This window comes from Arthrobacter sp. NPDC080031 (assembly GCF_040702485.1).
Taxonomy (GTDB): Bacteria; Actinomycetota; Actinomycetes; order Actinomycetales; family Micrococcaceae; genus Arthrobacter.
Genome location: NZ_JBFBLA010000011.1, coordinates 57,672 through 112,833, shown reverse-complemented (window position 1 = coordinate 112,833; position 55,162 = coordinate 57,672). Strand labels below are relative to the sequence as shown.

The 55,162-nt window shown below is 66.6% G+C and carries 61 protein-coding genes (2 of these 61 only partly in view); 52 read left to right on the top strand and 9 right to left on the bottom strand.

Annotated elements, in window-relative coordinates:
- The 27 genes from AB0323_RS11290 to AB0323_RS11160 form a co-directional block, all read left to right on the top strand.
- On the top strand, nucleotides 1-1,772 hold the 3' portion of the coding sequence (locus AB0323_RS11290) for a DHH family phosphoesterase (protein ID WP_366177394.1). It extends 154 nt beyond the left edge of the window; only the last 1,772 of its 1,926 coding nucleotides appear in the window; its start codon lies beyond the left edge, outside the window; it ends in the stop codon at nucleotides 1,770-1,772.
- Nucleotides 1,773-1,791: 19 nt separating this feature from the next.
- A complete protein-coding gene (locus AB0323_RS11285) occupies nucleotides 1,792-2,616 on the top strand; it encodes a type II CAAX endopeptidase family protein (RefSeq protein WP_366177393.1) in 825 nt (274 codons plus the stop codon).
- Nucleotides 2,617-2,786: 170 nt separating this feature from the next.
- A complete protein-coding gene (locus AB0323_RS11280) occupies nucleotides 2,787-3,197 on the top strand; it encodes a hypothetical protein (protein WP_366177392.1) in 411 nt (136 codons plus the stop codon).
- 1,109 nt (nucleotides 3,198-4,306) lie between these two features.
- Nucleotides 4,307-6,235, top strand: coding sequence for a phage/plasmid primase, P4 family (locus AB0323_RS11275; RefSeq protein ID WP_366177391.1), 1,929 nt, complete (start codon nucleotides 4,307-4,309; stop codon nucleotides 6,233-6,235).
- A gap of 7 nt (nucleotides 6,236-6,242) precedes the next feature.
- Nucleotides 6,243-6,479, top strand: coding sequence for a hypothetical protein (locus AB0323_RS11270; protein ID WP_056387559.1), 237 nt, complete (start codon nucleotides 6,243-6,245; stop codon nucleotides 6,477-6,479).
- A 298-nt stretch (nucleotides 6,480-6,777) separates the two neighbouring features.
- The gene (locus tag AB0323_RS11265; RefSeq protein ID WP_366177390.1) at nucleotides 6,778-10,002 is read left to right on the top strand and encodes a hypothetical protein; all 3,225 of its coding nucleotides are present in this window, start codon (nucleotides 6,778-6,780) and stop codon (nucleotides 10,000-10,002) included.
- A 163-nt stretch (nucleotides 10,003-10,165) separates the two neighbouring features.
- Nucleotides 10,166-10,615, top strand: coding sequence for a hypothetical protein (locus AB0323_RS11260; protein ID WP_366177389.1), 450 nt, complete (start codon nucleotides 10,166-10,168; stop codon nucleotides 10,613-10,615).
- A gap of 6 nt (nucleotides 10,616-10,621) precedes the next feature.
- Nucleotides 10,622-10,951: a VRR-NUC domain-containing protein gene (locus tag AB0323_RS11255; protein ID WP_366177388.1), complete on the top strand. Its 330-nt coding sequence runs from the start codon at nucleotides 10,622-10,624 to the stop codon at nucleotides 10,949-10,951.
- Complete coding sequence (locus AB0323_RS11250) at nucleotides 10,948-11,367, top strand: dATP/dGTP diphosphohydrolase domain-containing protein (protein ID WP_366177387.1); 420 nt, start codon at nucleotides 10,948-10,950, stop codon at nucleotides 11,365-11,367. Before AB0323_RS11255 ends, AB0323_RS11250 begins: the two co-directional genes overlap by 4 nt.
- Nucleotides 11,364-12,194, top strand: coding sequence for a hypothetical protein (locus AB0323_RS11245; RefSeq protein WP_366177386.1), 831 nt, complete (start codon nucleotides 11,364-11,366; stop codon nucleotides 12,192-12,194). The genes AB0323_RS11250 and AB0323_RS11245 overlap by 4 nt, the downstream gene beginning before the upstream one ends.
- 39 nt (nucleotides 12,195-12,233) lie before the next feature.
- Nucleotides 12,234-14,102: a DEAD/DEAH box helicase gene (locus tag AB0323_RS11240; protein WP_366177385.1), complete on the top strand. Its 1,869-nt coding sequence runs from the start codon at nucleotides 12,234-12,236 to the stop codon at nucleotides 14,100-14,102.
- A 97-nt stretch (nucleotides 14,103-14,199) separates the two neighbouring features.
- Entirely contained in the window at nucleotides 14,200-15,276 is a 1,077-nt protein-coding gene (locus tag AB0323_RS11235; protein WP_366177384.1) for a hypothetical protein, read from the top strand.
- Nucleotides 15,277-15,478: 202 nt separating this feature from the next.
- Nucleotides 15,479-15,652 (top strand): hypothetical protein, encoded by a 174-nt coding sequence (locus AB0323_RS11230; RefSeq protein ID WP_366177383.1) that lies wholly within the window; start codon nucleotides 15,479-15,481, stop codon nucleotides 15,650-15,652.
- Nucleotides 15,649-15,948 carry a hypothetical protein gene (locus AB0323_RS11225; protein ID WP_056387543.1) on the top strand — a complete coding sequence of 100 codons (300 nt, stop codon included), beginning with the start codon at nucleotides 15,649-15,651 and terminating at the stop codon, nucleotides 15,946-15,948. Before AB0323_RS11230 ends, AB0323_RS11225 begins: the two co-directional genes overlap by 4 nt.
- Before the next feature lie 89 nt (nucleotides 15,949-16,037).
- Nucleotides 16,038-16,556, top strand: a complete 519-nt coding sequence (locus AB0323_RS11220; RefSeq protein WP_366177382.1) for a hypothetical protein — start codon at nucleotides 16,038-16,040, stop codon at nucleotides 16,554-16,556.
- 41 nt (nucleotides 16,557-16,597) lie between these two features.
- Nucleotides 16,598-16,978, top strand: a complete 381-nt coding sequence (locus tag AB0323_RS11215) for a hypothetical protein (protein ID WP_366177381.1) — start codon at nucleotides 16,598-16,600, stop codon at nucleotides 16,976-16,978.
- Nucleotides 16,975-17,175: a hypothetical protein gene (locus AB0323_RS11210; protein ID WP_056387535.1), complete on the top strand. Its 201-nt coding sequence runs from the start codon at nucleotides 16,975-16,977 to the stop codon at nucleotides 17,173-17,175. The genes AB0323_RS11215 and AB0323_RS11210 overlap by 4 nt, the downstream gene beginning before the upstream one ends.
- Complete coding sequence (locus AB0323_RS11205) at nucleotides 17,172-17,441, top strand: hypothetical protein (RefSeq protein WP_277798881.1); 270 nt, start codon at nucleotides 17,172-17,174, stop codon at nucleotides 17,439-17,441. The genes AB0323_RS11210 and AB0323_RS11205 overlap by 4 nt, the downstream gene beginning before the upstream one ends.
- Nucleotides 17,438-18,070: a hypothetical protein gene (locus tag AB0323_RS11200; protein WP_366177380.1), complete on the top strand. Its 633-nt coding sequence runs from the start codon at nucleotides 17,438-17,440 to the stop codon at nucleotides 18,068-18,070. The genes AB0323_RS11205 and AB0323_RS11200 overlap by 4 nt, the downstream gene beginning before the upstream one ends.
- Before the next feature lie 58 nt (nucleotides 18,071-18,128).
- A complete protein-coding gene (locus tag AB0323_RS11195) occupies nucleotides 18,129-18,470 on the top strand; it encodes a glutaredoxin family protein (RefSeq protein ID WP_056387525.1) in 342 nt (113 codons plus the stop codon).
- Entirely contained in the window at nucleotides 18,470-18,955 is a 486-nt protein-coding gene (locus AB0323_RS11190) for a hypothetical protein (RefSeq protein WP_366177379.1), read from the top strand. Before AB0323_RS11195 ends, AB0323_RS11190 begins: the two co-directional genes overlap by 1 nt.
- Entirely contained in the window at nucleotides 18,952-19,296 is a 345-nt protein-coding gene (locus AB0323_RS11185; protein WP_366177378.1) for a hypothetical protein, read from the top strand. Before AB0323_RS11190 ends, AB0323_RS11185 begins: the two co-directional genes overlap by 4 nt.
- Before the next feature lie 202 nt (nucleotides 19,297-19,498).
- Nucleotides 19,499-19,909 carry a WhiB family transcriptional regulator gene (locus AB0323_RS11180; RefSeq protein ID WP_142133561.1) on the top strand — a complete coding sequence of 137 codons (411 nt, stop codon included), beginning with the start codon at nucleotides 19,499-19,501 and terminating at the stop codon, nucleotides 19,907-19,909.
- 143 nt (nucleotides 19,910-20,052) lie between these two features.
- Entirely contained in the window at nucleotides 20,053-21,351 is a 1,299-nt protein-coding gene (locus AB0323_RS11175; protein WP_366177377.1) for a replication-associated recombination protein A, read from the top strand.
- Nucleotides 21,348-21,602 carry a hypothetical protein gene (locus AB0323_RS11170; RefSeq protein ID WP_366177376.1) on the top strand — a complete coding sequence of 85 codons (255 nt, stop codon included), beginning with the start codon at nucleotides 21,348-21,350 and terminating at the stop codon, nucleotides 21,600-21,602. Before AB0323_RS11175 ends, AB0323_RS11170 begins: the two co-directional genes overlap by 4 nt.
- The gene (locus AB0323_RS11165) at nucleotides 21,595-21,930 is read left to right on the top strand and encodes a hypothetical protein (protein WP_366177375.1); all 336 of its coding nucleotides are present in this window, start codon (nucleotides 21,595-21,597) and stop codon (nucleotides 21,928-21,930) included. The genes AB0323_RS11170 and AB0323_RS11165 overlap by 8 nt, the downstream gene beginning before the upstream one ends.
- A gap of 177 nt (nucleotides 21,931-22,107) precedes the next feature.
- Complete coding sequence (locus AB0323_RS11160; protein WP_366177374.1) at nucleotides 22,108-22,767, top strand: methyltransferase; 660 nt, start codon at nucleotides 22,108-22,110, stop codon at nucleotides 22,765-22,767.
- A gap of 20 nt (nucleotides 22,768-22,787) precedes the next feature.
- On the opposite strand, the gene AB0323_RS11155 is transcribed toward AB0323_RS11160, so the two are convergent.
- Nucleotides 22,788-23,888 carry a hypothetical protein gene (locus AB0323_RS11155; protein WP_366177373.1) on the bottom strand — a complete coding sequence of 367 codons (1,101 nt, stop codon included), beginning with the start codon at nucleotides 23,886-23,888 and terminating at the stop codon, nucleotides 22,788-22,790.
- 235 nt (nucleotides 23,889-24,123) lie between these two features.
- Here AB0323_RS11155 and AB0323_RS11150 point away from each other — a divergent pair, with 235 nt between their 5' ends.
- The 7 genes from AB0323_RS11150 to AB0323_RS11120 all read left to right on the top strand — a co-directional run bounded on the left by AB0323_RS11150 (nucleotide 24,124) and on the right by AB0323_RS11120 (nucleotide 28,512).
- On the top strand, nucleotides 24,124-24,657 hold the full coding sequence (locus AB0323_RS11150; RefSeq protein WP_366177372.1) for a hypothetical protein: 534 nt from the start codon (nucleotides 24,124-24,126) through the stop codon (nucleotides 24,655-24,657).
- Nucleotides 24,657-25,778, top strand: a complete 1,122-nt coding sequence (locus AB0323_RS11145) for a hypothetical protein (RefSeq protein ID WP_366177371.1) — start codon at nucleotides 24,657-24,659, stop codon at nucleotides 25,776-25,778. Before AB0323_RS11150 ends, AB0323_RS11145 begins: the two co-directional genes overlap by 1 nt.
- The gene (locus AB0323_RS11140; RefSeq protein WP_366177370.1) at nucleotides 25,775-26,413 is read left to right on the top strand and encodes a hypothetical protein; all 639 of its coding nucleotides are present in this window, start codon (nucleotides 25,775-25,777) and stop codon (nucleotides 26,411-26,413) included. Before AB0323_RS11145 ends, AB0323_RS11140 begins: the two co-directional genes overlap by 4 nt.
- Nucleotides 26,414-26,553: 140 nt before the next feature.
- Nucleotides 26,554-26,961, top strand: a complete 408-nt coding sequence (locus tag AB0323_RS11135) for a hypothetical protein (protein ID WP_366177369.1) — start codon at nucleotides 26,554-26,556, stop codon at nucleotides 26,959-26,961.
- A gap of 170 nt (nucleotides 26,962-27,131) precedes the next feature.
- Complete coding sequence (locus AB0323_RS11130) at nucleotides 27,132-27,659, top strand: hypothetical protein (protein ID WP_366177368.1); 528 nt, start codon at nucleotides 27,132-27,134, stop codon at nucleotides 27,657-27,659.
- A 216-nt stretch (nucleotides 27,660-27,875) separates the two neighbouring features.
- The gene (locus AB0323_RS11125; RefSeq protein ID WP_366177367.1) at nucleotides 27,876-28,178 is read left to right on the top strand and encodes a hypothetical protein; all 303 of its coding nucleotides are present in this window, start codon (nucleotides 27,876-27,878) and stop codon (nucleotides 28,176-28,178) included.
- Nucleotides 28,171-28,512, top strand: a complete 342-nt coding sequence (locus AB0323_RS11120) for a hypothetical protein (RefSeq protein ID WP_256248803.1) — start codon at nucleotides 28,171-28,173, stop codon at nucleotides 28,510-28,512. The genes AB0323_RS11125 and AB0323_RS11120 overlap by 8 nt, the downstream gene beginning before the upstream one ends.
- A gap of 70 nt (nucleotides 28,513-28,582) precedes the next feature.
- On the opposite strand, the gene AB0323_RS11115 is transcribed toward AB0323_RS11120, so the two are convergent.
- Complete coding sequence (locus tag AB0323_RS11115) at nucleotides 28,583-29,140, bottom strand: LysM peptidoglycan-binding domain-containing protein (protein ID WP_056387469.1); 558 nt, start codon at nucleotides 29,138-29,140, stop codon at nucleotides 28,583-28,585.
- A gap of 171 nt (nucleotides 29,141-29,311) precedes the next feature.
- Here AB0323_RS11115 and AB0323_RS11110 point away from each other — a divergent pair, with 171 nt between their 5' ends.
- The 17 genes from AB0323_RS11110 to AB0323_RS11030 all read left to right on the top strand — a co-directional run bounded on the left by AB0323_RS11110 (nucleotide 29,312) and on the right by AB0323_RS11030 (nucleotide 45,429).
- The gene (locus AB0323_RS11110) at nucleotides 29,312-30,256 is read left to right on the top strand and encodes a hypothetical protein (RefSeq protein ID WP_366177366.1); all 945 of its coding nucleotides are present in this window, start codon (nucleotides 29,312-29,314) and stop codon (nucleotides 30,254-30,256) included.
- A gap of 89 nt (nucleotides 30,257-30,345) precedes the next feature.
- On the top strand, nucleotides 30,346-31,425 hold the full coding sequence (locus AB0323_RS11105) for a hypothetical protein (protein ID WP_366177365.1): 1,080 nt from the start codon (nucleotides 30,346-30,348) through the stop codon (nucleotides 31,423-31,425).
- 220 nt (nucleotides 31,426-31,645) lie between these two features.
- The gene (locus AB0323_RS11100; RefSeq protein WP_366177364.1) at nucleotides 31,646-32,890 is read left to right on the top strand and encodes a MoxR family ATPase; all 1,245 of its coding nucleotides are present in this window, start codon (nucleotides 31,646-31,648) and stop codon (nucleotides 32,888-32,890) included.
- Nucleotides 32,891-32,993: 103 nt separating this feature from the next.
- Nucleotides 32,994-34,685 (top strand): hypothetical protein, encoded by a 1,692-nt coding sequence (locus AB0323_RS11095; RefSeq protein ID WP_366177363.1) that lies wholly within the window; start codon nucleotides 32,994-32,996, stop codon nucleotides 34,683-34,685.
- 147 nt (nucleotides 34,686-34,832) lie between these two features.
- A complete protein-coding gene (locus AB0323_RS11090; RefSeq protein WP_366177362.1) occupies nucleotides 34,833-36,776 on the top strand; it encodes an AAA family ATPase in 1,944 nt (647 codons plus the stop codon).
- 107 nt (nucleotides 36,777-36,883) lie between these two features.
- Nucleotides 36,884-37,093, top strand: coding sequence for a hypothetical protein (locus AB0323_RS11085; RefSeq protein WP_133830737.1), 210 nt, complete (start codon nucleotides 36,884-36,886; stop codon nucleotides 37,091-37,093).
- Between the two features lie 327 nt (nucleotides 37,094-37,420).
- Complete coding sequence (locus tag AB0323_RS11080) at nucleotides 37,421-40,210, top strand: AAA family ATPase (RefSeq protein ID WP_366177361.1); 2,790 nt, start codon at nucleotides 37,421-37,423, stop codon at nucleotides 40,208-40,210.
- A gap of 108 nt (nucleotides 40,211-40,318) precedes the next feature.
- Nucleotides 40,319-40,939 carry a hypothetical protein gene (locus AB0323_RS11075; RefSeq protein WP_366177360.1) on the top strand — a complete coding sequence of 207 codons (621 nt, stop codon included), beginning with the start codon at nucleotides 40,319-40,321 and terminating at the stop codon, nucleotides 40,937-40,939.
- 62 nt (nucleotides 40,940-41,001) lie between these two features.
- Complete coding sequence (locus AB0323_RS11070; protein WP_366177359.1) at nucleotides 41,002-41,943, top strand: hypothetical protein; 942 nt, start codon at nucleotides 41,002-41,004, stop codon at nucleotides 41,941-41,943.
- A gap of 36 nt (nucleotides 41,944-41,979) precedes the next feature.
- Nucleotides 41,980-42,681, top strand: a complete 702-nt coding sequence (locus AB0323_RS11065) for a hypothetical protein (RefSeq protein WP_366177358.1) — start codon at nucleotides 41,980-41,982, stop codon at nucleotides 42,679-42,681.
- Nucleotides 42,682-42,683: 2 nt separating this feature from the next.
- Complete coding sequence (locus AB0323_RS11060; protein WP_366177357.1) at nucleotides 42,684-42,947, top strand: hypothetical protein; 264 nt, start codon at nucleotides 42,684-42,686, stop codon at nucleotides 42,945-42,947.
- Nucleotides 42,944-43,228 (top strand): hypothetical protein, encoded by a 285-nt coding sequence (locus AB0323_RS11055; protein ID WP_366177356.1) that lies wholly within the window; start codon nucleotides 42,944-42,946, stop codon nucleotides 43,226-43,228. Before AB0323_RS11060 ends, AB0323_RS11055 begins: the two co-directional genes overlap by 4 nt.
- 28 nt (nucleotides 43,229-43,256) lie before the next feature.
- The gene (locus AB0323_RS11050) at nucleotides 43,257-43,751 is read left to right on the top strand and encodes a hypothetical protein (protein ID WP_366177355.1); all 495 of its coding nucleotides are present in this window, start codon (nucleotides 43,257-43,259) and stop codon (nucleotides 43,749-43,751) included.
- A 157-nt stretch (nucleotides 43,752-43,908) separates the two neighbouring features.
- Nucleotides 43,909-44,280 carry a hypothetical protein gene (locus AB0323_RS11045; RefSeq protein ID WP_056387433.1) on the top strand — a complete coding sequence of 124 codons (372 nt, stop codon included), beginning with the start codon at nucleotides 43,909-43,911 and terminating at the stop codon, nucleotides 44,278-44,280.
- Nucleotides 44,273-44,779: a hypothetical protein gene (locus AB0323_RS11040; protein ID WP_366177354.1), complete on the top strand. Its 507-nt coding sequence runs from the start codon at nucleotides 44,273-44,275 to the stop codon at nucleotides 44,777-44,779. The genes AB0323_RS11045 and AB0323_RS11040 overlap by 8 nt, the downstream gene beginning before the upstream one ends.
- A 54-nt stretch (nucleotides 44,780-44,833) precedes the next feature.
- On the top strand, nucleotides 44,834-45,175 hold the full coding sequence (locus AB0323_RS11035) for a hypothetical protein (protein WP_197521582.1): 342 nt from the start codon (nucleotides 44,834-44,836) through the stop codon (nucleotides 45,173-45,175).
- Nucleotides 45,176-45,186: 11 nt separating this feature from the next.
- Entirely contained in the window at nucleotides 45,187-45,429 is a 243-nt protein-coding gene (locus AB0323_RS11030) for a hypothetical protein (protein WP_366177353.1), read from the top strand.
- Nucleotides 45,430-45,499: 70 nt separating this feature from the next.
- Here the strand turns inward: AB0323_RS11030 and AB0323_RS11025 are convergent, their stop codons facing one another.
- Complete coding sequence (locus tag AB0323_RS11025; RefSeq protein ID WP_056387420.1) at nucleotides 45,500-46,279, bottom strand: hypothetical protein; 780 nt, start codon at nucleotides 46,277-46,279, stop codon at nucleotides 45,500-45,502.
- Between the two features lie 28 nt (nucleotides 46,280-46,307).
- The gene (locus AB0323_RS11020) at nucleotides 46,308-47,369 is read right to left on the bottom strand and encodes an ATP-dependent DNA ligase (protein ID WP_366177352.1); all 1,062 of its coding nucleotides are present in this window, start codon (nucleotides 47,367-47,369) and stop codon (nucleotides 46,308-46,310) included.
- A 111-nt stretch (nucleotides 47,370-47,480) separates the two neighbouring features.
- Here AB0323_RS11020 and AB0323_RS11015 point away from each other — a divergent pair, with 111 nt between their 5' ends.
- Nucleotides 47,481-47,855 carry a hypothetical protein gene (locus tag AB0323_RS11015; RefSeq protein ID WP_366177351.1) on the top strand — a complete coding sequence of 125 codons (375 nt, stop codon included), beginning with the start codon at nucleotides 47,481-47,483 and terminating at the stop codon, nucleotides 47,853-47,855.
- A gap of 10 nt (nucleotides 47,856-47,865) precedes the next feature.
- Here AB0323_RS11015 and AB0323_RS11010 read toward each other — a convergent pair whose 3' ends face one another.
- The 5 genes from AB0323_RS11010 to AB0323_RS10990 all read right to left on the bottom strand — a co-directional run.
- On the bottom strand, nucleotides 47,866-48,921 hold the full coding sequence (locus tag AB0323_RS11010) for a hypothetical protein (protein ID WP_366177350.1): 1,056 nt from the start codon (nucleotides 48,919-48,921) through the stop codon (nucleotides 47,866-47,868).
- A 144-nt stretch (nucleotides 48,922-49,065) separates the two neighbouring features.
- Nucleotides 49,066-49,437, bottom strand: coding sequence for an HU family DNA-binding protein (locus AB0323_RS11005; protein WP_056388141.1), 372 nt, complete (start codon nucleotides 49,435-49,437; stop codon nucleotides 49,066-49,068).
- Between the two features lie 109 nt (nucleotides 49,438-49,546).
- The gene (locus AB0323_RS11000; protein WP_366177349.1) at nucleotides 49,547-49,912 is read right to left on the bottom strand and encodes a hypothetical protein; all 366 of its coding nucleotides are present in this window, start codon (nucleotides 49,910-49,912) and stop codon (nucleotides 49,547-49,549) included.
- A 30-nt stretch (nucleotides 49,913-49,942) separates the two neighbouring features.
- Nucleotides 49,943-51,697, bottom strand: a complete 1,755-nt coding sequence (locus AB0323_RS10995; RefSeq protein WP_366177348.1) for a hypothetical protein — start codon at nucleotides 51,695-51,697, stop codon at nucleotides 49,943-49,945.
- Nucleotide 51,698: 1 nt separating this feature from the next.
- A protein-coding gene (locus tag AB0323_RS10990) for a hypothetical protein (RefSeq protein WP_366177347.1) crosses the window boundary here: on the bottom strand, nucleotides 51,699-55,162 show its 3' portion. The gene runs 2,098 nt beyond the window's last position; only the last 3,464 of its 5,562 coding nucleotides appear in the window; its start codon lies beyond the right edge, outside the window; its stop codon occupies nucleotides 51,699-51,701.

Here is a 55,162-nt window from a genome sequence, read left to right as displayed (position 1 = left end):
TCGAGGCCCTGGAAGACGCCCGGGCCGCCGGCCAGAAGGTCACCATCGCCCCTGACTTCGACATGGACGGGATCTCCTCCGGTGTGCTCGGCTACGCCGGACTGTCAGAGCTCGGCTTCGACGTCGAGCTGCACGTGCCCGACTACCGCCGCGGCCACGACCTCACGCCCGAGGACATCGCAGAGATCGCCGCGACGTGGCCGGACACCAAGGTCCTGCTGACCTGCGACGGGGGAGTGAACTCCCACCGCGGGATCGCCGCCGCCCGGGCTCTGGGATGGAAGACCCTGGTCACCGACCACCACGAGGAGCTCGAACCCGGTTCGAGCGCCGACGTCACCGTCGACCCCTGTCGGATGGACGAGACCTACGCCAACACCGGCATCTGCGGCGCGCACGTGCTCTATCAGGTGTTCGAGGCCTATGCCCGCGTCCACCGGCCGGAGAAGCTCTGGGAGATCCGCCTGCTGCGCCTGTTCGCCGGCCTGGGCACCGTCTCCGACGTCATGCCGGTGCTGTACGAGAACCGGCAGCTGGTGCGCGACTCGCTGTCCATCGCACGGCTGCTGTACGCGCCCGCGCCGCGCACGGTCCCGACCCCCTGGGGCTTCGACCCGGACCCCGAGGCGATCGACGTCGGGCAGTCGACGCTGATGCAGCTGCTGCGCGTCGACCCGCACCACCCGGCCTTCGTCCGAGCCTTCGAGGGCTTCGCGGTCCTGCTGAAGGCTTTCGGCCAGGCAGGCAAGGTCCGCGACATCGACAGCATCGACGAGGGCTTCTACGGGTTCTACCTCGCGCCGGCGATGAACTCCCCGCGCCGCACGGGCGACCCGCTCGCACCGTGCTTCGGCGTGTTCACCGCGCCTGACCAGGACTTGATGCTCGAGGCGGCACACCAGGTCATCGCGACCAACGAGAGCCGCAAGGAGCTTGTCGAGGTCCACACCCAGGAGCTCGAGGAGGGTGATCAGCCGCTGGCCCCCTGGGTCTACTTCTCCGAGGCCTACCCGGGCATGTACGGTCTGCTCGCCAACCGGCTGATGGAGCGCCACGGCCACCCGGTCGTCGTGCTCAACCGTCCCGCCGGGCCGGATGACTACGTCGGAGGCTCCGGCCGGGCACCGTCGTGGTTCGGCATCATCGACACGCTCGAGCACCAGGACGGCATGCGCGCCATCGGCCACCAGCAGGCCTGCGGCGTCAAGGTCGACCGGGCGGAACTGCTCGACGGTCTGGTCGAAGCACTGCGGGAGGCCACGCAGGTTGCCCTGCTGGCTGTCGTCCAGGATGAGCGCCGGGCCGACCTGGTCCTGGGCCCGGACCGGGACTGCGATGCTGGCCTGGACGACCTGGAGCCTCTGGTCGGCTTCGTCCGGCGTGTGGAAGCGCTTCGGCCCTTCGGCCACGGCTTCGTCGAGCCGGTGGTCGAAATCGCTGTCGAGCCCCTCGGGCTGCGGGTGGACCGGATCGGTTCCGATACTGACTGCGGCCATGAGCGCACCGACGCCAACCTGATGACCAACGCCCGCGGCTACCGCGTGTGCCGCCTGTGCAAGAAGCACCTGCGGCTGGTCACCAGGTCCGGGCTGTCCTGCCTGTGGTGGAACGTCGCCGAGGAGAAGGAGCCGGAGATTTCGGCTCTGACGAGGTCGGCCAGCCGCACCGAGGTCGGAACGCTGCGTTTCATCGCGAAGCTGCAGCTGAACACCTTCCGCGGCGAGACCCGCGTCCAGGCCGTCATCGAAGAGCAGATCCCCGCGTCTGTCTGACCACGAAAAGGAGGCGGGGATGCCCGCTCCACCCATCAAGTCCCGGCTCGTCTCCATCGCGTGGTGTGTCCTCGTGCCCCTCGGCGTGCTCGCCGCCTACCTGGGACTTGGCCTTGCCGTAGTTTCCGTGGTCGGCGAGCCCGTCCTGGGTACGGCGGTGCTCGGAGGCCTGGTGGCGCTGCTCGTCGGCGCTGCCAGGCTCTTCCGGCCCCGGTGGTTCGCCAACACGCCAACGGTCCGACCGATGTCAGGAACACCGCGCTTTACCCGAACGGTGCTTGGGTGCCTGGCTCTGGCGTTCTTCGCCGGCCAGTCCCTGGCCCTGTGGCTCTATACCCTGGGCGGCTCGGCGGGATTCGATGAATCGACCCGAGCCAGGACAGACGCCGGTCCCGTCGTGGCCCTCCTGCTCGCACTGGTGGCAGCGCCGGTGGCCGAGGAGATGCTTTTCCGCGGCCTGCTCTACCCGCTGCTGCGGCGCAGGGTCGGCATCGTCGCGGCCGTGCTCGTCACCGCCGCGGGCTTCAGCCTGCTGCACGCCAACGTCGTCCAGTTTGCTGCCACGCTGCCCCTGGCGGTGCTGCTGGCGCTGGTCTACGAACGCACCCGCGTCCTGTGGCCGTGCGTGCTGCTCCACCTGGCCTTCAACCTCGCGGCCGTCCTTGTCCCCGCCCAGCTGCTGGGCGCACTGGCGAACCCCGTCTCAGCGCTGCTGATGACCGCGGCGTTCCTCGGGTGCGCCCTGGCGGTGTACCGCATGGCGGCACCCGCGCCCGGGCCTGCACAGGACGACAGGGAAGGCGGCGGGGAAGAAGGCAGGGAAAGCGAGCCACAGGCCGCATAGCGGCCGGGCTCAATGTGCAGGACTGACGCTGGTGCCCTCCGGGCGACCTTTCGGCCGTGGGCCGACGGTCGCTCCGGAGGGCCTGCTCTCGGGTGACCGGGGTGATCCGGTCACCGGGGGATTGGCTGAAGGATTTTCGTCAGCCAGACCTGAGAGGAGGTGGATCCACCATGGCAGTCGTCAACAAGTGCGCGTATGACGCGCAGGGCCGGCTCCTGCGCCCCAGCGGCAGCGAAGTGCGCCGTGCGCGGTTCGCCCGCGACTTCGACACCGGTGAGAGGCCGACCTTCGATCGAGGGTCCATGCACTTCTTCACCATGAGCACCAGCGGCCGCACGGCCGAGCAGGCGCACGAACGCGCCCGCGAGATGCTCGCCCGCTTCTTCGAACGCGCCGAGTCCGTCGCTGGCTTCCGCAAGCTCGAGATGCGCCGGAGGCAGGGTGTGATGCCCTGCAACCGCAACGTCTCCATCACCTACGAGATCCTGTACGCCGTCGAGGACGGCCATCGGGTCCGTGCCCACATACCCGAGTCCCCCAATGTGGGATACCGGAGAGGCCGCAGCGCGGCCGCCTTCTAGGCGGTCGGCGCACCCTGGGCCTCGCACCAGCGTGAACGCGCAGAAAGGCCGGAGAGCTCCCTTCCCACGGGGATGCTTCTCCGGCCTTTCTGTTTTCACGTTCCTGTGACAACAACGCCTGGTGACGGTTCCTGGCCCTAACACCAATGCCCACTCTATCAGTGTCGATTCATCATGTGCAATGCAGTTGGCATCCCATTCCGGCGACTATTCGAAGGTCTGTCTCGGAATCACTCGGTATCACTCGGAAGCCCGGTCGACCAGGACGCCGGACCCATCGCGATCGCTCCCGTCAGGGCCGTCAGGGCCTGATGTTCCGCTGCACGGGAGGACGCAGCGCCGAGGCGTACCACGTGTCGTGGTACACCTCCCGATCCCAGTGCTGGCCTGCTCAAGCGGCGGGTCAGGCGACCGCGGCCGAGGGAGTCTGTACCACGTGCCCGAGCGGACGTGGTACGCCGTTTCGCCTTGGTAGATCAGCGTTTTCGGCAGGTGTACCACGAGTACCACCAGATTCCGAGCGTTTACATATGTGCGCGAAGGACGCCTCCGATCGGTCATACAGCCAGTAAGAGCTCTTATCCCCATGCGCGTATATCTAGTCTTTATTTAGTGGTACAAGTGGTACAGGGGGTATATAGAGCCCGTCTGACCAGGGCCAACGCCTGTACCACGTGCAAATCTCCATGTGGTACACCCCGTTTGGAGAAGTCCTGAAATCCCCGACTGACCAGGGGAAACAGGTGTACCACGTCAAGTGGTACACCTTCCGATACCCACAGGGGGTATACCGGCTCGCTGCTGCAGCCGGATCCCAGCTCTGGAGGTTCCCGGCCGGCCGGTCGGAAGAACTCCCCGAACCCCGACCAGGGGGTTGGGCGGCTCACGCCGCCCGCGGGGGAGTGCTCGAGCACGAGAAGCCAGCGGCTCCGTGGGGCATACGCCCCCGAAACCGCTGTTTCTCATTCCAGGCCGCACGCTCTCGTCGTGTCGCCGTGGCCTCCGGGTCTCGCGCGCGACCCCTCCGAGCCCCACCCGGGACCTCTGTCGGACCGTGAGTCGGCCATCAGTCGACTCGTTGCGAAAGACCATTCGGATGGCATAGAGTCGTGAGCACGTTCCTATTCGATTACGAGACCAATCGGCTTCCCACTCATTGCCGGCAGGTACTCGACGCGATCGAGAAAGACAGCAGCATGACGACTCCTGACGACCCAACGCCCGTCTTCGACGAGGACTTCGACACCCCCTCGACCAACCCTGTCGCCGACGCCTTCACCGAGGTCATGACGTACTTCGCCGACGGCGGCGACATCGCCCCGCAAAACGAAATAGTCACGCGCGCGACCGAGGTCTACCTCCAGCTGATCGACCCGTCGGACCCGCCGGCACCGCGCCTGCTCGAGAAGCAGCTGCTCGCGATCGTGAACGGCGTCTCCAAGGCCGAGAACAGCAAGACCAAGGTGGCTGCCGAGAAGCTGCCCCTGGCCCGGCACCTGACCTACTGGCAAGTGGCGCAAATCCTGTTGAGCCTGCACCACGTGATCCGCATCGCCCCCAGCGCCAAGGACACTGACCGCGAGTACGACCTGCTGGCGATGTACCAGGCCACCGGCCCGGGCCGCGGCACGTACACCACCAGCGAGGACGACATCCGCACCACGGCACGCCCTTACAACACGCAGCTGACACTCAAGGAATTCGCCGAGGTCCTGGCAGTACTCCGCGAGGACAGCCCGCGCCGGCACCAGTGCAGCCACAGAGACCTCATCGCCGTGAACAACGGCGTGTTCCACTACGGCCGCGAGGCCCGGGACATCCATGAGGGCGGCAAGGCCTTCCACTTCGAACCCAAGTCGCTCGTACCCTTCGACCCGGCACTGGTGTTCCTGGCCAAGTGCCACATCGACTACGTCGAAGACCCGGACAACCCGGTGATCGTCCACCCTGTCGACGGCTCGGTCTGGGACATCGAGTCCTGGATCCGCGAGCTCTCCGACGAGGAGGGTATCCCCGAGCTGCTCTGGGAGGTCATCGGCGCGATCATCCGGCCGCACGTCAGCTGGGGCAAGACTGCCTGGTTCTATTCAGAACAGGGCAACAACGGCAAGGGCACGCTGTGCTCGCTCATGCGCAACCTGTGCGGGCCACGCTCGCACACCTCGATCCCGCTGAGCGACTTCGGCAAGGACTTCGCGCTCGAGCCGCTCGTGCGCGCCAACGCGATCATCGTCGACGAGAACGACGTGGGCACCTTCATCGACAAAGCGGCCAACCTGAAGGCGATCGTCACCAACGACGTCATCCAGATCAACCGGAAGTACCGGATGCCGATCGCCTACCAGTTCTTCGGCTTCATGGTCCAATGCCTCAACGAGTTCCCGCGCGTGAAGGACAAGTCCGAAAGCTTCTACCGCCGGCAGCTGTTCGTACCGTTCAACAAGAGCTTCACCGGCACGGAGCGCAAGTACATCAAGGACGACTACCTCCAGCGCCGCGAGGTCCTGGAGTACGCCCTCTGGTACGTGCTCAACCGCGCCGGCGCAGCCGACCCGGGCAACTACTACCAGCTCTCCGAGCCGGTGGCGACCAAGGACGTCCTGGCCGAGTACAAGGAGGCCAACGACCCGGTGCGCGCCTTCTGGGAAGAGTTCCGCGAGCGGCTGGTGTGGGACCTGGTGCCTTTCACCTTCACCTATGACCTCTACAAGGCCTGGTTCGCAGACGTCTCGCCCTCGGGGTCGCCGGTGAGCAACAAGCAGTTCATCACGGACCTGGTTGCGATCGTGCGGCCTGACCCGCTGTGGCACTACCCGGACAAGAACAAGAAGATCCGCCCCGGCCAGATGATGGCCACCCCCGAGACGACCATCGCCGAGTACGAGCTGAAGAAGTGGATGAACCCGCACTACAGCGGCTCGGACCCGAAAAAGAAGTCGCAGCCGGTCCTTCAGGCCAACTACCGCGGCCTGCTCCGGCACACCGGTCCCGCCGCCCAGGTGGACGCCGACGACGAGGACACCACAGGAGAGGACTGATCCGACCATGCCCACAATCGCCAGGGCCATCACCGAGCTCGCCCGGGCGGTGACCGACCTCGCCAAGCAACAAGGCAGGGCGAGCACCGCGCTGGCCGATGTCGCCCGCGAACAGCGGATCACCAACCTGATCGTCCGCTCGCAGATCAGTGCCGACCCGGAGGAGAAGCGGCGGCTCGTGGCTGAGGCCTCCAGCCGGATGGACGCCCCGCGCCGCCGCTCTCCACACAACCCGATCGACTGAAGACAAGAACGGAAAACAGGACATGACGCAGCCGCACCCGAACGAACCGAACTGGAAAGACGGATGTGCAGGAGAGGGAGTCTCACCCGGAAAGGAATGCGCCTACTGCACCGTCCAGCGTGAGCACTTCGGCTACTCCCTGGTGGGAGGTCGATGGGCCCGCGGTGCCCGGCCGGTCCCCGCGCCCGTCACAAGGAAGAAGCGCCGCCTAAGGCCATCCGCGGCAGCGCCCGGCACCCCGACCAGATAACTGCATACCCCGGCCGTGACGGCCGGTGACGACCGAAAGGCCAGACCCATGACCACCCAGCGCACCCCCGTCACAGCTGAGACCGCGCTCTTCACGTTCTACGACATCGAATCGCTGTCGAACGTCTTCACGCTGTGCGCCTACACCCCTCGGCCGGGCCGCGCCGTCCACGACCTGGAGATCTTCTTCCTGGCCGACGACCCGGCGCTGGTCGCCTCCGTCGACCCCCAGGCCCTCTACGACACCGTGATCCGCTCCAACCCGGGGCTGCCCGCGGTCAGCGTCCAGCTTTGGAACCTCGTCGGCGAACGGGGCGGCCTCCGGCTCGCCGAACTGATGGGCCTCTCGAACGCCGACCAGGTGTGCAACCACTCCGACCCAGGCGGATACCCCGCGGCGCTGCGTCCGGTCTGCGACACAGACCCCGAGTACGACCCGGCACTGCATCCGTTCCTTGCTGGCTACAACTCAATGAACTATGACACGACCATGGTCGCGCTCTACCTCAACGAGGCGTTTCCGGCCCCGGGCAGCGGTCGGCCGTTTCAGCCGACCACGGCCCGTACTCTGCGCGACCACAACGACCAGCTCTTCTCGTCCCAGCACATCGAGTACATGCCTGGCTACCTCGGCTGGGACGGGGCGGCTGCGAAGATCCGCCGCGCCATGCTTCACTCGGGCCGGCACCTGGACGTGGCCCGGCTGAACGAACTGCAGTCCAAGGTCAGCCTCAAGCGCCTGCTCGGGATGCTCGGCCGCCAGATCAAGGAATCCGAGAAGCTCAGCCATGACACGAGCATCGAGGCGGTAGAGGATCTCTATGAGCTGCTGGCCTACAACGTCTCGGACTGCCTTGGTCTGGCCCAGATGTTCCGGCATCCGGCGTACGCGAGCAACTTCGATCTCAAGGCCGCTCTGCTCGCCCAGTTCACCGAAACGGTGTTCACCAAGAACGGTGCGGTGCGCAAGGACCGGCTGGCGGTCGACTCCTCATCGGCAAAGTTCGTGGGCCGCATCCTCGCACCCTACGCCTCACTGGATGACATCGAGGCGGTGTCCTTCGTATATCCGCACCCCGAGGTCGCTAAAGAACGCGGGATCGAGCCGGTCAACGTGCTCGACGAGTGCGTGCGCTTCTTCGAGGAGAACGTCGCGCCCGACCCGGCCACCCACTCCGAAGTGACTGCAGCCCAGCGCGAGGCCCACCGGCAGTTCCTGCAAGTCGTGGCGTACTACCGCTCGATCGAGGGGCAGAACTTCAACGACTCCGGGGAGTACCGCGACAAGTTCAGCCTTCCGGCCCGGTCTCTGCGCGATGTGCCCAAGACCCCGAACAACGTGCCGTATTTCCGGGCGGACGCCTCGCCGTCGTCCTGCTTCGCCACGTTCTCCACCGGCGGCATCCATGGGGCCGAAGCCGACCTGTCGGTGTTCAACGCCGAGAAGGTCGAGCACAACGATCAGACCATGATGCTCATCCGGGCAGCGCAGGCCTTCCCGGACGCAAAGGACTTCGTGGCCGAGGCCAAGCGTCAGCACGCCATGCTCCGCCTGCCCGACGGCACCTTCGTCGACAAGCGGCTGGTCCTGCTGGGTTCGGACCCGGAGAAGGTCAAGTACCGCAAGCCGAAGAAGGACGACCCTGACCAGGCCGGGCAGCTCGCCCGCGCCCAGGCCCAGGTGCCTGACCCGGCGGACCTGTTGACCACCCAGCGGCCCGAGGCAGAGGCGCTGAACGTCGTCCTGCCCGACGGCGGTGTCCTGGAAGGCAAGGTGGTACTCGCCAACAGCACGGCCTCCAATGCCACCTACCGCGATGAGCCGGCCAAGAAGAAGCCGGAGCTGTTCATCGCCAAGGAAGACGGCTCCGACAAGCTGCACCCGAAGTTCGCACGCACCTCGGCTGGCCTGGTGATCCACGAGGACTTCACCAGCTACTACCCGAACCTGCTGCGCAACATGCGGGCGTTCTGGAACCCCGAGCTGGGTGAGGACCGCTACGCGAAGATCTTCTTCGACAAAGAGCGCTACGGCCAGGAGATCAAGGGGCTGAAGAAGCAGCTGGCGCAGCTTCCGGGCGACAGCCCTGAAGCTGCGCGGCTGAAGGTTCAGATCGCCGGGCTCGGCGTGCTGCGCAACGGCACGAAGCTGATCCTCAACTCGGCCTCGGGCGCAGGCGACGCAAGTCACCGGACGCCGATCCGGATGAACAACCGCATCATCTCGATGCGCATCCTTGGTCAGCTGTTCAGCTGGCGGATCGGACAGGCCCAGACCCTGGCCGGGGCGCGGATCATCTCCACCAACACCGACGGCCTCTACTCGGTCGTCGGCGGCGAGAACGGATTCGACGAAGCGACCAACAACCGGGTGCTGGCCGAGCAGCAGGAGGCCATCGGCGTCGACATCGAACCTGAGCTGATGTTCCTCATCAGCAAGGACTCGAACAACCGCCTGGAGCTGGAGGCCCCGGAGCCGGGGCGGTCCGTGGCAGACAGTCCGATCATCGCCGCCGGTGGCGGCACGCTGGCCTGCCACGCGGGCCCGACTCCGACGAAGTCGCTGGCCCACCCGGCCGTGATCGACTTCGCCCTGGCCCGCTACCTGCAGACGGTGGCGAGCAGGGGAGAGTCGGCGATCGCGGAGCCCTTCGACCTGATGCTGGGCCGGAAGGTGATCGAAGAGGCGGTCTTGGAGGACGACCCGATCCGGTCGCTCCTGTTGTTCCAGAACGTCATCGCGGCCTCCCGCGGCTCGATCACCTACCCCTTCTCGGCTGCACCCATCGACCCCGCCGTGGGTGTGAAGTACAGCGAGCAGGGTCACGTGACCAACGTCCGCGACCCGCAGGTGCTGCAGATGGTCAACCGGGTGTTCATCGTCCGCGAGGGCACTGAGAACGCCCGGAGCCTGCTCAACGCCGGTGCCTGGAAGGTCACCGCGGCCAGCCAGGCCAAGCGCCGCGAGGAGGACATCGGCCGGACCAAGCGCGACCCGGTCGCGCTGGAGGTGCTGCGCCATCACGGCTGGGCCCGCTCCCGCGCCGAGGCCAGCATGTCGGACGGGCTCGCCGTGCTCCCGGACGACCAGGACGTCGTGGTGCGGCGCATTAACGCCATCGACCCAACCTGGTCGATGGTCGTCGTCAACGACGACCTGCAGCAGCTGCCGGCCGACCGGATCGAGCGGCTCATCGCCTCGCTGGACCTGGACACCTACGTCCGGATGCTCGAGGAGACGTTCACCAAGAACTGGATGAACGAGGCCGCCTGAGCCGATCGACCACAGCCCGCACAAGGGGGCCGCGCACGCCGCGGCCCCCTTGTTCAACTCTGTGCACCATTGCGAATGGTTCCGCACAGATCATTCACTTCGAGTCATAATTGAGTACGAAAGGTAATTCAGACTCGACACGACACGACCACGAGAGGCCATCATGTCCCAGTCAACACTCCCTGTCCGCTCCACTGACCCGGAGACCTCCTACGCCGCCGCCGTGAAGGCCGCGCTCGGCGCATCCCGCGTCCGTCCCATCGTGCTCGACATCGTCCGCGAGAAGGGCCCGCTCACCCACGACGAGCTCATCGCCGCTTACCACGACCGCGTCGTCACCAGCCTCGGCGAGGTGCCGCGCTCCTCGGACTCCGACATCCGCACCCGGCTCAAGGAGCTCGCCCACCAGGGCCTGGTGACCGTCGCCGACATCGACGGCTTCTCCAACTACGGCAATGCGGCCAAGCGCTGGGTCGTAGTCGACCCTGACGACCCGAGCTTCGTCTACGACCCGGACGCCATCGCTGCCTACATCGACGACGAGGACATCGTCGGCTTCGGGCACTTCCTTGACGGCGACGCCTCCGACGCTGCCGGGACCGACGAGGACTGAGGCCCCATGCCGAGGAAGAAGAACCAGCGGGAGAAGGCCGTCGAGCAGTACCTGCTCAGGCAGTGCCGCCGGCACGGTCTGTTCTGCCTGAAGTTCGTGTCCCCGGCCCGCGGGGGCGTCCCCGACCGAATCGTCCTCACGCCCACCGGCACGGTCTTCGTCGAGGTCAAGCGACCCGGCGGAGACCTCGAGAAGCGCCAGCGCGTCATGTACGCCAAGATGCGCCGTTTCGGTGCCGAGATCCACGTCGTGGATGACGAGCAGGCCGTCGACGCCTTCATCACCCACGTGCTCGGTTACCGCCGGATCGAGAGCCAGCAGAAAGCAGCATCATGACCGCAACAGCCACGGCCGCGGGCCCGGAGACAGCCGCCCGCGACTACGAAACGAAAGACTCGGGATCACGCAGGGTCACCGCCTCCGGCATGCAGCGCGAGGTGAAGACAGGCCAGCCCCGCTTCGACCTGCTCGTACCGCTTCAGGTGCCCTACCAGGACCAGCTGCTCACAAGGACGGCCGCGCTCGTGGAGCGTGGAGCGCGCAAGTACGACTCGCGCGACTGGGAGCAGGCCAGCACTGCCGCAGAGATGGAGGAGTTCCGCGCCAGCGCCTTCCGCCACCTCATGCAGTGGATGTGCGGCGAAGACGATGAGGACCACGCGGCTGCCGTGGTGTTCAACCTCCTGGCCGCGGAAAGCACCCGGACGGTGATCGCCCGCGGTGACGCCGGAACCCCGGAGGCCGCCCGATGAGCGGCCGCGTCACCAAGGGCAACGGCCAGGCCACCTCGGCCTTCCGCCAGCTCACCCGGGCCGACCTGGGCACCTTCGATCGCGAGGCCACGGAGCTCGTGCTCGAAGCAATGCGGGCCGGCTGCGTTGGGCGTGTCTCGTCCCGGGGCCACGCCATCCTGCGCAACAATGCCGGCGGATCCGTCTCGGTGCCGCGCAACATGACCTCACCCAACCGCACGGCGCAGAACGCCCGTGCCGACATGAAACGGCTGCTCGGCGGGCACAGGGCCGATCATGCAGTATCCGCCGCAGACCGCAGGCCACGCGGGAAACGGCAGATGACCGTCGCGGTGGCCTTCGTGGAGCACCCAGCCGCCTTCTCCCGCTGGTTCGACGCCCAGCCCGAGGGCCTGCCTGCGGACCAGCTCATCGAGGTCTCGTTCGACGGGGCCGGGGAGCCGGCCTTCCAGACCGTGCCCGTCGACGTGCCCGCACAGCCCGATGCGCCGGAACAAGACCAGCCGGAGCCCGCGACGGCCCGGCCCACCCGCCGCCGGGGACACCTGATGATCGCGCCCGAGCCCGGGCAGGAAGCAGAGGACGACATGACCGCCGAGGCCAAGGAAGATTTGCCGTTTGCGACGCCCATACCCGATGCGGCCGTCGGGGATGCCTCTGCCGAAGCGGTGCTTGAGCGCGTACGCACCGCGCTGGGTGAGGACCCGAGTGTCACCGCCCTGCAGCGCAGGATCGTCGGGCTGGAGGCAGAGCTCGCCGCCCAGACACGCCGGGCCGATGACGCCGAGGTCCGCCTGGCCCTTATCCGCGAGGCATTCCATGCCTGATCCCGACTACCGACAACCCACGAGAGGAGGCCGCACACCATGACCACGACCATCGCACCACCGCAGCCGTCACCCGCGCCCATCGTGCTCAAGCCCTACCAGCAGCAGATCCACGACTTCCTCGTGAGCCGCCCCTTCGCCGGAGCCTGGCTTGGTGTCGGAGCCGGGAAGACGCTTTCGACCCTCAGCGTCCTGCAGACAGTCCGGCCGATGGGCCACATCCTCGTCGTCGCACCGATCGCGATCGCTCGCTCGACCTGGCTAGACGAGATCGACAAATGGGGATTCCCGATCCGAACCAAGTCGCTCATCGTCAACGAGAACGACCGGAAGCTGCCCAAGGAGAAGCGACTGGAACGCTTTCGGGAAGTCTTCTCCGACCCGCCGACGATGTACTTCGTCAACCAGGAGTTGCTGACCCAGCCCTCCCAGGGTTCGCGTCTGCTCCAGCTGACCGGCGACCCCACCGGCGATGCCATCGCCGCCGGGATCTCACCGGAGGCCGTGCGGCTGCGCGGCCTCATCGAGACGATCGGACCAATGGCCCAGGAGCAGCTGATCGGACACTTCCTGCAGCTGGCTGCCGGGCAGTCCGGAACCAAAGTCCCCACCAAGACCGCTGTCAAGGAGGCGATCAGCGAGCTCGTCACCCGCGGTGCGCTGGAGCGCGAGAGCCACGACTGTCGCAGCTGCGGCGGCGACGGCTGCGCGCAGTGCCGCTACGGCCTGGTCGACCAGATGCCGATCCAGTCCATCAACGGACAGGACACCCTCATCTGGCCGTTTCAGACGGTAATCATCGACGAGTCACAGGGCTTCAAGTCCCACAGCAGCGCCCGGTTCAAGGCCTTGAAAGCGGTCCGCCCGGCCATCACGCGGCTCATCGAGCTGACCGGCACGCCGAGCCCGAACGGGCTGCACGACCTGTGGAGCCAGATCTCCCTGCTCGACCAGGGCGAGGCCCTGGGCCGGACCATCACGGAGTTCCGCAACCGGTGGTTCATCCCGAAGATGGTGCCTGGCACCACCACCCCGGCGAAGTGGATCCCAACCCCGAACGCCGAGGCTGAGATCCATGAGGCCATCAGGCACCTGGTGATGAGCGCGCAGAACACCAACCTCAACCTGCCGGGCCTGACGATCCAGGACGCCAACGTCACCCTCCCGCCGGACCTCATGCAGGCCTACAAGGAGTTCAGGCGCGACCTCGTGCTCGACGTCGTGAAGACCTACCAGTACGAGGACGGCAAGCTCACCCAGAGCGTTGAGTCGATCGTCGCCGAGAACCAGGCGGTCCTCACCAGCAAACTGATGCAGTTCGCCTCGGGGACGCTCTACACGGCCGACCCGGAGGACCCGGCGACCAAGGGCCAGTACGAAGTTATCCACGACAAGAAGCTCGAAATGGCGGAGTACCTGGTGCGCAACAGTGGGGGAGACCCCGTGCTGGTCGCGTACCACTTCCGCTCTGACCTGGAGCAGCTGATGGCGCGCTTCAAGAAGGCGGGCATCGACGCGCAGGTCTTTGACGGCTCGCGGGAGATGGTCCGCCGGTGGAACGCCAAGCAGATCCAGGTGATGCTGCTGCACCCCGCGGCGGCCGGCCACGGCCTGAACCTGCAGGACGGCGGCTCGACGATGATCTGGTACACGCTGCCGTTCTCGCTCGAGCACTACCTGCAGACCAACGGCCGTCTCTACCGCACGGGGCAGACCAAGCCCGTGGTGATCCACCGGATTATCACCAAGGGCACTCAGGACGAGCGGATGCCCGGAGTCCTGGCAGAGAAGCAGCAGGTCCAGGACGACCTCATCTCGGCTGTGTCCGGCGAGGAGGCGATCCTCGTCGCCCTCGAGGAGGAGATCCAGGACGACCTCAACGACCTGTGGGTCTCCGAACGGGTCTGACCAACCCATTCCGAACCGCGGAGCGCCAGCCACACGCCGGCGCTCCGCGGCGCACCACCCCGACCCCAGTGCCACCCGGCCCGAGGAGGACTGATCCATGAATGACCCGAAGCACCAGGCCTGGCCCGACGGAGCGCGCGTGCGCTTCACCGCCGAGGCCAGGGAAGCCATGCAGGCGCGGCCCGGAACGAAGCCGCTGCGCGCACCGGCCCTCGGGCCGAACACGGACTACACGATCGACAACACCGACGACGGCCTGCACGACGTCGGGCTGCGCGAGACCGGGGAACGCTACGGCGTGCTCTGGCTCCAGAGCGCAGAGCACGAACCCGTCGACCCCGACGTCGCGCTGCTCGAGGAGCTCTTCGACCGCGAGCTGCCGGCCAGCTTCGACCCCGCCCGGGGGACAAGGAGCGTCACTCGCCATCACGGAGCAGGGATGGCCACAGCCGGAGCCCGGCCCGCCACGACCGTAGTTCCGCGCGGCAACTGGATGCAGACCTACACGGGTCGCCGGTTCTACCCGCTGGACCCGCGGCCCGAGGACGTGGACATCGCCGACATCGCACACGCGCTGTCCATGCAGTGCCGCTACAACGGCCACGTCCGCCGGTTCATGTCCGTCGCCGAGCACTGCGTACTCCTCTCGCGAATCGTCGCCCCGGAGCATGCGCTCTGGGCGTTGCTGCACGACGCGACAGAGGCATACGTGGGCGACATGGTCCGCCCGCTGAAGCTTCACATGCCGGAGTACCGGGCCGTCGAGGACGGCGTCATGGTCGCCATCGCCCAGAAGTTCAGCATCGACCCCGCCATGCCCGCCGAGGTGAAGCACGCCGACTCGCGGATCCTGCTCGACGAGCGCGCGGCGCTGCTGGGCGAGCCGGCGGGGGACTGGGAGGTTCCAGGTCAGCCCTTCGGGATCGAGATCCAGGCCTGGAGCCCGGATGCTGCCGAGCTCGAGTACCGCCTGCGCTTCGCCGAGCTGACTGGAGACCCGGCCGGTCTGCCCGTCGGGCTGTGCGGAGACCGGGAGGACCACCTGCCCCACACCCACCGCAGCGCCTCGCTTGGCGGGCTCTGGTGCTCCGCTGACCAGGACTCCCGCCTCCCCTGGGCCGCCGAACGTCGGCAGACCCAACCCGGAAACGCAGGAGAACAGCCCCATGGCTGAGACCAGGATGACCGGGACGGAACGCATCGCAGCTGGTTCATGACCGACCGGTGACCGGCACCCTGCGGGTGCTGGTCACGGGAGGGCACAGCGTCGGGGTCGGCAGGGCCGACCCGGGTGCCGGGGCAGTGATGTCGGGGGTCGGGTCCCGGCCCGGTCCCCCCTCATTGCCACGACACCACAACGAGAAGGAGCGAGTCCCATGGCTGAGCAGCCCATCTACCGGCTCCCGCCTGCGGGCTGGTCGGACTTCGGCGCACACATAGACCAGCCGGAGGGCCGCCTCGAGTTCTCGGCCGAGACCGGCGAGGACGGGATGCCGCTCTGGGAGTGGCCCATCGACATCCGTCACGACGACCAGGAGGTCTCGCCATGAAGGCGTACAGCACGCAGACCGAACGCACCTACGATTCCTGGGAGGACCTGGTGGCCGAGGAGGCCAACGGCTACGGCGTCGTGGTGATGATGCAGGCCAAGAGCCTGAAGTCCGCCAGCCCCCAGACCTACTCGCGCCTGATTGGGCCGTTCGACGACCAGAAGAAGGCCCGGAACAAGGCCGCAGCCGTTCGCCGCGCCTGGAAACGCGCCAAGGACCGCGACCCCCGTATCCAGCTGCTGGGCGTCTCGGTCGAGCCCATCTGGCCCGACCTGCGCTTCGGCACCAGGAACTGAGACCTAATTCCACAACCAGCGCCACGGGCGCGCTGTCGGGGCCGACGCTCCGCAGACCATCAACGACACGACCGACGAGGACATCCGCCATGACCATGACGACCACCGCCCGCCCCGCACCTCCACGCCTGCAGGACCCGCTCGACGCCGTGATGCGCAGCTGCCTGCGCGATGACGCAGTCTGGGCCGAGGTCACCACCACGCCGGCCGGCCTCAACCAAACCGAGCACTGGCTGAAGACCACCGCCTCAAGCATCGACCAGCAGCTCTCATTCCGCCAGGACGACGCCGAGATCTGGCGGCTGTCCCCGCCGGATCACAGCACACAGCTGATCGAGTTCCTCGAGTGGCGCAAGGGCGCGCTCTACCTCAAGAGCCTCTGCGAGAAGCGCCTCATCGACATCAAGCGCCTGCGGACCGCCGACGAGGAGCGCGCCGAGGAGATGAAGGTCCTGCTGGTCCGCCTGGAGCAAGCCGTCGTCGCCCACGAGGGCGAGCTGATCGGAGACGAGGACCTGTACGGAGCCCTCGACCGGATCTCGCTTCCCGGCGCGGACGCGCCGACCCTGCGGGAGTACCTCCAGTTCCGCGACGGCTCGAAGGACTGACCCAGACCACACGACCGCAGCCTCGCCGCGGCCGGGTCCCTGTGGGACGGCGGCGCGACGGGGCTCCTCGATCCCGGGCCAAGCGGCCCGGCGGAAAGAACCGCATGACGCCCCAGACCACCACGACCACCGCAGAAGAGCTCGTCCCTGAGATCGAGCAGACCCTGCTCGATTCGCGGGCGTACCGTGCCCTGCACGAACGCCGTGGGGTGCACGAGCACTCCGAGCCGACGGAGCTGAGCGACCACGAGCGCACCGTGATGCTCGACGTCACCCTGGCGCTGCTCATCCGGCATCGGCTGCCCATCGACGCCGACCGCGCCGCGAAGGCGGTGGCCGCCGCGCAGACCGCCGATGCCCGCACGTGGGCGGCTGGCTGCGCCCGCCACATCGCCCGCGTGGCGGAGGAGAAGAACCCATGAGCCGAAAGCGCAGGCAGCACTACTCCACCGAGGGCTTCCGGCCGTCGGCGAATCCCGAACAGGCGCACTGGATGCGGGAACTCCGCAAGTCCAGTGCGACGCAGCGGCACACCCCCAAGCCCCGCAAGGGCACCCGCCGCGAGCGGGAGCGACAGGCGATCCGCGACCAGCAGCGACACCGAGGAGACCACCCATGACCGACAACAACCGAGGGCCCGCAACCGGAATCGCGCTCGACGCAGAGTCACTGCGCGCCGAGCTGCGGGAGGCCCCGGAGGCCCACGGACTCGATCCGGAGCAGGCGGCGGAGATCGCAGCGCTCCCGGACGGACAGATCAACAGCTGGATACACGAGCTCGCCGCGCGCGACGACGCCTTCTGGGCGCTTTACGACGGGCTCCGCCGGCGCACCATCGCCCATCTCGCCGAGATGCACAGCACAGCCAAGGACGTGGAGCCGTGAACGCGCCCCTGCCCGACTGGTGGGTCGACGCGACGCCGGACGGCAAGCGCGCCAAGCACCCCGGCAAGCACGAGGTCTACGTCTACGGCCAGCAGCGCGCAGACGGCATGGCGTGCATCGGGTGCAGCTGGCAGCACAGCACGGTCATGTCGACACCAGCAGCCATCGCCCGGCACGACGCCGACCAGCACCTCGAGCACGACCACGGGCTCTGGGTGCCCATCCATCGCGGCCCCCTCGCGGGCACCTGCCCGTGCGGGAAGCCCGGGCTGTACGCCGACTCGGTGCTGCGGACCAATGTCCGCGCAGTCCTCCAGCAGGCGCAGCCGTGGAGCCCGACACCGGACCAGCTGGCGGACCTGCTCGTCGGCGCGCTCGTGCCCGACCACGGCATCCTCGTAGCCTTTACAGCCGAGCAGCAGACCGAGTCCGACTGGGAGCTGGGCTACAGCGCCTCGTACACCGACCTCGCTGCCCCCGAAGTGCTCGGCCACCGCCTGAGCGAGCGGGAGCTCGCCGAGCTGTACTTCCAGATCGAGGCCATGGGTGGACTCGGCGAGGAACCCGCCCGGCAGCTGCGCGAGCGTGTGGCCCAGCCCGGACTGTTCGACCTGGAGCCCGACGTCTGAGAGCCAGGGCCTCCACACCACAACGACCCCAGCAGGGGAGAGAAGGAAACCAAGTCCCATGACCCCCACCACGATCGGCGACCTGCCCCGGACCGCCCACACCGCGCCGAAAATCACCATCTACGGGCCGGCGGAGTGCCCCAACTGCGACAAGGCCAAGAGCCTGTTCGATCGGCAGCAGCCCGCGATGCAGTACACCAAAATCGACATCGAGCAGGGCGATGAAAACCACCGCCACATCACCGAAGACCTCGGATACGCCCAGGCACCCGTGATCGTCGTCAAGCTGGCCTCCGGCCGCACTGTCCACTGGGGCGGGCACCGCCAGGACATGCTCACCGCCCTCGTCCGGCTGTGCACCAAGGGCATCGTCCCGGAGGACCGGAAGGCGGCGTCCTGATGGCAGCGGCGCAGCAGCGCCTCGGCCTCAGCATCACCGCCCGGCAGGCCGACATCCTGCTCGACACGCTCGTCGACAAATCCGTCGAGACGGACCACTACCTGCTGTCCTATCCCAAGGACGAGCCCGACAAGACCGACACCTGCTGCGACGCGCACCTGGCCCGGTTCGAGCAGCGCGCACTCCAGCGCAAGGCGCTGCTCGAACGGAAAGCAGAGGTACAGCACCTCATCGCGCTCATCGAGGCGATCCGGCCGGCGTTCGAGGCCTCCGGGTCCTCCCCGGTAAGCACCACGGCCGTGGACCTGTCCGGCGTGACGCTCGTCTACCGGGACACGGCAGGCAAGACGCACGAGCAGCCGCTGGCCGACATCGGATCCGCCGGGACCCTCATCGACCCCGACAGCGGAGACGACCTCGAGCTCATCGCCGCGCTGGTCGCAGCAGACCCCACCCGAACCAAAACCCAGGGAGCAACCCCATGAGCCTGCGCATTGACAGCCTTGCCGACGTCGTCCGCGGAGCTGTGTCCGGCGGCGACACCACCCGGGAAGACTTCGAGCGTGCGCTCGACCAGGTCTTCCCCCGGGATCAGCTCGACCCGTTTGAGGGCACCGGCAGCGAGGAGTACCTCGTCGGATGGACGATCGACCAGGATGCTGCATCGCCCGCTGAGGCCGCTAGCAAGGTCTGGCGGGAGGTCTTCCAGCGCGGACCATGGCAGCCCAGTGCTGACGAGGGCTGCGTCTTCACGATCTCTCGTGGGGGCCAGCGTGTCGAGATTGACCTCAGCGACGAACACTTCGCGCACCTTTTCAGTGACTAAAAGGAACAGCGGGAGCAGCGCGCGGCGCAGCCGCCCCGGAGTACAGGACGGAAGCCTCGCGCACAGAGCCCCGGAGGAATGGGATCCTCCGGGGCTCTGTGCCCGCACACCCCGAGAACGAAGTACCGACACACGCACGACAACTTCTAGGAGGAGCCACGGTGCACGCACAGCAGAACACCCGCCTCCCGGCCGCACCGTCATGAGCGGCGAGGACCCCGACGAGAAGTGGCGCAGGGATGCCCTGTGCGCAGAAACAGACCCCGACGCGTTCTTCCCGGAGAAGGGCGGCAACACCACCGACGCCAAGAAGGTCTGTGCCCAGTGCGGGGTGCGCGCACAGTGCCTGGATTACGCGTTGAGCGCCGACGAGCGCTTCGGCATCTGGGGCGGACTCAGCACCGCCGAACGCGACCGCCTTATCAAGACTTCACCGGTGGCACACCGTAGCGCCGCCCAGGCGCAAAAGCAGGAACGCGACACCCTCATCGTCGCGATGGCCGGCAGGGGGATCGACCCCCGGACCATCGCCGACATGGCCGAGGTCACCGACCGCACCGTCTACCGGGTGCTCGCCCGGCACAAGGAGCGGGAGGACGCCGTCTCCGCCTGAGCGCAGCACCGTCAATTGAAAGGACTGCCATGCCACTGTTCCCGCGCCGCTTCGGGCAGCAGAACCTGCTGCCCGCGGCACAGAGCGAAGAAGCCCGGGTCGAGGCCGAGATCGCCCGCCTCGAACCAAAGAAGGAGTAGACCATGAGTGCCATCCAACCCCTGGCCGCCCGCATGCGGCCCACCTCCCTCGACCAGGTCGTGGGCCAGGAGCACCTGGTCTTTCCCGGCTCGCCGCTCGAGCTGCTCGCCCAGGGCGAGGGTGCGACCTCTGTCCTGCTTTGGGGTCCGCCCGGCGTCGGCAAGACCACCATCGCCTCGGTGATCGCCCGCCAGACCAGCCGCCGCTTCGTCGAGCTCTCTGCGACCAGCGCCGGCGTAGCCGATGTCCGCAAAACGCTCGCCGGAGCCCAGAAGGCCCTCGACGACGACCTCCAGCCGCTCGTGTTCATTGACGAGATCCACCGCTTCTCCAAGGCGCAGCAGGACGTCCTCCTGCCCGCCGTGGAGGCCGGGGTCATCTCGCTCATCGGCGCGACCACCGAGAACCCGAGCTTCTCGGTCAACTCGGCACTGGTCTCGCGCTCAATCCTGCTGGTCCTACGCCCTGTGGAGGACGGCGAGGTCGTGAACCTGCTCTCGCGTGCCCTAGAGGAGGACCCGGTCCTCTCAGCCACCGGGATCGGGTTCGCCGACCCCGCGCTGCAGATCATTGCAGGGCTGTCCAGCGGCGACGTCCGCCAGGCGCTGAACCGGCTGGAGACCGCTGTCGCAACTGCGCAGGCCGCAGGCAAGAGCGTCGTCGACCGCGAGGTGCTGGAGCAGGTCACCGGCGCTGCGCTGCAGCGTTACGACCGCGATGGCGACCAGCACTACGACGTCGTCAGCGCATTCATCAAGAGCATGAGAGGCAGCGACCCGGATGCGGCCCTGCACTGGCTGGCCCGGATGATCGAGGCGGGGGAGGACCCGAGGTTCATCGCACGGCGCTTGGTGGTGCACGCCTCCGAGGACGTCGGCATGGCCGACCCCTCGGTGCTGGGCATCGCAGTGGCCGCCGCCCAGGCAGTCCAGCTGATCGGTATGCCCGAGGCGCGGCTCAACCTCGCTCAGGCAACTGTCGCAATCGCCACGGCCCCCAAGTCGCCGGCCGTCATCCGCGGCATCGACCAGGCGCTGGAAGACGTCCGGCGCGGCCGGACCGGGAGCGTGCCGGTGCACCTGCGCGACGCGCACTACCCGGGCGCGAAGGGCCTCGGGCACGGCCAGGGCTACCTCTACCCGCACGACCACGAGCACGGCGTCGTGGCCCAGCAATACCTGCCCGACCGGGCCCTCGGCACCCAGTACTACAGGCCAACCGCCAATGGTTTCGAGCAAACGGTCGCCAACCGCCTGGCGGGAATCCGCCGGATCACTGACGAAATGGGAGAGCAGCCATGAGCGCCAACCACATGCCGCCCGCGCTGGGAGCCATCCTGGCCGACCACGACCGCGGACCGGAGTACGCCCTCGTCAAGTGCATCGGCGACGACTTTACCTGCAGTGCCAGGGAGCGCGTCGAGCGCAGCGCACACACGACCGACGAAGAGATCACTGCCGTGCTCGCCGGGCGCGGGTGGTCCGTCGGGCCAACACTCTGCCCGCAGCACAGGAGAGGATCGGACCAGGAAGGATCGACTTACCATGACTGACCGGACTCCTGACCCCCGCGGGAGCCTCGACGAGCGGCTGTCGAGGGAGCTGGGCATCGACGTGACAGCCGTCGAGGCCCACGCCCGGCTGCGCCTGGACCTGCTGCGCATGCAGCGGGGGCAGCCCGGGCAGTTGGGATATGTCCTGCTCAACCGCCGGCACCATCCGAATGCGGCCGTGGTCTTCGCCTCGCCGGACGAGGCCCGTCGGGCGAGGGGGTCCCACACGCTCATCGACTCGCTCTGCAAGGAGGACTGCCTCGACACTTCTGTCCCGGATCCTGCCACCCTCTCCGACCTTGCCTCACGCGAGGTCATACTGCCCTGACACGGGTGTCGGCGCGACTTCTACAGTGGAACAGATTCCACTAGGATCACATATTGAACCGATTCGCACGAAGCGCGCGCCGGAGACCGGCGACCTTTCGCAAGGAGCGCTGCGTACCAGCGCCGCCAGTGTCTCCGTTCCCTTGCACACGTACCAACGATCGATAGGTTCCCTTGAATGAACGACCAGGAAGTGCGCCGCGGCGCTGGCGTCTACAATAAGCCGATCCTCGAGATCTACGACTTTGTGGTCGTCCGGCTCTCCAACTCATTGGCCTGGCGCTGCCCAAGCGTACTGATGTTGGCCCAGTACGACCGCCTCCTTGGACGCCGCCACCTGGACGTCGGGCCCGGCACGGGCTGGTATCTCGCAAACGCGCAGATGCGCGAGGACGCAGACGTCGTGCTGATGGATCTCAACTCCAACAGCCTCGACAGCGCCTCCGCCAGGATCGTCGGCGTCACACACAGCCGTCTGGTCGCCAACGTGCTCGAACCCCTCCCGGAAGACATCGGCCTGTTCGACTCAATCGGCGTGAACTACCTGTTCCACTGCGTCCCCGGCACCTGGGCCGACAAGGGCGCAGCCTTCGGCCATCTTGCCGAGAGGCTCGCTGACGACGGAGTTCTGTTCGGTGCGACCATCCTGGGCAGCGGCGTACGGCACAACCTTGGAGGCAAGGGCCTCATGGCGCTCTACAACCGGCTCGGGATCTTCCACAACCGCCAGGATGACGCCGAGGGCCTACGGGCAGCGCTGGAAGGTGCCTTCCGGGAAGTCCAGGTCAACGTCGTGGGAACCGTCGCGGTGTTCAGCGCGCGCGAACCACGCCGCTGAAGGAGAAAACTCCCGAGCGCCTAAAGATCCAGCCGGAGCACCGCATCCCGTCCCTGCACGCCGGAGCGCACACCCAGGACCGTCATCCCGATGGATTGGACCGAACCGTCGCTCCGGCGCAGGTCCACCTGCATGTACCGTGAGTTCTCGGTGTCCTCCGCAGCGGCACGAATGAAGGCCTGCACCTCGCCGCAGTTGTCGACTGTGAACTGGCCCAGACCGCCGACATGGCGGAAGCCGCCCTCGCGCCACGAGGTCGAGGTCATCAGCAGTTCCAAGGTCTCGACGTCGACAACGGCCATCGGCTCGCGCGTCAGTGACATGACACCCCGCAGTACGTCGTCCACACGCCCGGCCTTGACGTCCCGCACGAACGCCATGTCATGGAATGAATCCGGCACCTCGTAGCTGAAGCCCTGGATCAGGATCTTCTCATCGCCCGGCTTGACGGGCACGATCTGGCCGACCAGCCGCAGGTGCCTGCGTCCCCGCGATTCGGAGCCGTACCCGGTGACCACGTCGTAGGTCAGGCAGCGGATGGTGCCCGTAACGCCCATCTCGCCCACGCCGGTCAGGCCTTCCTGAATACCGTCCCGGACCAAGCTGTTGACGCGCATCTGATCCGACTTGCTGATGAGTTCGTTGGCCCATTCGCCTGCCTGCCAGTAACCCCGGCTTTGCTGGTCCACGCCGGGCTCCACCGCATAAATGTCGTAAAGCGCCCGGTCCCAGTAGGTGCGTCGCTGCTGTGTGGGCTGGAGGTTTCCGTCCAGCTCGATCTCCCACTCCCAGCCGCCCACCAAAGGCCGCTCCGGGATGGCCGCCCCCGCCGGCAACACGAGGGCGAATGCGCCGACGACGCTTCCGGAGCGGGGTGACAGTTTGGGCTGCACGACCACGAACCACTCCTGGCCGTCGTGCAACACCTTCTCCGCGATGCCTGTCTTGGTCCGGTAAACCTGGGCGAGCCTGTCCTCCTCCAGCAGCAGTTCCCTCGGGATCCGTCGCATCTGCTTTCTGGCCGAACTTGGACCGCAGGGTTGGCCGCCGACCAGCACAAGCTGCTTGCCGTCCTGGCCGCAAAACAGGCCCCATGATCCAACGTCGAAATATGCTCCCACAGGCTAGACGCCTCCTAATACCGGGATCATTGATGCCGGGCCTGTCGACCCGCCGATGGGACGGGTTGCGCCGATCACCCGTGCGCTGCCCTCAGGCTGTCGTGCTTGAGACACTTCCGTCACGCTGATCCCCGCCATGCGATAATATCCTTTACAACCAAGTTACGAGACTCGAACCCCTTCGTTGGCAAACGACTGGCGGTGTCTCTTTTCTCTTCATTACAGAGGATCGCTGATGCCTGCCTTCATTTCGACTCTTGTCGAGCCTATCCGGCTCTTCGCGCACCTGCGCCGGTCCTCCGGCCGTCACGGTAACCAGCCTGCGCGCTGCGACCCGGACCGCCATCAGTTCGACGCATTCGACTGGCCGTCTGAGACCACCCTCGAGGCCCTCGGCAAAGCCATCGCCGCAGCATGCGGCCTCGGGATCGTGATCCGGCCCATCCCTGACGAAATGCGCCACCACGAGGTCAGCGGCCTCACCACTGTAATCGGACGAGTAGCCCACGTTTTCTACGACCCCGAACTCCCGCCCCTCAACAAGGAGCAGACGATCCTTCACGAGTACGCCCACATCCTGCACGGCGACGTCCGTGCCGACACCGACTGCACGCACTTGCGCAGCATGTTCGACGATCCGGTGGAGAAGCGCGCCGAGACAACCGGCATGCGACTGATGGAGGCCCTGCACCGTCGGCGGCGGACATCCGAGGAGCAGAGCGAGGTGCTCGCCTTCCTGTCCGGATCAAACGAGGACGGTGAGATCTGATGACTGAGATCATCATTGTCGGTATCACCATGGGCCTGATCATCATCGTCTCCGCCCTGTACCAAGGACGCCGACGCCGGGTCAACCTTCTCAGGGTCACCTGTGTCGCGCTCTTCATCGCCACGGTCTGCCGCGGCATGGAGCCTCCCTTAGACGGACCTGCCGTCGACCTCCTCAAGCGCCTTGCCATCCTGACCGCCCAGGTATCCGTGGTGCTGCTCATCCTCATGTTCCGCGCGACTCCGCTTTCACGACGTGCAAACCGGTTCATCTACCTCTTCGCCGGGATCATCGCCCTGGGCGAGGCCGTGCTGGTGTGGTTCATCCCCGTCCATACCGACGGCACCATCTACGACCGGGTCGACATCGACGCCGCCCTTGCCCACAGCCAGGCCTGGGCACTGATCTCCTACAACTTCCTGTACCTCTCTGCATTCGCCGCGGCAACGGCCGTAGTTGCCGTCGGCTGTTGGCGGACCATGACGCAGAAGAACCAACCCTTCTCCGCCCGCCTTCCGGTTGCATTCGTCTTTACGGGGGCCATCGGATCTGCCCTGTTTATCGGCTCATCACTCCTGGACCTCTTTGGCAGTCCGGTCGTCGGCGGAACTGAACTGAGGACACAGCTCCTCGTCACCGTTGTCAGCTTCTTCTTCCTGGGACTCGCAACAGGGGTCATCCGCCGCATCAGCATAGAAACGCAGGTGAGGGTCGCGCTTCGCCTCGCGCACGAGGTCGTCGTACCTCTGTGGCGAACGACCACCACTCTTCACCCCGACGTAAAGCTTCCGCCTGAAGACCGGCAGGGGTTCGATCAGCTGATGACGCTCTCAAGGCTCACCATCGAAACCCACGACGCGCTCAGACTCATCCGCGAGGACCACGACCCCGCACTGGAACCCCTGCACAGGCAGCACCCCGAGGATCCGCACCTGTCGGCGGGGCTGGTGCGCCATCTCAGCGGCGAGAACGCCGTTCCCAGCCTCGGGTGGTTCACACTCGCCCTGAGCCGGCTCCGCACGCTCAAGCTGAAAGACGACGAAACCCTGGCCGCCTCTGTGCAGAGCCTCTACGAAATCCGTGTTGCGATGAGTGCCATGAATGGGACGGACGGGCGATGACCGGGAACGGGACGAAAATCCGCATCCCCGCGGCCGGCGATCCTGCGACCCGGGCCGCCCGGATCCTCAGTGACGTGTTCGCGCCCGCTGTGTCCGTGTTCCTCATCTGCGTCCTCTGCGGCGTCACAGGCCACCCGCATACATGGGTTGGTCTCGGATGGGGCATCCTGATCGGCTCTTTCTGCGCAGTGATCCCGACAGCAACCATCCATGTCGCCGTGCGGCGCGAGCAGCTCACCGATCGACACGTCACCCGGCGCGATCAGCGCTGGTGGGTCTTCCTGGTTTGCGTGGCGTCTGTGCTTGGAGGCATGGCAACGGCGGTGCTGCTGGACGCACCGCGCCCGCTGCTGTGGATCCTGCCGACGATGGTCGCCGGGCTCGTCCTTGCCGGGGGAGTGACCCTCCTGGGACCAAAAGTCTCCATGCACGCGTTCTGCTTCACCTCCCTCGTCGTCCTCGCGGCGATGCGTCTCTCGCCCTGGTGGCTGCTTGCCCTCCCAACCCTGCTGCCCGTGGTCGCCTTCGCCCGGCTGAAGCTAAAGCACCACACACGCCTCGAGCTCGCATTCGGATCCGGCCTGGCGGCCGCCGTGATGCTCGGAGCCAGTGCGTACATGCCCACCGCCGGCTAGGACTGCCCGCCGCTCCGGCGCAGCGGGAAATGTGCCGATGCCACCGCATTGGAAGATCTTCCACTAGTATGAAGGTGTCGTCGCGTGCACCGTTCGCCTCGATGACTTCATGTCTGAAATCACGAGGAGGATCCAGCTCCGTGACCATCGCCCAGCGACTAGAACGCTTGTTCGCGGAGACGGCGGGACCACACGGTCGCCCCGTCACCCTGCAGGAAATCGTCCAGAGAATGGAGCAGCGCGGCATCTCCTCGATGTCGCTCAGCTACCTGCAGCAACTGCGCAAGGGGGAGGCCCACAATCCCCGCCTGCAGCACCTCCGAGCCCTGGCCGACGCCTTCGACGTCCCCCTGTCCTACTTCCTGGAGGAGAACGAGCCAGACAGCGCCACCGAGCAGGAGCTGACCCCGCAGGAGCGCACCATCGCCCTGCGTGTGCACGGGCTCAGCGACGGCGCACTGGCCAGCATCCGGGCCATTGTGGAACTGGCGCGCAAGAGCGAGCAGCTCGACGAGCCTCCCAAGAGCCCTGATTCCGCTCAAGACTGATCCCGCCGCGGGGTCCCACCACCCTGCGGACGTCTTCCTCGTGCCGGCGTTTTGGTATTTGAGTGGAATCTTTTCCACTCCTGTGGCAGGATGGGAACCATAGCCCGGCGATTCCGTACATCGTGATGTCCCGCCGGACTAAGGTGGTCACGCCCGTGAAGGAGCATCAGATGGTCGATATGCAGCCCCCCTCCGACGAGTTCCGCGGATTCGACGAGGCCCGGTCGATCATGTGGTGCTACGAAGCCCGCTCACGCACCTATGCCCGTCTGAGCCAGACGAACTTTCTCGCCAACGACCCCGTGGCCGCCGTGCATGTCGAGAACACCTCCCGCGCCGACCGCGTCTTTCTCACCGCCTTCGACCGCTCCGGCGGGCTGCTGTTCGGCGACACGCTTTACATCGACGACCCGACACAGCGGCTCGACGTCACACCCGAGTTCGACCACGACTTCACCGGTATGACCGTCGCCTCTGGCTCCGAACTTGAGGAAGCCGTCGAACGCGAGAACGGCTGGGTGGTCAACCTGGATGCCCTGCGCGACTACGACCCGCTGGAGGACCGCCGGACCACGCAGCGCGCGGTGCTCCTGGCGCACCTCGGAGACATGATGGCCAGCGGCCAGGCCCGGGGTTTCCTGTTTGACAAGCACGACGCTGCCGAGGATCCCGGTGAGGCCGACACCGACGCCGCCTGAGCGCGGCGCAGCACTTCTTCCGGCGCTCGATCGACCCCGCCCGGCTTCGGCCGAGGCGGGTCTTTTGCTTCCCTGGGGAACCGGTGGAAAAGACCGTGGACCGGCTCACGCCGGTCCCGGGGGTCGTTCCGTGGTGGTCGCAGCCGCGCGGTGCGCGGCGCGGCCACCGTTACCGAATCGTCTGTTCTTGAGAGCCACGACCCACAGGAGTAGCCCATGACCGTCCCTCTCCGCGCAGCCCAGCTGCCCGTCAAGTACGAACGGGCCGAAGGCTCCGCCCGGCACGGCCGGACCATCTACGAAGTCGCCGGCTCCGGGCTCTACCAGGTGACTGCGGCCAGGGAAGAGTTCGCCGTCTCGACACTCACGCAGTCGGGATGGACGGAGCTGATCGCGCTCGACGAAGGCGACGGGGTCTCGAACGTCCTGGAGGCGATGCAGATCTGGCTGGACATCCAGACCCCGTCGCCCCCGGCCGGCGACAGCGCCGCAGGGCAAGGCGGCGGTGCCGATGACTGACCCGACCGGAACGATGGCAAGCCTCACCGAGAAGGCCGCAGCCGCTGTCGTCACCTCCCGGGGCCTCACCCATGAGGACGGGGAGTCCGCCCTCGCAGCCCTCGGCTGGGCCCAGGGCGCGGCGATCACCCACGAGGACGCGTTCCGGGCCTTCACCCGGGCCCTGATCGACGAACTCGGCGTGCCGGACCTCCTCGCCGCCAAGATCGAGCTGCTCGCCGAGTACAAGCTCGACTACCCCCAGGACTACGCGCCGGACGACGTCGCCCGCATGCAGGCCGAGCTAGCGCGGCTGCGATCGCTGCAGCAGATGCTTGCAGGACCTGCCGACTGACCGTTTCCGGACACAGCAAGAGGCCCGGACTGCGCTGAAGGTCGGCGCAGTCCGGGCCCCAGGCCTGCTCTCACGCCGTGGGCGGGATGAGCAGCGAGGCCCCGGCGTAGATGAGATTCGGATCCTGGATCCGGTTCTTCTCGACCAGGGCCCCGATCGGCACTCCGGTCTCCGCCGAGATCTCCGTGAGGGTGTCACCCCACTGGATCACATACACCCGCGGCTGTGGCTTCGGCTCGGGGACCTGCGCCGGCTTGTCCTCGTCGCCCTTGCCCGACGCTGAGGTGCCCGAACCCTGGCCGTCCGCAGAGCTGCCGTTACCGGCCTTGGCCTCGAAGGCGTCCGGGACCCCGTTGCGGTCCCGGTCCGGCAAGGTCACCGTCACGGTGCCCTCCTCGTGCTGGGAAGCTGCCGCCGCATCGCTCGCCGGGCTCCGGTCAGCAGTGAGGAGCTGCGTCGCGCCCCAGCCGGCGAACAGCAGCGCGCCACCGGCCATGATCCCGGCCGCCAGCACCGGTCCACCGCCATAGCCCAGGGGCCCAAGCCGGTCCCGCCGCTGCACCGCCACCCGGGCCGGGGGAGCCGCATCAGCGACCTTCTCCTCGGGCCTGTGCATCGTATCCGTCATCCCTGTCCCTCTCTATCCAGTTCACCATTTGTGACCATTCGAGTCCTCATGCACATTCTACTCGTAGCCCAGTGCATCTTGATAGAATAGGAGAAGGGATAGACGAGTCATAGACCAGTCCGACGGGCCGCCACGAACCACCGAATCACTCAACAGAAGGAACCCACCACCATGGCCAACTACTCCATCTCCGCCAACCAGCTCACCGAGGGCACCAGCGTTTTCATCCGCGGCAAGCTCGCCTTCGCCCGGCTGACCAGCCTCATCGAGGGTGCTGCCCTCGCCGCCAGCGACCAGCGCAAGGTCCAGAACGGCATGAGCCCCGTGGGCAAGCCGCACACCACGGCGACGATCACCGAGGCCGAGGTGCAGTTCGCCGACCCGGCGAACCCCACGGTCGAGGAGCAGTTCGTCTCCGAGCGCCGCTACACCTCGAAGAAGAACCCAGCCTCGGGCGCGAACTACTCGATCGACTCCAAGGGCACGAACCTGCCGATCATCGCGATCCCGTCCGAGAAGGGTGATGGCACCTACGACCAGGACACCTCCGGCCAGGAGCTGGCACAGGGACTGGACGTGACGCTCGTGCTCCGCGTCTACAAGCCGAAGAACTTCGCCAACCGCGGCCTGTCGCTCGACCAGGTGATTGTGCACGAGACCCCGCGCTACTACAACGCCGGCGGCGTCGCCAGCGGGGAGCTCGCGGCCCGCGGCATCGTCTTCAACGCCCCGCCCCGCGCGGTCCAGGCCCAGCCGGGCTCGGGCTCCGCCGTCGGCAACGGCGAGGAGCCGGTCGCCACCGAGGTCGAGGACGGCTTGTCCTTCCCGGCCCCGCAGCCCGCCGTCGCGGCTCCGGTCCCCGCCCAGACCCACGCGCAGGTCCTGACCGAACCGGTCGCGGTGACTCCGCAGGCGGCCCCTGCCGTGGCTCCGGTTGCCGCCCCGGTCCCCGCGGTGCAGCCGCAGCAGGAGACGCCCGAGCAGAAGCTCGCCCGCCTCGAGCGTGAGAACGCCGAGTTGAAGAACGCGGGCTCCGCCGTGGGTGCTCCCGCCGGCCAGGGCCCATGGGGCGGCTCCGGCGATGCCCAGCAGGCCGGCATCACCTACCAGGGCTGATACAAGGCCGATCCGACCGACCGAACCCCCAGACGAGACCCCCGTGCAGGCATCCATGCCGTACGGGGGTCTCGTCTTTCAGGGCCGGGGTGCAACCCGGCCCTGTTTTCATCCGCTCCCGACAAGAAGGCATTGATGTGACCGCCGTCGATCCCCGCGCGATCTTCCCCAGCTTCTATGACAACCCCGCGATTCGCGCCCTGGCGACCGCCTGCCGCTGGACCATCTCCGGCCGGCTCGGCGAGCTCGACGACGAGGACTCCGGCCGCAAGGCACCGATCGATGTGCGGCACCTGCTCGACGGCTGCAATCCGGGCTGCCGCCACGCAGGCCCCCTGCGCGGAGCTTTCGCCCTGGACGCGACCTGCCTGCTCACCCTCGACCAGATGGCCGACACACTGCCGAACGCGGCGAACGCTGCCTTCTACCTGCAGGCCCCCTCCGACGGTCTGATCGTGATCGACGTCGAACCCGGTTGCCCGCCGGACGTGGCAGCAGACATCCTGCGCCTGCCCGGAATCCTGTACTCGGAGCTGTCGATGTCGGGCCGGGGCTTCCACCTGGTCGCCCCGCTGCCCGCCAACCTCCACGACTTCCCGATCGCCGCTGACAAGCGCGTCCTGCGCGAGGAGCATGGCTGGTACGAGATCCTCCTGGACCATTGGTGCACGTTCACCCGCAACCCAGTGCCGCAGCGGATCGTCGAACACGTTGCGGCGCGACCAGCCTCCGACCGGTTCTCTTCGGTGGCGGACCTGTATGCAGACCTCGCCGCCAAGGCCAAGCCGAGCATCAGCATCCCCTCGACCGCCGTCGGCACCGACGGCGAAATGCCCGACATCCCGTACGCCGAGGCCATCGTCGAGCAGACACTCGCCGGCTCCCGCGACCGGCTGAAGACGCCCGAGGACTTCGACAACGACCGCTCCCGCTGGGAGTTCTCCGTCCTGGGTGTCCTCTACACCGGCATGCAGCTGCCGTTGCGCACCTACAGGTCCTTCGGCGCGCAGTTCTCCTCCGGTGACGAGGCCTGGCTGCTGTACAAGACCTCGCTGGCGGTGATCGAGCCGCGGCCCAAGCACGCCCAGATGCGCAACGGCAGGCCGTTCCTGCTGGACCGTGCCGCTGCCCTGGTGGCGGCACGGGAAGCCTCCGCCGAGGCGGGGTGAACCTTCGGGGGTTGCCCATCGGTTTGGCGGTGGAACAAGGACTGGATCGGGCGGAGCCCGATCGGGGATGGGGAGGCGGTGGGCTTCTGAGCCCGACCGCCCCCGTCACCGGGCCTTGTGGCCCTGCTTCCGACATGTCCCGTACGGCGCTCAGCCCTGCCGTGGGTCCGTCTCCCGTCTCACCTGCTCACAGCTCACCCACGACCAGAAAGACATTCCCATGAAGTTCAACGACACCCTGACGACTCTGATCCAGCAGTCCCTCGAGGTCGGGGCCACGCCCGCGCTCATGGGCGAGCCCGGCATCGGCAAGTCCTCCTTCGTCGAGGCCCTCGCCTACTCGATGGGCACCAAAGCCTTCGTCCTGCCCTGCAACCAGCTCGCCGACAAGGCCGACCTCACCGGCGCGCGCCTGGTGCCCTACGAGAAGACCGACGGGACACAGTCCTACAAGCAGGTTTTTTACCCACACCAGGTCATCCAGGAGTGCATCGACTACGCGCTGGAGAACCCGCGCGAGTGGCCGATCCTCTTCCTCGACGAGATCAACCGCACGACCTCCGACGTAACCTCCGGCGCGCTCACCCTGGTGACCCTGCGGCGCATGGGACACATCGAACTGCCGGAGAACGTCCGCCTCATCGTGGCGGGCAACGACAAGGGCAACGTCACGACTCTCGACGAGGCCTCGCTGTCGCGCTTCGCGATCTTCCACGTCGAGCCCGATGCGACGACCCTCATGTCCGTCCTCGGTGACGCGCTCAACCCCTGGGTGAAGAAAGTCCTCACCCAGCACCCCGGACTCATCTTCCAGAAGTCGACACCGAACTCCATCGTGGCCGACGGCCGCGATGACGACGATGACGACGGCAACGTCACCATGGCCGAGCTGTTCGACGGCGGCGAGGAGATGAACCAGCTCACCACGCCGCGCACCATCGACCACCTCTCGCGGTGGCTGAACCGCGTCGACCGCCAGGAGCTGGCAAGCCACCTGGCGACCCCGGTCCAGATCGGCGGCCGCGACACCTCGCTGCTCAACGAGGCGATCGAGGCCTTCACCGGCGACACCATGTTCACCACCCAGCTTGTGGCGGTCATCGCCGAAGACCTCGCATCGAACTCGGGCGGCCCGGCACACAACCGCGTCAACGTGCCCAAGCCGAACTGCTACGCGACCCTGAAGTCCGCGGGCACGGTCACCGACCTCGCCGCGCAGATCTCGGGCCTGACCCAGAACGAGGTCTCCGGCTCGCTGCTCTACGCGATGAAGGAGAAGGAGGACAACTCGCGCCTCATCGAGCAGCTGGCGCAGGCCGCCGTCCAGATTGAGCCGGAGCACACGCGCACCCTGTTCGAGCTGGTGACCACCGGGCAGTTCGACCGGCAGAACCTGGAGGCCTTCCTCGAGGTCGACTCGCCGATCGTGGCCGCGGTCAAGCCGTCCCTGTCGGCCTTCCTCTGAGCCGACCCGGCACTGGGCGGCGGGGGACGCCACCGGCTCCGTTCCGGAGCGTCCCCCGCCATCCCACAACACCCGTCGCCTCAGACCGCATTAGGAGACCACGATGACGATCACCGTCACGAACCAGAAGCCGGCGGTGCTCGACGCCCTGCACACGATCTCGTGCACGGGCGACTACGACCCCATGCCGGCCATCCAGAAGGTCCTGGTCGACCCGCTGCTGGAGCCGCTGAACCCCAGCGCTCCGGCGAGCATCGTCGACGGCTCGGGCCACGACATCACCGGCGACGTCCTGGACATCGTCATGCGCTGCCTCGGCGAGACGATGGACCCGGCCGCCGAGAAGAACGCCAAGGCGCTGCTCGGGCAGACCATGGTCAGCTATGACCAGGGCACGCCCCTGCCGGTGGGCGAACTGTTCGCTGTCCAGGCCGGGCAGCAGAACAAGTGGCCCGCGCCGTCAGCCCGGGTGATCTACACCGCCCAGAATGACGTCATCCCCGCGGCCAAGGGTCTGCTCGCAGGCTCCGCCAACGAGAGCGCCTTCTTCGCCTCCGTCGCCTACACCTACCACCCGAATACCCTCGGGTTCTGGTTCCAGTCCTCTGCCGCGTTCGACGGCTTCAAGATCTGGCTGAGCCAGCAGGTGCAAACGATGGCCGGCGCGAACGCGATGCCGGCGGACACCCTCCGGCTGCTGAACGACTTCGCGAACCTCTCGCTCAAGGGGCTGACCGAATCGCTGCTGCTGCGCAAGGACGACTCCGACGGCAACGACGAGTTCTCTTTCGCCCGGCTGGTCATCCGCATGCTGATGACTTACGTCGACCAGCAGCGCAAGGCCGCCTCAACAGGCGCGGCCGCCCTCGACACCGGCATCATGCCGTTTACCGTCGGGGAGCTGTTCTGCCCGCGGTCGCTGGTCCTGGTCAACGTCGAGGCCCACGCCCGCGCCACCGCCACGAAGGTAACGGGGGAGTGGAACCTCATCAACCAGTCCCTCGCCTCGCCCGTGAAAGTCGTCTCCAACGCCGCGCTGTCCAAGCTGACCTCGCTCCCGCGAGCAGCTGCCAGGGCCGCTGCCATGGGCGCACGGCAGCAGCCGGGACAGCCGGGCTCGCGCTCGGCCCAGGTGAAGTTCCGCAAGGCCCCGCCCACGAAGCTGGACCTGTTCAAGGACATCACCCGGGTGCTCAAGCGCATGGGCAAGGTCAACAAGTCCCAGAACGTCTACCGGACGACGAAGACGACCTTCCTCAAGGCCAATCGCCGCAACCCGGACGACTTCAACAAGCCGGGCCGGATCACCTCGGTGCAGTACATGCCCGACCTGCACGTCTTCATCGACACCTCCGGGTCGATCTCCGAGGAGAACTACCAGGAGGCGGTGCTGATGCTCATCCGGATCGCCAAGAAGCTCAACGTCAACCTGTACTTCAACTCCTTCAGTCACATGCTCTCCGAGGAGACGCTGCTGAAGGTCGAGAACAAGTCGACGCGGCAGATCTGGCAGGAGTTCCGGAAGGTGCCCAAGGTCACCGGCGGCACCGAGTTCAAGCAGGTGTGGGACTACATCAACGCCTCCACGGTGCGCAAGCGCCGGCTGTCGCTGATGATCACCGACTTCGAGTGGTCTCCGCCCTCGAGGCGCGAGGAGCACCCGCCGAACGTCTACTACGCCCCGTGCTCGGCCATGGACTGGAAGTACATGGTCCGTTCCGCCGAGGCGTACGCGAACGGCATGCAGCACATCGACCCGAGCATCCGGCAGAAGCTGCTGGGCATGGTCCTCTGATCCTGCTCCCGGCCACAGGGGAGACGCCGACCGGCCGAGCCGGCCGGCGTCTCCTCCTCCCTCAGACCTACCCATAACCCTGCCGGGAATCCCGGCGCGCCCACCCAGCGCGCCGCCCGGCGAACCACACCGAAGGAGGGACCCGCGATGGGCCTCAACAACTTCACGTCGGGCTCCGACGACGACACGAACAGCGGCGGCACGCCTCCGAGCTTCCCGCCCATGGGCGGCATCCCCAGCCAGGGCGGCCAGTCCGACGACGCCGTCAAGGAGCTTCTCGTCGACTACAACGAGAAGTTCAAGAACGCCGACCCGACGATGTTCCGCGACGCGCTCATCGAGCAGGTCCTCTCCTTCCTGATCAGCCGAAACAAGCCGAATGTGCTCCTGAAGGGCTCCGCGGGCGTTGGTAAGACCCGGATCGTCGAGGACATCGCCCGCCGGATCGCCCTGGGCGACACCCTCATCCCCGACCAGCTCAAGGGCTTCACCGTCTACGAGCTGCCCATCACCAACCTCGTCGCCGGCTCCGGCATCGTCGGGCAGCTGGAGGAGAAGGTCCAGGCCGTCATCGACTTCGCCTCAGACCCCAAGAACAAGGTCATCCTGTTCATGGACGAGATCCACCAGATCACCGGTGGATCCACCTCCCACACCGACTCGGTGCTACGAAAGGTCTCGCAGGTGCTCAAGCCTGCCCTGGCCCGCGGCGACATGCGCGTCATCGGTGCCACCACCTCCACCGAGTCCCGGGCCTTCGACGACGACCCTGCCTTCGCGCGGCGCTTCACCCCGCTCATCGTCGACGAACTGACCGTCGAGCAGACCCTCACAGTGCTCGGCAGTGTCCGTCCGGGCCTGGTGGCGCACTACCGCCACCAGATCGCGGTCTCTGACGACGTCCTGGCGGAGACGGTCCGGATCGCGGAGGAGAACTCCCGTGCCGGGCAGCACCGCCCCGACAGCGCCATCACGCTGCTGGACCGGGCGATGGCCGACCGTGTGCTGGAGCAGAAGAAGCTCATCGTCCAGGCCGAGGCAGCCGGAGACACTGCACTCGTAAACACCCTGCGGTCGATCCCGCAAGTGCCGCTGACTACCAAGCGCGTCCTGGACGTGGCCAAGCGTCTGATGACCGGAAACGCCCAGCGCCCGGAGTTCGACGTCGCAACCCTCCGGGCGACCCTGCTGGGCCGCCTGCGCGGACAGGACGACGTGCTCCAGAAGCTCGTGGACCGCCTGGCCCGCGAGGAGCTGGACCTGTTCCCGACGTCGACCCCGACAACCTGGATGCTCGCCGGAGCCTCGGGCGTGGGCAAGACCGAGACCGCGAAGATCATTGCGGAGCAGATGACCGGCACCGAGCCGATCATCCTAAACATGACGGAGTTCCACACTCCCTCGGACACCGCGAAGATCGTCGGGGCACCTCCCGGCTACGTGGGCTCGGACTCCAACCGCGAGCTGCCGTTCGACACGCTCGAGTCCAACCCCCACCGGGTGATCCTGCTCGACGAGTTCGAGAAGGCGGACAAAGCCGTGCAGCGGCTGTTCCTCTCGGCCTTCGACGAGGGCTACATCCGCAACGCCCACGGCAAGGTGCTGGACTTCTCCAAGGCGCTGGTGATCTGCACGACCAACGCCGCGCGGGAAGCCTTGAACCGCAAGCCGGTCGGCTTCGGCTCGGCCCCGCCGGCGGTCTCCCACCGGTCCCTGACCAAGGAGCTGGCTCAGTTCTTCGACGCAGAGCTGCTCGGGCGGTTCTCACTCGTCGTGGGTTTCAACCCGGTTGACGAGCAGGCCTACCGGGAGATCCTCGCGGCGGAGTACAGCCGCCAGCGCGAACGGATCCTGGACGCCAGGCCCCGCCTGGGCCAGACACTGCCCGCGTCGATTCCCGACGACGAGCTGCGTGCCGTCGCCGAGGAAACCTACGTCGACTCCCAGGGTGCGCGTCCGGCCGGCAAGGCCGTGCGCGTGTGGATCGAGGACCGGCTGCTCGCCGCCCAGGCTGCGTCGGCTGCGTCGACTGCATTCATCCCACCCGCTGCCGCCGTCTCCGACGAGCCGGAGGCGCTGGCCGTCGATTGATCCCGGCACCACACTGCGTTCGAGCGCCCCTGTCCCGGATACCCGGGGTGGGGGCGCTCGTGCGTGCGCGTACCGCGTTCGAACACAGGAAGAAGGACGTCACTGCCATGACCACCACGACCACCACCGCCGTCGGCACAGTCCGTGCGGCACAGCCCGAAGACAGGAGCGAGCAGATCTGCGACGACGCACTGCTGCTGGTCTCCGCCCACTCGGCGGACGCGGCCGACTGCCGTGATCTCGCACTCATGCTCGGCCTTGTCGAGGTGGACCCCTCCGGGTCCGTCACCAAGGCCAATCCCTGGAACGCCGACTGAAGGTGCTTCCCGCCGGGCCTACCCAAGAGGTGAGCCTGCGATTGACCGCCGCGCGCATGGGTAGCGCGCGGTGTCCGGGTCCGCGGGGCTGACGCCGCCGCGCCCGGATTCAGGGGCCTCACGGCCCCTGACGGGTGGGTTGAGAGGAGCGCGGGAGGGCTCGTCGCCAGAGGCGAGCCCTCCCGCTCTCATGCCCGCGCCCGTGACCCAAGCGCTCGTCACGAGCATTCGACTGACCATTTGTCTCCTGTGAGAATGGTCTATGCGGCTTCCATTCGACAAACCCTCTCGACCCGCCTACTGATTCGTTCGAAGAAAGACGACACCATGCCTATTCTGCTTGATGACATCGACCTTTCCGCAGCCGCCGTCGCTGCCCAGAAGACCGTCGACCCGAAGTTCTTCTCCTCGCGCCTGACCGGGTCCGGCAAGAAGACCGGCCTGCTCAATGAGAGCCTGCGGCCGATCAACACTGCGACCAACACCGCCTACGCGGTTGACCGCGACATCGAGGTCAAGCAGAGCTCGACCCACCACGACATCACCACCGCGCTGGTGCCGCTGGCCCCGATCACGCGCCGCTCCCTGCTCTCGGGCGGGTCGTTCACGCTGCCGGTACCGCATGTCGATGACCGCTTCGAGCTCGACATCGCCACGCCGACCAATTCCTGGGACGTGCACTTCGACATGACCCCCCAGGCCCTGACCGTGTACGAGGACAAGTCCGGCGACAAGATCCGCCGTGACCTGGTGATCCAGTACCGCCTGGAGCTCTACTTCCTCAAGCAGGGCTTGGCCCAGCCCGAGCGCGCCGTATCGGTGTCCCGCTCCATCGGCTACGGCAACCACGACGCGGCGGTGTTCCTGCAGTGGGACACCAGCCCCGCAGAGAATGCCCGCGACGTCATCGAGGATGTGCTCTCGGCCGCAGGGTTGAGTGCCACCAACCTCGACAAGCTCGCCGACTGGATGGACGAGTACCCGATCTACGAGCGCATCACGCGCCTGGCCCAGATCTGGGACTCCGAGGCCATCTCGGACGCCGTCTGCCAGTACGTGCAGGACATGCCGGCCAGCCCCACCGAGGAGCAGCTGAACATGCTCGCGGTGCAGCTGCGCTACCTGGAGAACTACAACGTCCCGCTGGAGGCCTACCGCCGGATCCACCAGCAGCTGGACAGCACGTTCTCCGCGCCGATCGCGGCGAAGCTGTCCAAGCAGAACCTCAGCCTGCTGATGAACCACACCCTCGACCACCTGGAGCGCATGAAGGGCCAGCTCATCACGCCGCCCCAGCCGGCCACGGCCCCGGTCTTCCCGCCGCACCTGTCCAAGCAGCAGCTCGACGCGCTCAGCACGCACGAGCCGCTCGTGATGACGCAGGCCGGCGCGGGCACAGGCAAGTCGACCGTGATCCTCGAGCGCATCAAGTACCTCGAGACCTGCGGGGTGCCCGCCAGCGACATCACCGTCCTGTCGTTCACCAACGCCGCCGCCGACAACATCACGGAGAAGAACCCGAACGTCGGCTCGATGACGATCGCCAAGATGATCATCGACATCTATTCGATGAACCACCCGACCCACAAGGTCTCGGCCATCGACACGATCATCAACTCGATCGACATCTTCTACCCGAACAGCCAGTTCGCGGCGACGTTCCGACACCGCCTGCTGGAGGTCGACCAGAACAAGACCGGCGCGTTCACGGCCCTGAACACCTTCGTCGAGAACCACTTCGACGAGGTGATCGCGCTTCTCGACCGCATCGAGCAGACCTCGCTGGAGCTGCAGATCATCATCTGCTACCAGAAGATCGATGACATGTCCGAGCCTGCCCACGTGCAGAGCAAGTACCTGATCATCGACGAGGTCCAGGACAACTCGGTCTTCGAGTTCATCTACGTGCTGAAGTACATCACCAAGCACGCCCAGTCGCTGTTCATCGTCGGCGACGCCAGCCAGACGCTGTACGAGTTCCGCTCGGCCAACCCGAGGGCGCTCAACACGCTGGAGGGCTCGGGGGTCTTCGCGACCTTCCGGCTCACGACGAATTACCGGAGCAACCAGGAGATTCTCGACTTCGCGAACGTCGTGCTTGGCGGTCTGGAGACCAACCAGTTCGCCAACATTCAGCTGCAGGCCAACTCGCTGGCGGTGCCCACGGCCGACTCCTTCCAGGAGAAGGTCACCCTCAACTACCACGAGGTGGCCCGCCTGACCGGCTTCATCGCCAACGACCTGCAGCCGCTCGTGCGCAACACGGTGATCCCGGAGTACGTTCAGGCCTGCCTGGACCGCGGCGAGCAGGTGGCCTTCCTGGCCTACGCCCGCCGTGAGGTGGCGCTGATCCAGGAAGTGCTCGAGAAGGCCTACCCGAACAAGCACGTGGCCTCGCTCGTCAGCGACCGCGTCTACGCCACGGACATCTTCTCGAAGTACATCAAGTTCTTCTGGAACGACGTCCTGCAGGTGCAGCCGGCCAACGCCTCGTTCGTGGTCTCCCAGGGGATCAAGGACAACATGGGCAAGCTGACGAAGAATGCCGGAGACGTCAACGTCGAGAAGGCAATCCTGCGCACCATCTCCGAGTGGTGGGTCGAGAACAGCGCCGCGATCAACGGCTGGGTGGCCCTGTGCAACCAGGGCAGCCTGCCTACGAACGTGTTCTTTGACCGGCTCCGCGACAACCTCCTGTCCTTCGAGATCACGCGCAACCAGCAGAAGCTGAACGTGAACAAGCAGAAGAACCAGGAGCGCAAGCGGAAGAACCTCGAGTCCAAGGCCGATCTCGTCGTCTCGACGATCCACGGTGCCAAGGGCCTCGAGTTCGACAACGTCGTCGTCCTCTACAAGGAGGACGCGAAGATGACCCAGGACACCAAGCGGATGTTCTACGTCGCGTTCACACGCGCCATGAAGAGCCAGTACGTGCTCTCCTACGGCACAGCGAAGAACCCGCCGATCCAGAGCAGCTACGAGCAGATCGTCAACGCCCTCACCGAGCGTGACGAGAAGAACGCGCAGCGCGCTGCGGGCATCGACCCGACCTTTCTGGTCGACGACGAGGACGCCGGTACCGCCGGCGACCAGCAGCAGATCGCAGAGGCCGTCTGACCGACGGCACCGGCGCGGGCGCTCCACCTCCACGAGAGGTCCGGAGCGCCCGCGCCTCCTGCTTCCCATCCCACACACACAGTCAATGCAGCTTCGAAGGAGCACGCCATGACCGCCACTGGAATCCAGGCCGGCTCAGAGGAGCTCGTGCCGGGCCCCGACAGCGCCTACGACCTGGTCATCTGCCACGACGACCGGATCGTCTTCCACGACCACTACCCCTCGCCAGCGTTCCGGCTGCGCATGTGCGCGCAGCTGCTGACCGCCTCGGACGTCGTCCTGGGCGCAATCGACGCCTCCGCCGCGAACGAAGTGCACGAGCTGTACCAGGCCAGCTCCGGGCAGTGGGAGAGCGCCCCGGACAGCGTGGTCAACGCCATCGCCAAGCTCTGCCGCCGATGGGGCGTCCAGGTCTACGTGAGCACGACCCGCAAGAAGACCGAGGCTCCCGCCGCACTCTATTCGGTGATCACCGAATACGGCCCCGGACAGACCGTCGCCGAGCACTTCACCTCCAGAGACGCCCGCCGGGCCAGCCTCATCGAGCGTGCCGACATGTTCTTCAGCTCCCGCGGCAGCATCCCCGAGCGGGTGCTGGCCGATGAGCAGCGCCTCGCCGCGCTCGTGGGTGCGTTTCTCATGCCCGCCACCGTGCTCCTCACCGAGGCCGTGCTCGACGAGGCCGACGGCCACTACAAGCCCTCCGGCCGGCCACTGCCGATCCTCTGAGCCCCGCCCGGGCGGACGGCCCCGACCACAACCCTGACCAGCAGACCCGGAAGGGACCCGCCATGTCCGCACCTGACACCGTCAAGCCCCAGAACCCGTACGCCCGCACGTACGCCGACTTTCTCGCCCAGACCCGGGAGCACGTCCTCGTCGTTCTGCACGACGAGGACCTCTACCGCCACTTCAGGATCCAAGCCCCAGGGACCCGCATGTGGTCCTGGGACGTCACTACCTGGCCCGGCCACCTGGCCACCAGCGGCGACATCGCCGACGGCTACATGTTCACCCGAGAACCCGACATGATCGGGTTCTTCGCGTCGGCCGGCAAGAGCGAGGGCTACTACTCCGACGGTGCGCCAAGCATCGACTTCCGCTACTGGGCCGAGAAACTCTGCGGCGGCCGCTCCCGCGAAGTAAAGCAGTACGACCCGGATCTCTTCATCCAGCTGGTGCGGGAGCACCTCGAAGAAAGCGACGGGCTCGGCACCGAGGCCCAGGAGGTCCACCATCAACAGTTGGCGCTGCTGGCGCGCCTGCACGAACTGCGCGGCCTTGACGGGGACGCACAGTTGGCGCTCTTCGAGGCCCACTGGACCGCCCAGGAGCACCTCGCGGCCACCGGCACCGTGCTGAACCACGAGCGCCGGAACGCGGCCGCTGCCGCGCGTGCTGCCCTCTGGAGCACCGACGGCATCCCCGACGAGAAGTTCGACCGGCTCACAGAGGAACACAACTGGATGGAGCTCGCCGACATCGAGGTCCCACGACATTCCCCTGCCGAGCGGCGCATGAAAATCATCGAAGACGCCAGCTGGCACGCCGACAGTGAGTCGGAGGCCCACAAATGGCTGGCTGAGCACGAGGACACCGTCGGCTCCGACACCTGGGAGTGGGACCTGCGCGACTGGGACATCCACTTCCTGTTCACCTGCTACTGCATCGACCTGGCCGTGCGCCTCTACCGCGAGCACGCCGCCGCGAAGACACAGCAATCCGCAGCCTGAGCCGACCCCACCCACATCCCGACCCAAGGAGAACCCATGAGCGCCGATATGCTCACCGCGGCCATCGCCGTCCCGGCCGACCGTACCAAGCCGATCGACTTCGAACGTGGCCGCCTGATGGTCGAGGAGACCGCGGGCCCTGAATCGTTCCGGTTCGACGACCCCGAGTCCCAGCTCGAGGAGCTGGTCGAGGACTTCGACCCCGACGTGCACCTGGACGCCGAGGGCGAGCCGACCCCGGAGGTCATCAAGCGCGTCGGCCGCAGGATCATCGACGAGCTCGAAGAGGCGCTGGACTCCAGCGACACGGACACCATCGAGGTCGCCGGCTACCGGTTGTACCTCTCCGGCGGACTCTCCTCGGGCGATTCCCCCACCGACGCCGCCGACGCGATCTGGCACGCCCACCACCTGCCGGTGACCGTCCTGCTTGCCATGGAATTCATCCCCGACTGCCGCAGGCCGCTGTCCCGGACCAACGGCAACCCCGGACCTGTGACCGACACCGACATCGTCGACGCCATTGCCCTCGGCCTCGGCACCAAGCCGGAGTGGTCCGGTGCCGACGAACTGGAGTGGATCGCCAACGCGATCGGCTCCGTCCGGCCGCACCCGGGAGACCGGGACCCTGCCGAGTACCACGCGGAGTTCACGGAGCAGCACGGCTTCGATCCGGTCGACGACAACTTTCTCATCGGCTATGTCAGCCAGTACGACAACCAGGAAGGCGGGGACTGACCTTGGCCAGCGGTGTTTTCATCCTCTGCGCGTGCTGCGCCCTCAAGCTCGCGAACGACGACGAGTCGGCCTGCCGCGACTACCACGGCCACGACCACGCTCCGCTGCAGGTGCCGGCTGGCACCGCGATCACCCAGGGTCCCCACGAATGGGCCGGCTCTCTCGAACTGACCTGCCATGGCCATGAAGACGGGACCATCCAGCCCCTCGGGGAGTACTGGGTGGCCCAGCCCGGTCCCGCACCGACCGAAGAAGGAGTGCGATGAGCAGCCGGACACCAGTGCCCGATGCCCTCTTCGACGCCGATCTCTGCCAGCCTCTCGGCCGCGAGGACTGGGTTGACCGCTTCGACTGGGTGATCATCGACAGGCGCGTCGTGCACGCCCCTGTCACCTGGACATGGACGTGTCCCACATGCGGAGAGTCCGGCGTCATGCCCGATGGTCCCGACCCGCTGGCAGTCCCGCACGGGTCACAGCATGCTGCAGGACTTTTCGGGACGATCGTCCCGCTCGACGTCGAGGCCGAGCGTCCGTCCACTGAATAGCCTCACCGCCCGGAAGGAGGGGCCCACCATGACAGAAATCAGCACTGCCACGACCGCGGTCCTCTCGCCGGCCGTGATCGTCGACATCGACGGGACGGTCGCCACGCACACACTTCCCGACGGACGCTTCATCAGGGGACACCACGAGTACCGGCTCGTCCCCTGGGACCTGCCCAACCCGCCAGTGATCGAAACCGTGCGCGCCCTGCACGCTGCCGGACTTGAGATCGTGTTCTGCTCCGGCAGGCCGGTCCTGGACGACAACGGCTGGGACGTCGGCCGCGCGACCTACGCCTGGCTCATCGAACATGTGGGGGAGTGGACCGCCAGCTGCGCTCTGTTCATGCGCGGACAGGGCGACCGCCGGCCGGACGACATCGTCAAGCCCGAGATCTACGAGGCCTTCATCCGCGGGCGGTGGGACGTCCGGCTCGCGCTGGATGACCGGCCCAGGGTGATCCGCGCCTGGCAGGCCCTCGGCGTGCCGGTGTTCGACGTCCAGCCCGGCTCGGGCGAGTTCTGATGCATGGCCCGCGCCCTCGACCCGCAGTGGGCCGCAGGGCGCGGGCCTGCTTCTCTTCAACTGCCCCGCTACGCCATTCCCCAGCGACTCAGTGTCCATCAGGAATGGTGGGATATGAGGCACTGGCATCCCATTCGACCACGAATAGACTGGAACCATGACTGACGACAAGACCCCCCAGGCCCCGCGCGAGGGCTCCCTGCCGAAGTTCTCCGTGAACGTCGCCCCGACCCAGAAGATTACCGCCGCCGACCTGGGCACCCTGCTCGAGCGCTTCCGCGCCGGGGATGCCGAGCCCCTGATCTTCGGTGACGGGAACGTCCCCGAGGCCGCCGTAATCCCGTTCGCCGACTTCGTCGACCTGCTCCGGCGGGTCCACGCCGACGAGACTGCCTTCCAGGCCGAGCTCTCCCGCCGCATCCGTGCCTCCGACGCCTCCGAGGAGCCCGGCCTGACCCTCGATGAGCTCGGCGATGAGCTGGGCGAGCCGGCCCGGTCAATGATCCGCAAGGTGCTCGACGATGACTGAGGGGCTGCGGATCAAGGTCCATCTCAGCCCCGGGGCCCGCCAGGACATCGAACGGCTCAACCAGCGCGCCCTGAAGAATCCGCACAGCCGGGACGAGGCGCTCCTTGAGGCCACCATCGTCATGCTCCACCGGCTCAACGGCCGCCGTCACCCGACTAAGCCGCTGGACTACGACTCCCGCTTTGCCGACCTCTCCGACTGCGACACAACCTACGTCGGTGCGGACCCCCATGAGAAGCCGCCGCTGCGCATCGTCTCACGCGACGTCAGGCCCGAGCCGCCCGGCGGCATCACCCGGCGCGAGATCGTCGCCATCGGCGCACGCCGCGACAGTGAGGTCTACCGGACAGCCGGCCAGCGCCTCGGGCGGCCCGTCGGGGTCACCCTCGACCAGCTCGCCGCCCAGCGCCGCGCATCCTCGGCGAAGAACCATGCCCCGCAGGCGGGCAGGGGGCTCGACACACCCGCACCAGTCGGTGCAGACCTCGAGTTCGACTGACCATTGGGCCTCGTTTCTGTTCGTCATTCAGCCTTTCTCATAGAATGGACATGAATGATGATTCGATGGAGACGGGATGAAGTGATGCACGACTACGACACGGACCACCAGACCTGGGATCCGGCAGTCGCGGAACCACGCCGGGGGATGAGCCCGCGGGCGCAGCTGACAATCCGCCGGAGCCTTGCCCTGGCGATCGCCCTGGGAATGGCCTACGGCATCTTCCATGTGGTCTTCCGCACCGATGTTCTTGCGCCGGTGCTCGCGTACGCCGAACCCGTCAAAGACGGGATCACATGGGTGATCGAGGACCCGAAGCGGGCCTGGCTGGCCTTCGCCGTGCTCGTCATCCCGCACATCGGGCTCTACTACCTGCTGTTCGAGGACCGGAAATGAGGGGACTGGCCATGCTCAGGAACACCAGAACGATCGTGGGGCTGTGCGCGCTCAGCGGAGTCTCGGTCACCGCCGTCATCGGCTGGGCTACCGGCTTCTTCGCCTGGGCCGTGGGTTCCGTCCGTAGCCTGTGGGATGGCTTCGTCGCCTTCCTCAACTCGCCGTTCAGCTGGGAGCACCTCGCCGCCGGCGCGGGCGTGCTGCTCATCCCGATCATCATCATCGTCGTGATCTTCGCCATCGCGGATAACTGAGTCGCGCGGCATCTTTTGCAGAACCCGCTCCGGCCGCCGATTCTTGCTTCAGCGGGTACAAATTGGCTGCTTAGGCCCGCGACAGCTCGGAATGCCGCTCGAGGCTGTACCGGATCAAATCCATAGCCGGGGTAAGGGCCCAGACAAGCAGCCTCATGGTCGGCCGGTTTTCCTTGGCGATGACATCATCCGGCAGAGAAGTTGACTGCGCCGGCTTCAGCACGGCATCCGCGGCCCAGCGCCTGCCGTGGGCAAAACCCGAGCACAGCTGCCATACGGACAAGGCGGACGTCCTGGGCACCAGGTCGCGGACCTGCGTGAGTATGTGCGTGCTGCTGGGGAGAATCAACTTTCCAGCGGCCCCCGAGGCATCGAGAATAGCCTGCAGTTGCGCCTTGTCGCTGTCGAAGTCCGGAAGCGTTCCCTGAAGATTCGGATGGCGACGTGCCAGTTCGCTGTACGCAGTCTCGCGGTCTTTGGCTACCTTCAGCGACAGAGACAGCGAACGAACTATCCTGGTCGCCTGTTCTTCTGGCGCTGAAATCCAGGCGGCCTGTGCGGCGCACTCAATGGCTGCCCTGACCAGCGAGAACGGGGCAAGAGTATGTGATGCTCCGGCACCAAGCATGATGCTGTCCAGCGCGTGCAAATGATCGATCGCGCTGACTACCGCATTGGCGATGTTGTGCGACGCCTGGTGGGGTTTGATGAGCCCATCGTCCTGCGCCAGACGGCTTCCGGCTTCCGGGATCCACGCCTCGTGGGAATCCCGGAAGCCCAGCCAGGTCCTCAGCTCCTGAAAATACGAGTCGGCAATCTCGAACTCTTCAGGTTCATCTTCTCGTCGCATGACTCCATTCTTCACATGGCTACATTCTTTATCGCCAGGCACGCTGGAAGCCTTCCGGGAGGGATACTTCCGTCGGCGACAACTCAGGCCTGACCCGCATGAGGCGGACTGAATGCCGGAATGCCTGACCCGACCAGGCTATGTCGGCCGAGACTTCAACCACCAACGGCTCCACCAAAGTCAAGCGAGTGGTGCCGCCCTCCTTGGTGAAGCGGTCCAGCACCCGTTCGCTGATTTCCTCCGGCCATGGATGCCTTCCCCGGGGAGGACGAAGATATGTGGCCAGATCCCTTCCCGCACGAGCCGTCAAGGACGTGGACTGGCCGACAATCCGCAGCCGTCCGTGTACCGGCAAACCCACCACCGCTGCCCGCGGGTGCGCCATGGGACCTATGACCGCCGCAAGAACCACATCAAGGGCGCTTCTGCTCTTGACCTTCAGCCAAATCCGCCGGGGCTCGTACGTCTGCCCTTCACCCTTGATCACAATTCCTTCCACGCCCGTGGCGGTCATGTCACTGAACCATGTGGCCGCCAGGGCCCGGTCGCTGGTCACCGGTGACAGATGCAGTGGCGGAATCCACCCGCGCGCCAGTTCCTCGAGCAGAGCCCGGCGATCCCGGAATTGAAGCCCGCGGGTATCCTGCCCGGCCACTGCCAGGACGTCGAAGGCTATCAGCGAGGCAGGGCTTTTCATCACGAGCTCCGCAAGAGCCGCCTTTGAGCTCACCAGGCGCATCTGCAGCGCATCGAAATCCAGACGGCCGCCGGACCACACCACAACTTCGCCGTCGACAACACAGCCCGGAGGGATCTGCTCACGCACGGAAGCCAACACGTCCGGAAAGTACCTGCTCAGATCCTTGCCCTGTCTGCTGTACAGCCACGCCCCATCCGAACCGACCAGGCACACTGCCCGGAAACCGTCGAACTTCATCTCAAAGACTGAGCCGCCGGACAGTGCGTCACCGCGTGGAATCGACTCCACGGCCTTGGCCAAAGCAAGGGCAACAGGAGGATGCAGGGCGGCCGGCAAACCTTCGAACATCGTGGGCACAGCGTAAGCCCAGCGAAGCAGGGGTGGAATCAAGGCTTCCTCCCGGCTGGATGCAGCACCAAGCACCGGGAAGCGTCACAGCAAAGCTGTGACCGGGTCCTTCTTCGATCAGGGAAACCAACCACATTCGAAACAGGAGTCGTCATGTCCACTGAAGCTGTTACAAACCCCGCTGGGTCTGCCGGGACTGCCGATGGCCGGCGCTACAAGGAACCCACCTCACAGCAGATTGAAGATGCAGCGGCCCTGATGTTCCTGGCGGCGACAAGGAAAGCTCTGCGGGACCAGCAGCACATCTGGGATGTCGAACTGGAGTTGGAAGTCACCTACACCGTACACAACCAGCGCAGGTACTTCGTACACGCCAGCACCCGTACAGGTGAAAGCCTCACGGGCCCACACGGTGTTCTCGTGCATCCGGCCAACGGAACTGCGGAAACGGCTGCCTGGAGCATTGCCGCAGAGGCTCGCAATGCAACGGCAAAACGCCGGCAAAAGGCGGCCATCAAGATTGCGTGACTACTGGCCTTTACCGGGGCGGGGCTTCCGCGCGACCTTCTGGCGTGGCTTGTGTTTTGTCACTGCCGATCTTTAGCCAGAACCAACCGACATACCAAAGAATCGCCGCCAGCCCGATCACAAAGCTGCCAAGCAACACTATCTTGGCCAAGACGTCCAAGCCCTTGGGCTCAAAGGCCATCATGACCAAAGGTACGAGGATCCCCAACGAGAGAACGCCCAGCATCCACATCGCCGCAGCCACACCCACAGGCTTGCCGACGCGGGCCAGCTCTTCATCCAAGCGGTCCCGCTCGGCAACAGCAGCCCGCAGTTGCGTCCGAAGATCGGCCTCAGCGCGGATTTCCTCATCCCGGTGTCGCACTTCGGCTGCGATCGCCCAGCCCGGTCTCAACGCCGATGCCAGATTTGTGTAGTCGAGGAGATCTCTAGATCCAAGAATCGATATTGCGGGAGGATTTGGCAGGAAGGCACGCCGGTGCTTGAATGCCTGTTCATAAATATCCTGGTCGGCGTCCGTGATTTCCAGACCGCGCTCGACGAGATCTGCAAGGTCAAGATTCCTGGTATCGCCTTTTCGGAGCTTCAAGTTGATGGCCTGCACTGCATTTTGCACCCGTTGCCGGAGTGCAACCGCGTATGGTCTGAGCTCTTCCTCTGTTGTTCCCCGTGGCAGGTGGTCCTGGATCAGGGCATCAAGGTCCAGAGCCGGCTCTTCAAGCAGTTTTTCCACTGCCACTCCGTAAAAGCTGCTCTTCGCCCTGTCAAACCGAATCCGCTGCGCGTCTTCCAGATCCGCCTCGATGTGTACGATGCGACCAACTGCCGCATCCACAAGCCTCCGGATTCCCTCCCGTTCGCTGGAGATCGCAACAAGCCGGCTGACAAGAAAACCTCCAATGATGGCGACGAGGACAGCCGACGCCTGGCTGAGGGCGGACAACAAAGTGCTCGGGTCCCAGTCCTGTTCCGCCGACCTGACAATCACGCTAAATGGATCGCATTGCACCACTGACTGGAGCAATGGCACATGGGAGGTACAGGTGAGGAATTCAGACGAGATCACCGAGCGATCATAAGCGAGCCCTGACGATGCGCCGTGCACAGGGACCGGTCTTGGCACCTGCAGCCCCTTACGGACAGAAGAACCCCGGTGATGCTTCCGCATCGCCGGGGTTCTTCTTTTTTTCTGTCAGCAGCTGCCCGTCGTCTATCCCGCCACCCGGGCAAGGACCTCCTCAGCCTCGTCAAATTCATCGATCAGCCTCAAGGTCTCCTGGCCGCCCAGGTCAGTGTCCGGATCGAGCCGTCGATTGATGCTGCGTGACGCTGAGAACTTCAGCACCGAGTAGTCATCCACGTCCTTCTTGCCGAACCGGACCTTGTGGCCTTTGTGCGTCTGCCGGGCGAAGCGGCCAAAGCCGGTGAGCACGACGGTGTCTCCACGGCGCACGGCGTCGGTGAGCTCCGCGATGAGCGACTCGTACACCTCACTCACCACCCTTATCGGCTGTCCGCTGCGGCCGGCCACCTTCGAGATGAATCCACGCTTGCTGATCCGCGGATGAACCGTCGTCTTCATGCCCGCACCTTTGTCCTATCATCCCTCGTCTTCCGCTTCCTGCTTGAAAACCAGTTTATCCGACAGGCCTGTCGAAAAGCGATCCACAGACCTGTCGGTATTCATTCAACTAAAGCTCGAAATCCAGATCAATGGACTGGCGGTCGTCCTTGTACTCGTAGTCAACTGACTCAATAATCGACCGGGTCTTCGGATCGCGCCGTGTGCTGACGATCTTGTCGTGGGACTCGTCGAACCGCTGCTGGTCGGCGATCCGGTGGGCCGCGTTGAGCTTGGCGTTGATGTTCTTGTCGCCGAACTCCATCATCGAGCTCACGGAGGACTTCGCACCCTGCTTGGTTGCGTTGACGTTCTTCTTGTTCTGCGCACGCTGCTGCTCCCAGCGACCGCGGTCCTCGGGCGTGACGTACCCGAACATCTGGGCGAGCCGGGAACCGTACTGCTCCTGCTGCTCTACCTGCTGGTCGTCGCTCATGGTCCTGTCTCCTTCTCGTTCGTTTCCGGACTATGCCGGCTGGTAGTCCTCGGCTCCGCGGTCGCGGCTCCACTGGCCCTCCGGCCCCGGCCGGGCCGAGGGGCCGGGCCCCTGTCGGAAGGGCTGGGGCCGCGTGCGCTGCGCCGCCAGGAAAGTAGCGGGATCGTCGACCGCGGCCCGCATCGTGTCCTGCCAGTCCTCGCCGAGGGCCAGCTTGAGCTCGTGCTCAAAATCCGGGTCCTCCTTGTTCAGCTCCTCGATGGCGTCCACGTAGGCGTTCGAGTAGACACGCTGCTGCGCCTCGTCCGAGAGACCATCGATCTCCATGCTTGCGAGCATGCTCTCGGACTGGTCGAGGCGCTGCTGGAGGTCCTCGGGCAGCCCGCGGGTGTCCAGGCCCTGCTTCTTGGCCGCGAAACCGATCATGTAGCCCATGACACTGCCGCCGAGGGCCTGTCCGTCGCCACGCTGGACGCCGTCCAGCATCGCCGCCTTCATGGTTTCCGCCAGCTGGACCTGGTGCTCGTCCGGCTCCATCGGCAGGCGCAGCGTGAACATGCCCTCGTCGGGGATCCGCCGGCCCAGGTGGTCGTCGAACTCCCCGGTCCAGACCTCGCGTACCCTGTCGGTGCCCGCGAGGCGGGCCTCGTGCGGCGGGGCCTTGACGATGCGGCCGTGCGCGACGCCGTTGAACATCAGGCGCAGCTCCGGCTCGGACTCCATCCGCTCGCCGATGATCGTCCGGGCGCGCTTGACCACCTCGGCACGGTCGAGCCCGTCGTCCTCCATCTGCTGGCGCAGGCGCTTGCGCAGGGCCTTGTAGCTGGCGTTGATCTGCTTCGCGTCCTGCTCGGGGTCACGCATCTTCCAGAAGGCGTTCTCCATGAGTGCGACCTCGGTCATGGCCGTCGACTCGGGAGTAAACAACTCACGGTTGCCCCGCTCGCGGCGCTCCAGGTCCTCCAGGCGGGCACGCCAGCGCCGGGAAAGGAAGTCGTCCCTGCTGGTGCCCCACCGCCCGCCCGACTTCCCGGACTGCTTCCCGCCGTCGTCGCCGGCGGCCTCCTGCGCCTCCGGCGCGCCCCCGAACAGATCTCCGACCAGGGCCGCCTGGCGCTCGGCCCTCTCGCCGATGTGCCGGGTCTTCGCGTCGATCCGGTCCTGGACCTTGTCCTTGAACGGCTGCAGGTAGGAGTCCATCTCCTTCCTGAAGTCAGGAGCGAGCATCCGCATTGCCATCATCATGCCGGCGGCCTGGATGACCGAGTTCGGGTTCACGCCGCGGGTGAGCGGACGCAGGCAGCCCTGCATCATCATCTGCATGTAGACCGCGTGCATCGCGTCGAACTCCTTCGTGCGCTCCCCGTCGTTGAAGCCGGGCACGAGCAGCTTCGAATCGCGCAGCGTCTGCATGTACGCCTCGCCCGCCAGCCGCGTCTCCGCCCGGAGCTTCAGCAGCCGCTCCCGGTCGTCGAGGCCGTCATCGTCGGCCGCAGCGCGCTCCTGGTCGCGTGCACGCTGGCGCTCCCGCTCCTCGGTCCGCTCCCGCGTCGCGGCCCCGAAGAAGCCGCGGGCACGGTCGCGCAGCCGCTCGCGCTGCCCGCGTGAGGTGTCGTGTCCGGCCTGCGTCTCCGGCTCGTCGACAACCTCCGCGTCGATGATGTCCTCCTCCCCGCCGTCCATCCCGTACACGGCATGGACGTCGCCCAACGGGTCGACAGGCAGTGCCTTGCGCCCCCGGCCCCTGCCGCCCGGACCCATTTCCTGCTCCGTGTCCTGTGTCATGTCAGCCTCCCAGTCCATAGTCGTCGTCACTCTGCTGCTGCCCGGTCTCGTAGCTCGGCGTCCAGGCCGGGCGACGGCCGCCCACGCCGACGGCGTGTGCCGAGCGCCGGCTGGCACCGCGCGCCCTGGCGGCCCCGTCCCCGGTCTGCGCGAGCACGTCACGCTTGAGGACCGAGGCATCCACCGCGGCCTCCGCGGAGTCCAGGCCGTCCAGCCCGTCGAGGCCGTGCGCCGCGAACGCGTCGAGCTCGCGTGCCGCCGCGGCCCGGGCACGGCGGGTGCCCGCTGAGGCGAACTGCTCGTTCTTCTCGCCGTCGAAGACGCTCTCGCGATTCTTCGCAGCCTGCACCAGCGCCTCGAAGTCGCCGCCGTAGGCCATACGGTCCATCACCGTGCCCGCCAGGGACGGGTCCTCCTCGAGGTTGCGCACCAGGCCCGACTTCGGGTCCTCCAGCGCGCGGGCGACACGGGCGACGCAGTCCGGGTTGACCGAAACGTTGAACCCGTCCTTGGCCTCGTAGAACTCAACGAACTGGGCCTCCCACTCCTCGGCCGTGGCCTGGACAGCCTCGCCGTCGGCGAACTCGGGACGCCACTGGCCGGGGCCGGTATGCTCAAGCTTGCGGCCGCGCCACAGATCGCGCCCGGGACCCTGCAACATCTCGTACTTGTGCCGGGCCTCCGCAGCGTCGTGCTTGGCCTGCAGGATCGACTGGGTCACCGGATAGGTCACCTCAAGCACCGCCTTCAGGTCAGCGCCGCGCAGGGCGCGCACCGCACGCTGGGAGAACGAGCCACCCAGTCCCGTGCCGTGGGCCTTGATCGCCGTGGCGAACATCGAGGCCTCCTGGTCCTCCTGCGTGATGCCCGGCGTACCCTGCTCGTCGCCGAGGTTGCGGGCGTAGTCCCCGAGCTTCTTCTCGCTGCCCTTGGCTCCGGTCTCGACGCAGACTTCGCGCACGCTCTGCAAGTGCGCCTCGCGGCTGCTGAAGATCAGCGCCGAGCCGAACTCGCCGCGCTGTGCCGAGCGATAGAGATCGCTGAGCTCCTCGACGAGGACCTCGTGGCCGGCGGCAACCTCGTGCGGATCGCTGACGAACCGCAGGCGGTTCGCCTCCTTGACGGCACTCTCAAGACTCTCCGCCAGCTCCGGGCTCTTGGACAGCGCCACCTGGGTGTCCAGCGAGACCTGCATGGCCAGCGGGTGCGAGCCGTCGGCCTTCACCACGCCGGTGTCCAGGAGGTTCGCTCCGACCGAGAGCCTGGCCATCGCCTCGGCCTTGGCGGCCTCGCTGTGCAGCCTCACCACGGCGACCGCATCACCGTCGAAGTCGCCGTCAAAGCACTGGTCCATCACCGGGTTGATCGCCGCGCCGGTGAGCCGGTCGTCGATCGCCACGCGCATGTAGCGCACGCCGGAGTCGCGCAGGACCGGGTCGCGCCAGACCAGCGCGTGATCGCCTTCGGCCAGGCCCAGCTGCTCAGCCTTGACCGAACTCAGAGCGATCTGATCGATGTCCAGCCGAGGGTCGGCGGTCCAGACCATCGTGGCCGAGTCCGACAGGCGCGAGCTCATCAGCCCGGTCTTGAAGATGTTGTTCTTGCCGGTCAGCACGCGGTTCTGCACGTCCGTGGTGATCGCCTCGAAGGCACGCTGTGCCCGCGAGACAGACTCGCTCATGCCCCGGCGCACCTCGGCGCGCTTGTCCGGCGACAGGCCGTGGTCGTCCAGCTGCTCGGCCATGTACCGGTAGCGGCAGGCTTCGACGAAGACGTCCTGGTAGCTGCGCGTGTAGTCGTGCGTGACGGACGTGCCGTCGTCGAACTCCTGGCCGCTGCGCAGGTGCGAAGAGAGCACCGGCAGCTTCCACGAAGTCGCGCTGACCGTCTCGGTCAGCTGACCCGTCGGGTAGGTCAGCGGAAAGGGGATTTCCATGTCGCCGCCGCGATCGCCGATCAGGTCGCCGAAGGACTTGCGCATGGCCGTGGTGTTCAGCCCCGGCGTCGCGCCCTCGCTGCGCGGCTGCGTGCGCATCAGTTCCGGCATCGGGATCAGGCGGCGCTCGGGCCGCTCGTCGACACTCTCGGGCTGGCCCACGACGCGCAGGGTGCCGTCGGCCTCCATGTCCAGTCCCGCCACCAGCAGATACTCGCGCAGGTTCGACTCGGCACCGGAGTTGTGGCCGTAGAACTCGCGCATGATCGCCGGGCAGTCCTGGGACTGCAGCGCCCAGGCCAGCTGCGAGGAGGCCTTGCGCCCCTTGCCGGCGCGCACCTGTTCGTCGTCGTAGATCTTAGTCTTCTCGTCGACAGCCATGTGGGTGACCACGAACCGCATCTCGCCCAACCCTCCGTCGACCGGCCCGGCCTCGGGGCCCTGGACGGCCGGGCGGCGGATGTCGCCCACGGCACCGCCCATCAGCTCGCGCGCCGATCCGGCGTTGCGGCGGGAGATCAGCGAGAACGGGCTCATCACCACGTCGATGCCCGGGTTCTCCCTGAACCAGGCCACCTCCTGCTCCAGGCCCTGGGCACGTGCCTCGTCCGGGTCCATGTGGCGGTCGACCACCAGAGAGACGACACCCTTGTTGCCGTGCAGATCGCTGATCTTGTCGCCCACGACGAGGTCGCGCAACTGGCCACCGGCCCCGCGGATGCGGTGCCGCTCGGAGAACTCCGTCGACACCACGATCGGGTCGTCGGCCGTCCAGCCGCCGAAGGTCATCAGAGCGGTGCCGGTCGGCTTCGTCACCTCGGAAGACTGCATGATCGTCGAGGCCGTCATCTGCTGCCGGTCGAACGGGTCATAGCGCAGCGTCTCCAGCTCCGGCCGGCTCATCAGCGCGGCGCGGGAGCCGGTCACGGTCTCCGGGTCGCCCGGCTCAATCGTGCCGTCGGGGCGCACCGCGGCGTCCTCGGTGAGGTAGCGCACGATGCCCTGGTTGGTCGCGCCGCCGGTCATCACCGGATCGAAGAAGCCGCCGGGAGCCGTCACATGGTTACGGTCGGTTCCCGTGAGCACCGTCATGTTCCGTCCACCGGTGAGCCGCCAGGCGTCGAAGACGTTGTCGTCGGCCGGGTCGGTGCGATCGCGTTCGGCGCGGTACTCGGCGTAGATCGTCGAGCCCTGCTTGATCTCGTTGGAGTAGCGCACGCGCTTGGCCTCGGTCTCGAGGATCGAGGCCGTCCACTCGTCCAGTCGTGCGGTGGCCTTGCCGGTGGCAGGGTCGACCTCATACGTCGTGGCCCGTTCGATGAAGTCAACCGGGTGCTTGGTGCCGTAGAGCTGCGAGTACACCGCGTTCAGCGAGGCCGGCTCGCCGGTCCGGCTGCGGCCGGAGACGAGGTCACCGGCAAGCTGGTACTGGATGCGCTCGTGCATCAGCTGTTCGTAGCCGCGCAGCACCGTGCGCTCCTCGACCGACTTGGGGGCCTCGCCCGGGGTCTGGGCCTTGATCCGCGCCT

What these genes read in the sequence shown, in the direction of transcription:
- AB0323_RS11285 (WP_366177393.1), top strand. Translation starts at nt 1,792, where the DNA reads ATGCCCGCTCCACCCATCAAGTCCCGGCTCGTCTCCATCGCGTGGTGT.
- AB0323_RS11280 (WP_366177392.1), top strand. Translation starts at nt 2,787, where the DNA reads ATGGCAGTCGTCAACAAGTGCGCGTATGACGCGCAGGGCCGGCTCCTG.
- AB0323_RS11270 (WP_056387559.1), top strand. Translation starts at nt 6,243, where the DNA reads ATGCCCACAATCGCCAGGGCCATCACCGAGCTCGCCCGGGCGGTGACC.
- AB0323_RS11265 (WP_366177390.1), top strand. Translation starts at nt 6,778, where the DNA reads ATGACCACCCAGCGCACCCCCGTCACAGCTGAGACCGCGCTCTTCACG.
- AB0323_RS11260 (WP_366177389.1), top strand. Translation starts at nt 10,166, where the DNA reads ATGTCCCAGTCAACACTCCCTGTCCGCTCCACTGACCCGGAGACCTCC.
- AB0323_RS11255 (WP_366177388.1), top strand. Translation starts at nt 10,622, where the DNA reads ATGCCGAGGAAGAAGAACCAGCGGGAGAAGGCCGTCGAGCAGTACCTG.
- AB0323_RS11250 (WP_366177387.1), top strand. Translation starts at nt 10,948, where the DNA reads ATGACCGCAACAGCCACGGCCGCGGGCCCGGAGACAGCCGCCCGCGAC.
- AB0323_RS11245 (WP_366177386.1), top strand. Translation starts at nt 11,364, where the DNA reads ATGAGCGGCCGCGTCACCAAGGGCAACGGCCAGGCCACCTCGGCCTTC.
- AB0323_RS11240 (WP_366177385.1), top strand. Translation starts at nt 12,234, where the DNA reads ATGACCACGACCATCGCACCACCGCAGCCGTCACCCGCGCCCATCGTG.
- AB0323_RS11235 (WP_366177384.1), top strand. Translation starts at nt 14,200, where the DNA reads ATGAATGACCCGAAGCACCAGGCCTGGCCCGACGGAGCGCGCGTGCGC.
- AB0323_RS11230 (WP_366177383.1), top strand. Translation starts at nt 15,479, where the DNA reads ATGGCTGAGCAGCCCATCTACCGGCTCCCGCCTGCGGGCTGGTCGGAC.
- AB0323_RS11225 (WP_056387543.1), top strand. Translation starts at nt 15,649, where the DNA reads ATGAAGGCGTACAGCACGCAGACCGAACGCACCTACGATTCCTGGGAG.
- AB0323_RS11220 (WP_366177382.1), top strand. Translation starts at nt 16,038, where the DNA reads ATGACCATGACGACCACCGCCCGCCCCGCACCTCCACGCCTGCAGGAC.
- AB0323_RS11210 (WP_056387535.1), top strand. Translation starts at nt 16,975, where the DNA reads ATGAGCCGAAAGCGCAGGCAGCACTACTCCACCGAGGGCTTCCGGCCG.
- AB0323_RS11205 (WP_277798881.1), top strand. Translation starts at nt 17,172, where the DNA reads ATGACCGACAACAACCGAGGGCCCGCAACCGGAATCGCGCTCGACGCA.
- AB0323_RS11195 (WP_056387525.1), top strand. Translation starts at nt 18,129, where the DNA reads ATGACCCCCACCACGATCGGCGACCTGCCCCGGACCGCCCACACCGCG.
- AB0323_RS11190 (WP_366177379.1), top strand. Translation starts at nt 18,470, where the DNA reads ATGGCAGCGGCGCAGCAGCGCCTCGGCCTCAGCATCACCGCCCGGCAG.
- AB0323_RS11185 (WP_366177378.1), top strand. Translation starts at nt 18,952, where the DNA reads ATGAGCCTGCGCATTGACAGCCTTGCCGACGTCGTCCGCGGAGCTGTG.
- AB0323_RS11180 (WP_142133561.1), top strand. Translation starts at nt 19,499, where the DNA reads ATGAGCGGCGAGGACCCCGACGAGAAGTGGCGCAGGGATGCCCTGTGC.
- AB0323_RS11175 (WP_366177377.1), top strand. Translation starts at nt 20,053, where the DNA reads ATGAGTGCCATCCAACCCCTGGCCGCCCGCATGCGGCCCACCTCCCTC.
- AB0323_RS11170 (WP_366177376.1), top strand. Translation starts at nt 21,348, where the DNA reads ATGAGCGCCAACCACATGCCGCCCGCGCTGGGAGCCATCCTGGCCGAC.
- AB0323_RS11165 (WP_366177375.1), top strand. Translation starts at nt 21,595, where the DNA reads ATGACTGACCGGACTCCTGACCCCCGCGGGAGCCTCGACGAGCGGCTG.
- AB0323_RS11160 (WP_366177374.1), top strand. Translation starts at nt 22,108, where the DNA reads ATGAACGACCAGGAAGTGCGCCGCGGCGCTGGCGTCTACAATAAGCCG.
- AB0323_RS11150 (WP_366177372.1), top strand. Translation starts at nt 24,124, where the DNA reads ATGCCTGCCTTCATTTCGACTCTTGTCGAGCCTATCCGGCTCTTCGCG.
- AB0323_RS11145 (WP_366177371.1), top strand. Translation starts at nt 24,657, where the DNA reads ATGACTGAGATCATCATTGTCGGTATCACCATGGGCCTGATCATCATC.
- AB0323_RS11140 (WP_366177370.1), top strand. Translation starts at nt 25,775, where the DNA reads ATGACCGGGAACGGGACGAAAATCCGCATCCCCGCGGCCGGCGATCCT.
- AB0323_RS11130 (WP_366177368.1), top strand. Translation starts at nt 27,132, where the DNA reads ATGGTCGATATGCAGCCCCCCTCCGACGAGTTCCGCGGATTCGACGAG.
- AB0323_RS11125 (WP_366177367.1), top strand. Translation starts at nt 27,876, where the DNA reads ATGACCGTCCCTCTCCGCGCAGCCCAGCTGCCCGTCAAGTACGAACGG.
- AB0323_RS11120 (WP_256248803.1), top strand. Translation starts at nt 28,171, where the DNA reads ATGACTGACCCGACCGGAACGATGGCAAGCCTCACCGAGAAGGCCGCA.
- AB0323_RS11115 (WP_056387469.1), bottom strand. Translation starts at nt 29,140, where the DNA reads ATGACGGATACGATGCACAGGCCCGAGGAGAAGGTCGCTGATGCGGCT.
- AB0323_RS11110 (WP_366177366.1), top strand. Translation starts at nt 29,312, where the DNA reads ATGGCCAACTACTCCATCTCCGCCAACCAGCTCACCGAGGGCACCAGC.
- AB0323_RS11100 (WP_366177364.1), top strand. Translation starts at nt 31,646, where the DNA reads ATGAAGTTCAACGACACCCTGACGACTCTGATCCAGCAGTCCCTCGAG.
- AB0323_RS11095 (WP_366177363.1), top strand. Translation starts at nt 32,994, where the DNA reads ATGACGATCACCGTCACGAACCAGAAGCCGGCGGTGCTCGACGCCCTG.
- AB0323_RS11090 (WP_366177362.1), top strand. Translation starts at nt 34,833, where the DNA reads ATGGGCCTCAACAACTTCACGTCGGGCTCCGACGACGACACGAACAGC.
- AB0323_RS11085 (WP_133830737.1), top strand. Translation starts at nt 36,884, where the DNA reads ATGACCACCACGACCACCACCGCCGTCGGCACAGTCCGTGCGGCACAG.
- AB0323_RS11080 (WP_366177361.1), top strand. Translation starts at nt 37,421, where the DNA reads ATGCCTATTCTGCTTGATGACATCGACCTTTCCGCAGCCGCCGTCGCT.
- AB0323_RS11075 (WP_366177360.1), top strand. Translation starts at nt 40,319, where the DNA reads ATGACCGCCACTGGAATCCAGGCCGGCTCAGAGGAGCTCGTGCCGGGC.
- AB0323_RS11070 (WP_366177359.1), top strand. Translation starts at nt 41,002, where the DNA reads ATGTCCGCACCTGACACCGTCAAGCCCCAGAACCCGTACGCCCGCACG.
- AB0323_RS11065 (WP_366177358.1), top strand. Translation starts at nt 41,980, where the DNA reads ATGAGCGCCGATATGCTCACCGCGGCCATCGCCGTCCCGGCCGACCGT.
- AB0323_RS11055 (WP_366177356.1), top strand. Translation starts at nt 42,944, where the DNA reads ATGAGCAGCCGGACACCAGTGCCCGATGCCCTCTTCGACGCCGATCTC.
- AB0323_RS11050 (WP_366177355.1), top strand. Translation starts at nt 43,257, where the DNA reads ATGACAGAAATCAGCACTGCCACGACCGCGGTCCTCTCGCCGGCCGTG.
- AB0323_RS11045 (WP_056387433.1), top strand. Translation starts at nt 43,909, where the DNA reads ATGACTGACGACAAGACCCCCCAGGCCCCGCGCGAGGGCTCCCTGCCG.
- AB0323_RS11040 (WP_366177354.1), top strand. Translation starts at nt 44,273, where the DNA reads ATGACTGAGGGGCTGCGGATCAAGGTCCATCTCAGCCCCGGGGCCCGC.
- AB0323_RS11035 (WP_197521582.1), top strand. Translation starts at nt 44,834, where the DNA reads ATGATGATTCGATGGAGACGGGATGAAGTGATGCACGACTACGACACG.
- AB0323_RS11030 (WP_366177353.1), top strand. Translation starts at nt 45,187, where the DNA reads ATGCTCAGGAACACCAGAACGATCGTGGGGCTGTGCGCGCTCAGCGGA.
- AB0323_RS11025 (WP_056387420.1), bottom strand. Translation starts at nt 46,279, where the DNA reads ATGCGACGAGAAGATGAACCTGAAGAGTTCGAGATTGCCGACTCGTAT.
- AB0323_RS11015 (WP_366177351.1), top strand. Translation starts at nt 47,481, where the DNA reads ATGTCCACTGAAGCTGTTACAAACCCCGCTGGGTCTGCCGGGACTGCC.
- AB0323_RS11005 (WP_056388141.1), bottom strand. Translation starts at nt 49,437, where the DNA reads ATGAAGACGACGGTTCATCCGCGGATCAGCAAGCGTGGATTCATCTCG.
- AB0323_RS11000 (WP_366177349.1), bottom strand. Translation starts at nt 49,912, where the DNA reads ATGAGCGACGACCAGCAGGTAGAGCAGCAGGAGCAGTACGGTTCCCGG.
- AB0323_RS10995 (WP_366177348.1), bottom strand. Translation starts at nt 51,697, where the DNA reads ATGACACAGGACACGGAGCAGGAAATGGGTCCGGGCGGCAGGGGCCGG.